The 57,022-nt window shown below is 66.6% G+C and carries 49 protein-coding genes, 1 tRNA gene and 1 pseudogene (1 of these 51 only partly in view); 22 read left to right on the forward strand and 29 right to left on the reverse strand.

Annotated features, from left to right (window positions below):
* Positions 1–944: the 5' end (the start) of a hypothetical protein gene (locus tag EJK91_RS02760; protein ID WP_125078198.1), read on the reverse strand. 1,012 nt of this gene lie to the left of the window's left edge; only the first 944 of its 1,956 coding nucleotides appear in the window; it begins with the start codon at positions 942–944; the stop codon falls past the left edge of the window.
* Between the two features lie 152 nt (positions 945–1,096).
* Here EJK91_RS02760 and EJK91_RS02765 point away from each other — a divergent pair, with 152 nt between their 5' ends.
* Positions 1,097–2,326: a PucR family transcriptional regulator gene (locus EJK91_RS02765; protein ID WP_125078199.1), complete on the forward strand. Its 1,230-nt coding sequence runs from the start codon at positions 1,097–1,099 to the stop codon at positions 2,324–2,326.
* Between the two features lie 112 nt (positions 2,327–2,438).
* Positions 2,439–3,821 (forward strand): cellulase family glycosylhydrolase, encoded by a 1,383-nt coding sequence (locus tag EJK91_RS02770; protein WP_164517864.1) that lies wholly within the window; start codon positions 2,439–2,441, stop codon positions 3,819–3,821.
* 29 nt (positions 3,822–3,850) lie between these two features.
* Here EJK91_RS02770 and EJK91_RS02775 read toward each other — a convergent pair whose 3' ends face one another.
* Positions 3,851–4,597 (reverse strand): TetR/AcrR family transcriptional regulator, encoded by a 747-nt coding sequence (locus tag EJK91_RS02775; RefSeq protein WP_369797553.1) that lies wholly within the window; start codon positions 4,595–4,597, stop codon positions 3,851–3,853.
* 57 nt (positions 4,598–4,654) lie between these two features.
* On the opposite strand from EJK91_RS02775, the gene EJK91_RS02780 reads away from it, so the two are divergent.
* Complete coding sequence (locus EJK91_RS02780) at positions 4,655–5,836, forward strand: NAD(P)/FAD-dependent oxidoreductase (protein ID WP_125078201.1); 1,182 nt, start codon at positions 4,655–4,657, stop codon at positions 5,834–5,836.
* Between the two features lie 18 nt (positions 5,837–5,854).
* Here EJK91_RS02780 and EJK91_RS02785 read toward each other — a convergent pair whose 3' ends face one another.
* Positions 5,855–6,568 carry a LysR family substrate-binding domain-containing protein gene (locus tag EJK91_RS02785; protein WP_125078202.1) on the reverse strand — a complete coding sequence of 238 codons (714 nt, stop codon included), beginning with the start codon at positions 6,566–6,568 and terminating at the stop codon, positions 5,855–5,857.
* Positions 6,569–6,596: 28 nt separating this feature from the next.
* Here EJK91_RS02785 and EJK91_RS02790 point away from each other — a divergent pair, with 28 nt between their 5' ends.
* Positions 6,597–6,983, forward strand: a complete 387-nt coding sequence (locus EJK91_RS02790; RefSeq protein ID WP_046300904.1) for a DUF5997 family protein — start codon at positions 6,597–6,599, stop codon at positions 6,981–6,983.
* Between the two features lie 260 nt (positions 6,984–7,243).
* Positions 7,244–8,485 (forward strand): amidohydrolase family protein, encoded by a 1,242-nt coding sequence (locus EJK91_RS02795; RefSeq protein ID WP_125078203.1) that lies wholly within the window; start codon positions 7,244–7,246, stop codon positions 8,483–8,485.
* A 5-nt stretch (positions 8,486–8,490) separates the two neighbouring features.
* Here EJK91_RS02795 and EJK91_RS02800 read toward each other — a convergent pair whose 3' ends face one another.
* A complete protein-coding gene (locus EJK91_RS02800; RefSeq protein WP_125078204.1) occupies positions 8,491–9,300 on the reverse strand; it encodes a class I SAM-dependent methyltransferase in 810 nt (269 codons plus the stop codon).
* 126 nt (positions 9,301–9,426) lie between these two features.
* Here EJK91_RS02800 and EJK91_RS02805 point away from each other — a divergent pair, with 126 nt between their 5' ends.
* The gene (locus EJK91_RS02805; protein ID WP_024440246.1) at positions 9,427–10,101 is read left to right on the forward strand and encodes a winged helix-turn-helix transcriptional regulator; all 675 of its coding nucleotides are present in this window, start codon (positions 9,427–9,429) and stop codon (positions 10,099–10,101) included.
* A 7-nt stretch (positions 10,102–10,108) separates the two neighbouring features.
* On the opposite strand, the gene EJK91_RS02810 is transcribed toward EJK91_RS02805, so the two are convergent.
* The 5 genes from EJK91_RS02810 to EJK91_RS02830 all read right to left on the reverse strand — a co-directional run bounded on the left by EJK91_RS02810 (position 10,109) and on the right by EJK91_RS02830 (position 15,184).
* The gene (locus EJK91_RS02810; protein ID WP_125078205.1) at positions 10,109–10,492 is read right to left on the reverse strand and encodes a VOC family protein; all 384 of its coding nucleotides are present in this window, start codon (positions 10,490–10,492) and stop codon (positions 10,109–10,111) included.
* A 725-nt stretch (positions 10,493–11,217) separates the two neighbouring features.
* Positions 11,218–13,389, reverse strand: a complete 2,172-nt coding sequence (gene nrdE / locus EJK91_RS02815; RefSeq protein WP_125078206.1) for a class 1b ribonucleoside-diphosphate reductase subunit alpha — start codon at positions 13,387–13,389, stop codon at positions 11,218–11,220.
* Positions 13,356–13,814 (reverse strand): class Ib ribonucleoside-diphosphate reductase assembly flavoprotein NrdI, encoded by a 459-nt coding sequence (nrdI, locus tag EJK91_RS02820; RefSeq protein ID WP_046300909.1) that lies wholly within the window; start codon positions 13,812–13,814, stop codon positions 13,356–13,358. The genes nrdE and nrdI overlap by 34 nt, the downstream gene beginning before the upstream one ends.
* Before the next feature lie 58 nt (positions 13,815–13,872).
* A complete protein-coding gene (locus tag EJK91_RS02825) occupies positions 13,873–14,112 on the reverse strand; it encodes a redoxin NrdH (RefSeq protein WP_046300910.1) in 240 nt (79 codons plus the stop codon).
* A 400-nt stretch (positions 14,113–14,512) separates the two neighbouring features.
* Positions 14,513–15,184 carry a DedA family protein gene (locus tag EJK91_RS02830; RefSeq protein WP_125078207.1) on the reverse strand — a complete coding sequence of 224 codons (672 nt, stop codon included), beginning with the start codon at positions 15,182–15,184 and terminating at the stop codon, positions 14,513–14,515.
* Between the two features lie 81 nt (positions 15,185–15,265).
* Here EJK91_RS02830 and EJK91_RS02835 point away from each other — a divergent pair, with 81 nt between their 5' ends.
* Positions 15,266–15,946 carry a response regulator transcription factor gene (locus EJK91_RS02835; protein WP_125078208.1) on the forward strand — a complete coding sequence of 227 codons (681 nt, stop codon included), beginning with the start codon at positions 15,266–15,268 and terminating at the stop codon, positions 15,944–15,946.
* Here the strand turns inward: EJK91_RS02835 and EJK91_RS02840 are convergent.
* Positions 15,916–17,349, reverse strand: a complete 1,434-nt coding sequence (locus tag EJK91_RS02840) for a sensor histidine kinase (protein ID WP_444850790.1) — start codon at positions 17,347–17,349, stop codon at positions 15,916–15,918. The two genes, EJK91_RS02835 and EJK91_RS02840, sit on opposite strands and share 31 nt — an antisense overlap.
* Before the next feature lie 132 nt (positions 17,350–17,481).
* Between EJK91_RS02840 and EJK91_RS02845 the strand changes: the two genes are divergently transcribed.
* Entirely contained in the window at positions 17,482–18,660 is a 1,179-nt protein-coding gene (locus tag EJK91_RS02845) for an AAA family ATPase (RefSeq protein ID WP_125078222.1), read from the forward strand.
* A gap of 13 nt (positions 18,661–18,673) precedes the next feature.
* Here EJK91_RS02845 and EJK91_RS02850 read toward each other — a convergent pair whose 3' ends face one another.
* Entirely contained in the window at positions 18,674–19,549 is an 876-nt protein-coding gene (locus EJK91_RS02850) for an SDR family oxidoreductase (RefSeq protein WP_046300912.1), read from the reverse strand.
* Between the two features lie 82 nt (positions 19,550–19,631).
* Complete coding sequence (locus EJK91_RS02855; protein WP_036456910.1) at positions 19,632–20,282, reverse strand: TetR/AcrR family transcriptional regulator; 651 nt, start codon at positions 20,280–20,282, stop codon at positions 19,632–19,634.
* Between the two features lie 116 nt (positions 20,283–20,398).
* Between EJK91_RS02855 and EJK91_RS02860 the strand changes: the two genes are divergently transcribed.
* Entirely contained in the window at positions 20,399–21,874 is a 1,476-nt protein-coding gene (locus EJK91_RS02860) for a cytochrome P450 (protein ID WP_024440257.1), read from the forward strand.
* Positions 21,875–22,039: 165 nt separating this feature from the next.
* Positions 22,040–23,518, forward strand: coding sequence for a cytochrome P450 (locus EJK91_RS02865; protein WP_024440258.1), 1,479 nt, complete (start codon positions 22,040–22,042; stop codon positions 23,516–23,518).
* A 20-nt stretch (positions 23,519–23,538) separates the two neighbouring features.
* Here the strand turns inward: EJK91_RS02865 and EJK91_RS02870 are convergent, their stop codons facing one another.
* From EJK91_RS02870 to EJK91_RS02885, 4 genes are all read right to left on the reverse strand, one after another.
* Entirely contained in the window at positions 23,539–24,024 is a 486-nt protein-coding gene (locus tag EJK91_RS02870; protein WP_024440259.1) for a homocitrate synthase, read from the reverse strand.
* A 189-nt stretch (positions 24,025–24,213) separates the two neighbouring features.
* Positions 24,214–25,950, reverse strand: coding sequence for a ubiquinone-dependent pyruvate dehydrogenase (gene poxB / locus EJK91_RS02875; protein ID WP_125078209.1), 1,737 nt, complete (start codon positions 25,948–25,950; stop codon positions 24,214–24,216).
* Positions 25,951–26,052: 102 nt separating this feature from the next.
* A complete protein-coding gene (locus tag EJK91_RS02880; RefSeq protein ID WP_125078210.1) occupies positions 26,053–28,218 on the reverse strand; it encodes an acyl-CoA dehydrogenase in 2,166 nt (721 codons plus the stop codon).
* Positions 28,219–28,239: 21 nt separating this feature from the next.
* Positions 28,240–28,998, reverse strand: a complete 759-nt coding sequence (locus EJK91_RS02885) for an SDR family NAD(P)-dependent oxidoreductase (protein ID WP_024440262.1) — start codon at positions 28,996–28,998, stop codon at positions 28,240–28,242.
* Between the two features lie 118 nt (positions 28,999–29,116).
* Here EJK91_RS02885 and EJK91_RS02890 point away from each other — a divergent pair, with 118 nt between their 5' ends.
* The 3 genes from EJK91_RS02890 (at position 29,117) to EJK91_RS02900 (ending at position 32,490) form a co-directional block, all read left to right on the forward strand.
* Complete coding sequence (locus EJK91_RS02890; RefSeq protein WP_125078211.1) at positions 29,117–31,384, forward strand: carbon starvation CstA family protein; 2,268 nt, start codon at positions 29,117–29,119, stop codon at positions 31,382–31,384.
* Entirely contained in the window at positions 31,360–31,554 is a 195-nt protein-coding gene (locus EJK91_RS02895; protein ID WP_024440264.1) for a YbdD/YjiX family protein, read from the forward strand. Before EJK91_RS02890 ends, EJK91_RS02895 begins: the two co-directional genes overlap by 25 nt.
* 138 nt (positions 31,555–31,692) lie before the next feature.
* Positions 31,693–32,490, forward strand: a complete 798-nt coding sequence (locus EJK91_RS02900; protein WP_024440265.1) for a L,D-transpeptidase — start codon at positions 31,693–31,695, stop codon at positions 32,488–32,490.
* Positions 32,491–32,510: 20 nt separating this feature from the next.
* Here EJK91_RS02900 and EJK91_RS02905 read toward each other — a convergent pair whose 3' ends face one another.
* Entirely contained in the window at positions 32,511–33,767 is a 1,257-nt protein-coding gene (locus tag EJK91_RS02905) for a cytochrome P450 (RefSeq protein WP_024440266.1), read from the reverse strand.
* The gene (locus EJK91_RS02910) at positions 33,764–34,609 is read right to left on the reverse strand and encodes an MBL fold metallo-hydrolase (protein ID WP_024440267.1); all 846 of its coding nucleotides are present in this window, start codon (positions 34,607–34,609) and stop codon (positions 33,764–33,766) included. Before EJK91_RS02910 ends, EJK91_RS02905 begins: the two co-directional genes overlap by 4 nt.
* Before the next feature lie 102 nt (positions 34,610–34,711).
* Here EJK91_RS02910 and EJK91_RS02915 point away from each other — a divergent pair, with 102 nt between their 5' ends.
* The 4 genes from EJK91_RS02915 to EJK91_RS02930 all read left to right on the forward strand — a co-directional run bounded on the left by EJK91_RS02915 (position 34,712) and on the right by EJK91_RS02930 (position 38,649).
* Positions 34,712–35,500 (forward strand): FadR/GntR family transcriptional regulator, encoded by a 789-nt coding sequence (locus EJK91_RS02915; RefSeq protein ID WP_024440268.1) that lies wholly within the window; start codon positions 34,712–34,714, stop codon positions 35,498–35,500.
* Positions 35,501–35,551: 51 nt separating this feature from the next.
* Positions 35,552–36,337, forward strand: coding sequence for a class II aldolase/adducin family protein (locus tag EJK91_RS02920; RefSeq protein ID WP_024440269.1), 786 nt, complete (start codon positions 35,552–35,554; stop codon positions 36,335–36,337).
* 72 nt (positions 36,338–36,409) lie between these two features.
* On the forward strand, positions 36,410–37,678 hold the full coding sequence (locus tag EJK91_RS02925; RefSeq protein ID WP_024440270.1) for an amidohydrolase family protein: 1,269 nt from the start codon (positions 36,410–36,412) through the stop codon (positions 37,676–37,678).
* 2 nt (positions 37,679–37,680) lie between these two features.
* Entirely contained in the window at positions 37,681–38,649 is a 969-nt protein-coding gene (locus EJK91_RS02930; RefSeq protein ID WP_196805086.1) for a D-2-hydroxyacid dehydrogenase family protein, read from the forward strand.
* Positions 38,650–38,809: 160 nt separating this feature from the next.
* On the opposite strand, the gene EJK91_RS21630 is transcribed toward EJK91_RS02930, so the two are convergent.
* The 6 genes from EJK91_RS21630 to EJK91_RS02955 all read right to left on the reverse strand — a co-directional run bounded on the left by EJK91_RS21630 (position 38,810) and on the right by EJK91_RS02955 (position 44,238).
* Complete coding sequence (locus EJK91_RS21630) at positions 38,810–38,974, reverse strand: hypothetical protein (protein WP_164517865.1); 165 nt, start codon at positions 38,972–38,974, stop codon at positions 38,810–38,812.
* Between the two features lie 512 nt (positions 38,975–39,486).
* Positions 39,487–39,559, reverse strand: a tRNA-Ala gene (locus EJK91_RS02935).
* 72 nt (positions 39,560–39,631) lie between these two features.
* Positions 39,632–40,081, reverse strand: a complete 450-nt coding sequence (locus tag EJK91_RS02940) for a GreA/GreB family elongation factor (protein ID WP_046301487.1) — start codon at positions 40,079–40,081, stop codon at positions 39,632–39,634.
* A 56-nt stretch (positions 40,082–40,137) separates the two neighbouring features.
* Positions 40,138–41,394 (reverse strand): NAD(P)/FAD-dependent oxidoreductase, encoded by a 1,257-nt coding sequence (locus tag EJK91_RS02945; RefSeq protein WP_125078212.1) that lies wholly within the window; start codon positions 41,392–41,394, stop codon positions 40,138–40,140.
* A gap of 59 nt (positions 41,395–41,453) precedes the next feature.
* Entirely contained in the window at positions 41,454–43,004 is a 1,551-nt protein-coding gene (locus tag EJK91_RS02950) for a PucR family transcriptional regulator (RefSeq protein WP_024440274.1), read from the reverse strand.
* Positions 42,886–44,238: an MFS transporter gene (locus EJK91_RS02955; protein ID WP_024440275.1), complete on the reverse strand. Its 1,353-nt coding sequence runs from the start codon at positions 44,236–44,238 to the stop codon at positions 42,886–42,888. The genes EJK91_RS02950 and EJK91_RS02955 overlap by 119 nt, the downstream gene beginning before the upstream one ends.
* A gap of 49 nt (positions 44,239–44,287) precedes the next feature.
* Here EJK91_RS02955 and EJK91_RS02960 point away from each other — a divergent pair, with 49 nt between their 5' ends.
* Positions 44,288–44,809 carry a hypothetical protein gene (locus EJK91_RS02960; protein WP_052739940.1) on the forward strand — a complete coding sequence of 174 codons (522 nt, stop codon included), beginning with the start codon at positions 44,288–44,290 and terminating at the stop codon, positions 44,807–44,809.
* A gap of 1 nt (position 44,810) precedes the next feature.
* Here the strand turns inward: EJK91_RS02960 and EJK91_RS02965 are convergent, their stop codons facing one another.
* A complete protein-coding gene (locus EJK91_RS02965) occupies positions 44,811–45,179 on the reverse strand; it encodes a DUF488 domain-containing protein (RefSeq protein WP_024440277.1) in 369 nt (122 codons plus the stop codon).
* A 130-nt stretch (positions 45,180–45,309) separates the two neighbouring features.
* Here EJK91_RS02965 and EJK91_RS02970 point away from each other — a divergent pair, with 130 nt between their 5' ends.
* Complete coding sequence (locus tag EJK91_RS02970; protein ID WP_125078213.1) at positions 45,310–46,656, forward strand: PPE family protein; 1,347 nt, start codon at positions 45,310–45,312, stop codon at positions 46,654–46,656.
* Here the strand turns inward: EJK91_RS02970 and EJK91_RS02975 are convergent.
* A complete protein-coding gene (locus tag EJK91_RS02975) occupies positions 46,653–48,173 on the reverse strand; it encodes an aldehyde dehydrogenase family protein (protein ID WP_125078214.1) in 1,521 nt (506 codons plus the stop codon). The genes EJK91_RS02970 and EJK91_RS02975 overlap by 4 nt on opposite strands.
* Before the next feature lie 205 nt (positions 48,174–48,378).
* On the opposite strand from EJK91_RS02975, the gene EJK91_RS02980 reads away from it, so the two are divergent.
* Positions 48,379–48,819 (forward strand): hypothetical protein, encoded by a 441-nt coding sequence (locus EJK91_RS02980; protein WP_125078215.1) that lies wholly within the window; start codon positions 48,379–48,381, stop codon positions 48,817–48,819.
* Between the two features lie 97 nt (positions 48,820–48,916).
* Here EJK91_RS02980 and EJK91_RS02985 read toward each other — a convergent pair whose 3' ends face one another.
* From EJK91_RS02985 to EJK91_RS02995, 3 genes are all read right to left on the reverse strand, one after another.
* Positions 48,917–49,702, reverse strand: coding sequence for an SDR family NAD(P)-dependent oxidoreductase (locus EJK91_RS02985; RefSeq protein WP_024442489.1), 786 nt, complete (start codon positions 49,700–49,702; stop codon positions 48,917–48,919).
* A 510-nt stretch (positions 49,703–50,212) separates the two neighbouring features.
* On the reverse strand, positions 50,213–51,043 hold the full coding sequence (locus EJK91_RS02990; protein WP_125078216.1) for a phosphoribosyltransferase: 831 nt from the start codon (positions 51,041–51,043) through the stop codon (positions 50,213–50,215).
* Positions 51,040–51,951 (reverse strand): DNA-processing protein DprA, encoded by a 912-nt coding sequence (locus tag EJK91_RS02995; protein ID WP_125078217.1) that lies wholly within the window; start codon positions 51,949–51,951, stop codon positions 51,040–51,042. Before EJK91_RS02995 ends, EJK91_RS02990 begins: the two co-directional genes overlap by 4 nt.
* A 294-nt stretch (positions 51,952–52,245) precedes the next feature.
* Here EJK91_RS02995 and EJK91_RS03000 point away from each other — a divergent pair, with 294 nt between their 5' ends.
* Both EJK91_RS03000 and EJK91_RS03005 read left to right on the forward strand, forming a co-directional pair.
* On the forward strand, positions 52,246–55,737 hold the full coding sequence (locus tag EJK91_RS03000; protein WP_125078218.1) for a helicase-related protein: 3,492 nt from the start codon (positions 52,246–52,248) through the stop codon (positions 55,735–55,737).
* Between the two features lie 211 nt (positions 55,738–55,948).
* Positions 55,949–56,770, forward strand: a pseudogene (locus tag EJK91_RS03005) (DUF1156 domain-containing protein); the annotation flags it as partial.
* Positions 56,771–57,022: the final 252 nt, after the last annotated feature.

The raw sequence follows: 57,022 nt of genomic DNA on the forward strand, positions 1-57,022 counted from the left end.
AGTCCGTTGATCGCGGTGGTGGACGATGCGACCGGCGTCATCCAGTTGACCGGGAGCTTGTTCGGGATTGCGGTCTGGTCGTAGTAGACGGCGTCGGCGTTGGTGGTGGGAATGTCCCTGGCGACGTTGCTCAACAGCGTCGTCAGCTGGTCATCCGAGAGGAAGGGCAGGTGGTAGGTCGGCGCGACGCCCTCCTGTTGGAGCGAGAAGAAGTCGTGCGGCAGTCCGGCGTCACCGATGGAGTTGCGAATAAGCATGGTTTCGGCACCGGTGGTGTCGATCCAGTTCCCGTCGTGCGGCGTCGGGCTGAAGGTGATCGTGTAGCTGCCGTCCGCGTTCGGCGTGGCCCCGGACAGGCTGAGCACATGGCCGGTCGGCAGGTAGCCCTGCTCAGAGCCGATCGTGCCGGACAGGGTAGTGAACGACACGTCGAGGCTGCCAGGGCCGGGGTGGACCGTCATGGTGTACGTGCCGTCCGCGCTGATCGGGATGACGCCGTACTGGTTGTCCGGGTTCACCAGGATGTAGAACTGTCCCGGGTCGGCCGAGTTTGCGTCCCACGGAAACCCGAGCAACCACTGGATTCCGGTGTTGGGGTTGTACATCTCGCCGTATTGCAACACCAGCTCGGTGGCCGCCAGCCCCTGGATGTACTGCGGCAGCGAGTCAAGGTCCGACGGGATGATGAACGGGTACTGGCTGTTCGTGTCGTACACCTGCTGCTGCGCGTCGAGCAGTTGGTCGATGATCGATTGCATGGCCGCCGTCGGCCCCGTCGCGGCGACCGCGTGCGGAGTCGCCAACGTCATGGCCAGCGCCCCGGCCACAACTCCCGGAGCGGTGGCGGCGAGGACGCGCAGCCGCTGCCGCACCCGACGCCGGTGAACGGCCTTTTCGTTGGCGCGCTCGACGGCTGCGCGTTGTAGGGATCCGGTGCGCGACATGTGGTCCTCCAGTGTGGTCAAGGTGCGCTGTGACGGCTGTCACCTGATAGCGACCTGATTGTTCGGGGAACCGAGGCAGACACGAAAGAGCATTTATCACCTAATCGGCGCACCTACCGGTGCATAATGCACCACCGACATATGCTGTGCCCATGGACTGGGCACGGCCATCCGAGCCGGTACGCGAGCTGATCCGGCACGGCGCCCAGCTGATGCTCAGCGCTCCCCCAGAGTCACTCGACGAACTCCACCAGGCCACCCTTTCGGCCGTATACACCCAAGCCATAGCTTCTGATCCGGTTCTCGCCGAAGGCATCCGCCGCAGCAACCGCGCCAACCTGCTGCACTGGGCGGCCGCCAATGTCAGCCACCCCGGCGAACCGGTACCGGCCAACGTCGCGACGGAGTCACTGCTCATCGTCCGCGACGGATTTCGCCGGGGCCTGGATGAATCGGCCGTCCTCGATGCCTACCGAGTGGGGACGAATGTGGCGTGGCGGTCGTGGATGCAGACCGCGTTCACGCTCACGAACGACCCCGACGAACTGCGCGAACTACTCGACGTCACGGCCCGGTCGTTGACCTCGTTCATCGATGCCACCATCGCCGGAATCGGCGAGCAGATGCAGCGGGAACGTGAAGCCCTCACCAGGGGCACCCACGCCGAGCGCCGGGAGACCGTCGCACTGATCCTCGACGGGGCGGCGATCACCAAGCAGCGCGCCGAGAGCCGGCTCGGCTACCGCCTCGACCAAAGCCATACCGCGGCAGTGATCTGGGGAGACGAGTCGACCACCAACCTGTCCGATCTCGATGCCGCCGCGGAGGCCTTGATACGTACCGACGACGGCCAGCGCGCCCTGTCAGTGCTCGCCAGCGCAGCGACCCGCTGGGTGTGGGTGCCCAGCCCGGCAGGCCCGGACCTGGCCGCCGTCTCTACCGCGGTGAGCAACCTGCCGGGGGTGCAGATCGCTATCGGGACGACTGCCCACGGTCTCGACGGCTTTCGACGCAGCCACCTGGACGCCATCACGGCACAGCGCATGATGGTGCGACTGAAGTCCACCCAGCGGGTGGCCAGGTTCGCCGATATCGAGCTCGTCGCCTTGATCAGTGCCGAGCCGGAATGGGCGGACCGGTACATCACCCGAACGCTCGGCGACTTCGCGTCGGCCGACGCCGAACTGCAGCAGACCGTCCTGACCTTCGTCCATCAGCAGTGCAACGCCTCGCGCGCGGCCGCCCACCTGTTCATTCATCGAAATACGTTGCTGCGTCGGATTGCTCGGGCCGAGGAGCTGTTACCGAAGCCGTTGGAAGACAGCAGCCTGTATGTCGCGGTCGCGTTGGAAGCGCTGCACTGGCGCGGCGGCGCGGGTTAACCGCGACGAATACCGCACCTGAGAGTGTCTTCAGCGTGACCTGAAATTTGTCTCGGACCGGCGCTACGCTCAACCCACCATCACTGTCGAGGCGGTCCTGTAGTTGATCACTGTGCGTCGCATCCACACGGCACTCGCCGCGGCCATCCTGGCCGTCTCAACTCTGACCGGCGCCGCCAGCATTGCCACGGCCCACCCCGGCGCCGCCCCGCCGGTCGCGGCACCGCAGGTGATCCACCTCGAGACGATCACCCTGGTCAACGCCGAGACCAGCGATGTCAGCACCCAGGTTTTCGGGGTGGCCGACTCCGAGCTGTACAACCTGAACCAGGCCGACCTCGTCGCCCAGCTCAGCGAGATCCGCGATCTCGGGGTCACCGATCTGCGCCTGGGGGTGCCGTGGCTCTACATCCAGCCCACGGCCACCACCTACGACTGGGCCCAAATGGACAACGTGATCAACACGGCGCATTCGATGGGCTTCACGATCACTGCTGCTATCACCGGCACGCCCGCCTGGGACGGTCCCGTCATCTCTGGCGCACCAGACCCGACCGCCTATGCGAATTTCGCCGCCGAGGTCGCCGAACGCTATAGCGGCGAGATCTCGTCCTATGAGATCTGGAACGAGCCCAATGGAGTGATCTTCTACTCCCCGGTCAGCGCCGAGTCCTACACCAGCGTGCTGCAGGCGGCCTATACCGCAATCAAAGAGGTCGACCCCGACGCCATCGTGCTGGCGGGAGCGTTGGGCGCGACCACCACCATCGCGGGGCTCAGCGTCAGTCCCCAAGAGTTCCTGGAGCAGATGTACGCCAGTGGGGCCCACGGCTATTTCGGCGCGGTGAGCTACCACCCCTACCACTACACGCTGCCGTTCTCCGCTGGACTGGGCGTGACCAACTCGCCTCTGGACCAGGTCTTGGCCCTGAATGCGATCATGGCCGCCAACGGTGACGGCGCTCTGAAAATCTGGGCCACCGAGTACGGCCATCCCACCACCCCGGTGTTCGGTGTGAGCGAGACCGTGCAGGCCAGCTTCCTCGAAGACTTCCTGATCGCCTGGTCCAAGCTCCCGTTCGCCGGCCCGGCGTTTGTCTACAGCGCCCAAGACGTGGCTACCGGAATGCTTAACCACGAGGCCAATTTCGGCCTGTTCACCGACGACGGCACGCCCAAACCAGCCGCCGAGGTGCTGGCCAACCTGATCGCCGCCAGCGCCAACGGCGCCCTGCCGGACTACACCGCCCCACCGCTGCCCGAAGCCGAGGCGGTATACATCCAGCTGGCCTCGCTGGTCTCCGGCGTGATCAATCAGACTCTGATCATCCCCAACGCCCTCATGGGGGCGCTCTACCAGGTGCTGCCGGAGCCCCTGCAGCAGGCATTCACCGCGTTGTCCGACTTCATCACCGCAGCCACCACCCAATTTCTGGAGGCCACCAAACCACTGGTCGTGGACACCATCAGCCTCTTGCTCGACCTCGGGTTCTAAAGACCCGCTCGGATCAGCCGAACAGGCAGTCAGGCGACCGGCTGGCTGCGAACCGCCGACTGAATCGGTTGGTCGGGGTCCATCACGATGCCGAGGTTCTGAGCGGTGCCGCTGACGACGCTGATCATGATGGTCGTCAGGTAGGCCACGAAGGTGTCGCGCGGCATGCGCCGGGGGCTGTCCAGTTCCGGGCCCAACCACCAGTCGGTGGCCGAGGTCGCGCTTCCGAAAGCCGCAAACGCGGCCAGATCCAGCGCGCCGCGGTTGAGATCCAGGTCCTGCAGTTCGTTGTTGATCATCTCGGCCATCGCCAGGGTGATGGTCCGGCCTTCGTTGAGTGCCCGCATCCGCGACTCGGCCTGCGCGCGCGCCCGCCCCTGGATGAAGAACCGCAGCACATTGGGGTGCTCGTCGACCAAGGCGACGTACTCTTCCACGCTGCGCTGGACGATGTCGCGCAGCGAATTGGTGGCGACATCGATGGAGGCGAAGATCGCTGTCCACAGGTCGTCGCGCAGCCGAGCCCCGACCGCCTCGAACAGGTCGTCCTTGTCGGCGAAATGCCGGTAGATCTTGGGCTTGGCGGTGCCGGCTTCTTCGGCGATCTCACGCACGCTGACTTCAGGGCCGAGCCGGTCGATGGACCGGAATGCGGCGTCGACGATCTCGCGGCGGACCTTCTTGCGATGCTCGCGCCAACGCTCGCTGCGCGCGTCAACCTTCTGCCCGCCGTTTTCGGTCGGCTTGGGTCTCGTCGTTCCGCGCACGTCAAGCACCTTACCGCGTTGCCGCCGCTGACCTGGGCAGACCGGCCGTCGGCTAACATCGCCGCTGTGGTGCAGCGATTCGACCTTGCAGTTGTCGGCGGAGGTCCAGCAGGGTCGGCGGCCGCCTGGCAGGCCAGGCAGGCCGGCGCGAGCGTCGTCGTCTTGGACAAGGCGGAGTTCCCGCGGGACAAGCCGTGCGGCGACGGACTGACCGCACGCGCGGTCAGCTACCTGCAGAAAATGGGCCTGGCCGAGCAGGTGGAAAAGTTCCACCGGGTCAACCGTGTGAAGGTGTACAGCCCCAGCGAGTGGGAACTGTCGTTCCCACGCCGACCCGGCATGCCCGACCATGGCTACGTCGCACGCCGGCCAGACCTGGACACGTTGCTGCTCAAGCACGCCGAATCCGCCGGTGCCGAGATTCGGCAGTCCGCCGAGGCCGCCGGCCCAGTCCTCGACGACACCGGCCGCGTGACCGGGGTGCTGCTCAAGAGCGGGGAAAAGGTGCTGGCGGATGCGGTGATCGCCGCCGACGGTGCCTACTCGCCGATCAAGCGGGCACTGAAGCTCGACTCGGACTACAACGGCTACTCCGCGATCGCGATCCGCGCCGAGATGCCGGCCGTCCGGCCCGACGTCGACTCCCTCGACATCTACTTGAAGCTGGTGTTTCAGGGCGACCAACTGCCCGGCTACGGGTGGGTGTTCCCGCTGGGTGATGGCCGGGTCAACATCGGCTTGGGCTACGTCAACAGCTACAAGAACTGGCAGGCCATCAACGCCACGCACTTCCTCGGCGACTTCCTCGAGACCCTGCCCCGGGAGTGGGAACTCCCGTCGATCACCGAGCTCAAGCAGTCCAAGACCGTGCGCGCCTGGCGCCTGCCGATGGGCTTCACCGCGTGGCCACCGTGGCGGCCCGGGGTGCTGTTCACCGGGGACTCCCTGGGTGCGGGCCGGCCGACCTCGGGTGCCGGGATCTCCAAGGCGCTGGAGTCGGGGCTGGCCGCCGGCGAGTGTGCGGTGGCGGCGCTGCTCAACGGCGGGCCCGACGATTTCACCAATTACGCGCAGCGGATGGAAGCTGCCTGGGGCCGGGAGTACAGGCGCGGCCGGTTCTTTCACAAACTTGCCGGCAAGCCGGCTGTGGCCAGCGCCGGACTCAAACTGCTCGACAATGCCCGGTTCCGCGATCTGATGCTCGCCCGGCTGTACAAGGGCCAGGAAGGGCCGGCGCACTCCCACTGAACCGCGCGGCGGGCTGTCTCAGCGTCGACCGCGACCGGCTCCGCCCGGCTTGCGCGCGGTGTTGCCGGCAGCCGCTCGGGCGGCCTGCTTGGCAAGGGTCTTCTCGCGCGCGGTGCGTTTGGGTGCCGGCTGGGACTGTCCCCGCGACGAACCGGGTTTGCGACCCCGCACAATGCCGACGAACTCTTCAACCAGCGCCGTCTGCGGTCCTTCTGCGAAGGCGAGCGACACCGGGCAGGTGGGCGCATCGCTGATCGGACGGTAGGTGAGGTCCTTGCGGTGATACAGCCGCGCCAACGACTGCGGAACGATCAGCGCGCCCAGCCCGGCTGCGACGAGTTCTATGGCGTCCTTAGTAGTTTCAGGGCGATGATCGATCGGGTTGCCGGGCGCGTCCGCCCAGGCGACGACGTCATCGAGTGGGAGCAGCAGCGGCTCGCCATCGAGGTCCGCCGAGGTGATCTCATCGACGGCATTGAAGACGTGGTCCTTGGGCACCACAGCCACCGTCATCTCCTCGTAGAGCGGAATGACAGCCAGCCCTGAGGTGTCGGACATTGGCCGCAGCAGCGCCACATCGACGGTGCCGGCCCGCACCGCAGCGGCCGCGTCTGCGGCTTCAACGGTATGCAGCAGCAACGGAACGTCCGGATGCCGCTCCGCCCAGACTCGTCCCCACTTTGCGGGCGTCCCGCCAGGGACGTAGCCGAGCGTGAGGGAAGGCGGGTTCACCGCATCAGGCTACCGATAGGCTTGCGCCATGAGCAGGCCGAACGCACAGTCCATGAAACCCGCCACGGCGGCCAAGAAGCTGGACGTGTACCTGCCCGCGACGCCAGCGGAGTTCCAGGAGAACGCGATCACCCGCACCGAACTGGCCGCCTTGCAGGCCGAACCGCCCCAGTGGCTCAAGGACCTGCGTAAGAACGGGCCGCACCCGAAGAACCTGGTGGCCGCCAAGCTGGGCATCTCGATCTCCGGTCTGACCCGTAGCGGCGTGGACAATGTGCTGACCACCGAGCAGATCGCTGCGCTGCTCGAAGAAAAGCCGGAGTGGCTGGTCGCCGAGCGCGAGAGCTACCAGGAAGTCCTACGCGAGCAGCGGCGCATCAAGGCGCTGCATGCCGACCAAACTCGCGAGAACTGATCCTCAGACAGGCGCTGCGGCACCGATCTGTTCACCGGGACCCCGCTGCCCTGCTGAGTCCAAATGCGCTGAGTCAGAACGTGCGATGAGGGTCGGTAGCCGACGGTCAAAGATCAGGAATCGGTCAATTCGGCGGACGGGCACCCTGACGGTCCTGCGAGGCCGCCAACAAGTCCGACTAGCGTCACGTCTGAAACGTCGTTGCGTTTCAAAGTGTGTCATTGCTTTTCCCCGCACGCCTTGGTGGAATCTGAGCCACTATGGCTAACATCCTGCTGCGTAACACAACACTGATCGACGGCACCGGAAACGATGCCGTTCCCGACGCGGCCGTGCTCGTCGACGGCGACAAGATCAGCTGGGCGGGGCCGGTCGCCGACGTCCCGGCGACGGCAACAGCCCCGGACACCGTGACCGTCGACCTGGGCGGCAATACGGTCTGTCCCGGTTTCTTCGACTGCCACGTCCATTTCAGTCTGCCCGGACCCACCGGCAGCCCGCTGGAGATGGCGCTGCGACCGGTCTCCTACCGGCACTTCGAGCTGATCAAACGGCTGCGGACGACCCTGGAGAACGGGGTCACCACCGCGCGTGACCTGATGGGTATCGACGTCGGCGTGCGTGACGCGGTTGCCGACGGGCTGATCGCGGGGCCGCGTCTACTGGTTGCCGTCAACATGCTCAGCCAGAGCGGCGGGCACGCCGACTTCCACATACCCTGCGGTTTGGACCTCACTCCGTTGGTCGGCGGCTTTCTGGTGGACTCCGTCGATGCGGCACGGCAGCGGGCCCGCGAGCTGATCCGGGAGGGCGCTGACGTGATCAAGGTGGCCTCCAGCGGCGGAGTGGCCTCCCCCAGCGACGACCCGAGTTGGCTGGGCGTGCGCCGCGAGACGATCGCCGCGATCGTCGAGGTGGGCCGGGACTATGGTGGCCGGCCGGTGGCCGCCCACGCCATCGGCTATGCCGGGATCCGCGCCGCGGTCGAGGCAGGGGTACACAGCATCGAACACGGCTACGCCCTCGACGACGAACTACGCCAACAGATGGTCGCTCAGGGCACCTTCCTGGTGCCCACCCTGTTGGAGACGATGACCCCGGTAACCTCCTCGGCCGCCGGTGCCGCCAAGAGCGCGAAATGGCATGCCATAGCCCAGGAGTCGATTGCCGCATCGGCCGCCGCCGGCGTCCGGATCGCGGTAGGGACCGATGCCGGCCTGTCTCCCGACCACGGTACGAACCTCAAAGAGCTCGGCCTGCTCGTCAAATTCGGCGGACTGACACCGATGCAGGCGATCGTCGCAGGCACTCGGACCTCGGCTCAGCTGTGCGGGGTGGACGACACCCTGGGCACCGTCGAGGCCGGCAAGACCGCCGATCTGGTGGTGGTGCGGGGTAATCCGCTCGATGACATCGACTCGGTCGGCAACCCGGACAACATCCTGCTGGTGGTCAAAGACGGCCGCACGGTGGGCAATCGGGGCGGATTCCGTACCCCCTGACCAAGTCAGCACCTACGCGCAGTCAGCAACAGGTATTCCCAGTCCATGGACCCGCGCCGCAGCGCGCGATCGGCCAGCGCCGCGATGTCGGCGTCGAGTGCAGCCACGCGATCCGGGACCTCGGCGATCCCCCGGTAGGCCGCGATCGTCGGCCCGTAGTTCGCCTTGAAGTACTCGCGCAACGCGACGCCGTCACCGAAGGCGGAGACCGTGAGCACCCGGCGTTCGGTCGCAACATCGCCAACCGCCTCGCCCAGTAGCGCACGCACGTAAGGCTCGCTGCCCCACAGCGGTGGCGCGGACGCTCCCACCGGTGGAGGCGGCACGTACGGCTTCATGGCCGTGAACAGCTGGCCGATGAAACCCTCTGGCGTCCAACTGATCACACCGATGCGGCCACCGGGCCGGCAGACTCGGATCAATTCGTCGGCAGCCGATTGATGGTGTGGTGCGAACATCACACCGATACAGGACATCACCACGTCGAACTCGTTGTCCGCGAACGGCAGCGTCTCGGCGTTGGCCTCATGCCAGTCCAGCACGACACCCTGTTCGGCGGCCTTCGTGCGGCCCTGCTGCAGCAGCTGCGGGCAGAGGTCGCTGGCCACCACGTGAGCGCCGGTGGCCACCGCGGGGATCGCGGCATTGCCGGTTCCGGCAGCGACGTCGAGCACTCGGTCCTGCCGCCGGATTCCGCAGGCCGTCACGAGTACCGGCCCCAACGGTGAAACCACGTCGGTGGCTATCGCCGCATAGTCACCTAGCGCCCACAGCGCACGGTGCTTGTCCTCGATGTCGTTCACTACCGCGTTCATCGGTTCTTCCTCTCGCCCCGGTGAACCCATCGTCGGTCCGGCCGGCGAACGCATCCAGTTCTAGATCTGTACTGGGCAGGCCTGCTGCGAGACCATAGATTCGGGCGATCCACGAAAGGAACGCAGATGTCGGGATACGACCAGTTCTGTCCGATGGCCAAGGCCATGGAGCTGCTCGACGAACGCTGGACCTTGCTGGTGGTGCGTGAACTGTTGCTCGGCAGCACCCACTTCAACGATCTACGTCGCGGTGTGCCCAAGATGTCACCGGCGCTGCTGTCCAAGCGACTCAAGTCACTTGTCCGCGCCGGCGTCGTGGAGCGCACCGAAATCGACGGCCGTGCAACGTATTCGCTGACCCCGTGCGGCCAGGATCTGGCCGGCGCAGTGGAAGCGCTCACCGCGTGGGGGGTGCGCTGGATCAGCGACCTCGGCGACGCCGACCTCGACCCGCACCTGTTGTTCTGGGACATCCGCCGCACCATCCCAGTCGGCGCCTGGCCGCGGTCACGCACGACGCTGCAGTTCGTTCTCGACGGAGTGGCCGCCAAGGCGTCGCGGTGGTGGCTGGTGGTTGCCGACGGCAAAGCCGAGGTGTGTGACTTCGACCCCGGCTACGAGGTGACCGGCACCGTCGAGACCAGCCTGCGGGTCCTGACCCGGATCTGGCGCGGCGACGTCGGCTGGTCACACGCCATGCACGACGGCAGTGTTGCCTTGTCGGGAACTACTGATGTCCGTCGCGCCATTCCCAGCTGGCTCGGGCAGGGCAGATCGGCCGCGGTCCCCCGGCCGGCCTGAGTATCGCTCAGGGCAGGTTGAGCTGCCAGGACACCCCGAATCGGTCGTTGACCCAGGCGAACGCGGTGGAGAAGCCGTAATCACCGAGCGGCATCAAAGTGGCGCCGCCCTCCCCTAGCTCGGCCACCAACCGTTCCAGCTCCGCGCGGTCGGCGACGTCCACGAACAGTGAGCTCGACGGGGTGAAGTCGAAGCCGTGCTTGACCGCGCTGTCGCTGACCAGCACCCGCAGCCCGGCCAGGTCGAGCTCGGCCAGCATGATGCCGGTGGCCGGTTCGGGATGCGGCGTCGAGGACACCACCGAGGCTCCCGGGAACGCGGCCAGGTACATCTCGATCGCGACGGCGGCGGTGCCGCCCTGAAACATGAGAAACGGTCTGATCCGGGTCACGCAGCCCACCCTATCCACGCAGTCAGGGCCAGGCTCGGAAAAAGAAGCGGGCCGGGGAGCAATATTCCCTGGCCTGCAATCGTTTCGAAGTGCCCTGCCGACCTTTCACTGCTGGTTCGCCGCCCGATCAAGATAATTCGGCTGGCCGGTCAGCACAGGTAGCGTTCGGCGGAATCGACCAGACGGCTGACGCTCCCACGATCCAGGCCGTCGTGGCGGTTCACACCCAGCTTGCGTGCTGCCCTGCTGACGACTTGAGCGGCCTCACCGCGCGACTCGGGGATTGTCCGTCCATCCGGCCCCTTGCGCAGGACGTGACATGCTTCATGACCCAACTGCAGTGCCTGGTTATCCCGTAACCGGACCCTCACCGTGTTGTGCACCTCCCGGAGGTAGCTGTTGGCGTCGGCGTGTGCGGTACCAACTGCCAGTGAAGGGAGAGTCGAGAGAAGGACTGCTGCCAGCACGATTCGCGAGCACCGCGCTTTGACCTGGGCCATATGCCGCCTTTCCTCGGTTTACCCGCAAAGAAGTGAACGTTGAAACTGATTCACACAGGAACTTCACGCCAAGCATAAACACTTGGTCGCGGCACCCGAAAGTGCCAGCTACGTCAAGACTGTTCAGGCAGGCAAGCAGTCGATCGACCGAGGGACTTCAGACCTCCATCAAAAGCAGACGGGCCAGGGGATGTCTCCCCTGGCCCGCGTGTCGTCGGAAAATGGTCACAACATGCAGCTGACGCAGCCCTCGACCTCGGTGCCTTCCAGCGCCATCTGCCGCAGCCGGATGTAATACAGCGTCTTGATTCCCTTGCGCCAGGCGTAGATCTGCGCCCGGTTGACGTCGCGAGTGGTCGCGGTGTCCTTGAAGAACAGCGTCAGGCTCAGCCCCTGGTCCACATGCTGGGTGGCCGCGGCGTAGGTGTCGATGATCTTCTCGTAGCCGATCTCGTAGGCGTCCTGGTAGTACTCCAGGTTGTCGTTGGTCATGTAGGGCGCCGGGTAGTAGACCCGGCCGATCTTGCCTTCCTTGCGGATCTCGACCCGCGCCACGATCGGGTGGATCGACGACGTCGAGTGGTTGATGTAGGAGATCGATCCGGTCGGGGGGACGGCCTGCAGGTTCTGGTTGTAGATCCCGTGGGTCTGCACCGATTCCTTGAGCCGGCGCCAATCGTCCTGTCCCGGGATCCGGATGCCCGCCTCGGCGAACAGCTCACGCACCCGCTCCGTCTTGGGCTCCCACACCTGCTCGGTGTACTTGTCGAAGAACTCGCCGGAGGCGTACTTGGAATCCTCAAAGCCCACGAATGACGTACCCCGTTCCAGGGCAAGGCGATTCGACGCGCGCAGTGCGTGATACAGCACCGTGTAGAAGTAGATGTTGGTGAAGTCGATACCCTCTTCGGAACCGTAGAAGATCCGCTCCCGGGCCAGGTACCCGTGCAGGTTCATCTGGCCCAGTCCGATGGCGTGCGACTGGTTGTTGCCCTGCTCGATCGACGGCACCGACCAGATGTGGGTCTGATCCGACACCGCGGTCAGCGCCCGGATGGCGACCTCAATGGTCTGGCCGAAGTCGGGCGAGTCCATCGCCTTGGCGATGTTGAGCGAACCCAGGTTGCAGGAGATGTCCTTGCCCACCTTGGAGTAGGACAGGTCGTCGTTGAACTCCGACGGAGTGGAGACCTGCAGGATCTCCGAGCACAGGTTGGAGTGGGTGATCTTGCCCGCGATGGGGTTAGCCCGATTGACCGTATCTTCGAACATGACGTACGGGTAACCGGATTCGAACTGCAGCTCGGCCAGGGTCTGGAAGAACTCGCGCGCCTTGATCTTGGTCTTGCGGATCGCGGCGTTGTCGACCATCTCGTAGTACTTCTCGCTGACGGAGATGTCGGCGAACGGCACCCCGTAGAACTTCTCGACGTCGTAGGGCGAGAACAGGTACATGTCCTCGTTCTTCTTCGCCAGCTCGAAGGTGATGTCGGGGATCACCACGCCCAGGCTCAGCGTCTTGATCCGGATCTTCTCGTCAGCGTTCTCCCGCTTGGTGTCCAGGAAGCGGTAGATGTCGGGGTGGTGGGCGTGCAGGTACACCGCACCGGCACCCTGACGCGCGCCGAGCTGGTTGGCGTAGGAGAACGAGTCCTCCAGCAGCTTCATGATCGGGATGACCCCAGAAGACTGGTTCTCGATGTTCTTGATCGGAGCCCCATGCTCGCGAATGTTGCTGAGCAGCAACGCCACTCCGCCACCACGCTTGGACAGCTGCAGGGCGGAGTTGATCGATCGGCCGATCGACTCCATGTTGTCTTCGATGCGAAGCAAAAAGCAGCTGACCGCCTCGCCGCGCTGCTTCTTGCCGGAGTTCAAAAACGTCGGGGTGGCGGGCTGGAAGCGGCCGTCGATGATCTCCTCGACGAGTTGCTCGGCCAGCTTGGTGTCACCGGCGGCCAGAGTCAGCGCCACCATGCACACCCGGTCCTCGAACCGCTCCAGGTAGCGCTTGCCGTCGAAGGTCTTCAGCGTGTAGGAGGTGTAGTACTTGAACGCCCCCAGAAAGGTCGGGAACCGAAACTTCTTGGCGTAGGCCCGATCCAGCAGCGACTTGACGAAGTTGCGCGAGTACTGGTCGAGCACCTCGCGCTCGTAGTACTCCTTCTGGATCAGGTAGTCGAGCTTCTCGTCCTGATTGTGGAAGAAGACCGTGTTCTGGTTGACGTGCTCCAAGAAGTACTGACGGGCGGCCAGCACATCCATGTCGAACTGGATCTTGCCGTCGGCGTCATACAGATTGAGCATCGCGTTGAGGGCGTGGAAGTCCAGCTCGCCCACCGGAACGCTGCGGGTGGTCGGGGTTACCTGCTCTGCAGTTGCAGCGGTTGGTGGCATGCTTCGTCCTTCCAGAAATCAGCCAAGCCCGCGCGGACGGCTTGTACGTCCTCGTCGGTTCCCATCAATTCGAATCGGTACAGGTACGGCACTCCGCACTTGCGGGACACCACGTTGCCCGCGTAGCAGAACTCCGCGCCGAAGTTGGTGTTGCCGGCCGCGATCACGCCACGCAGTAGCCGCCGGTTGTGTTCGTTGTTCAAAAAAGCGATGACCTGCTTCGGCACGTAGCCGCCCTGGTCCATATCGGGCTGGTGACGTCCGCCGCCGTAGGTCGGCAGGACCAATACATAGGGGTGGTCGATCTCGATGCGTCCGTGCAGCGGGATCCGGATCGCCGGCAGGCCGAGCTTCTGCACGAAGCGGTGGGTGTTCTCCGACACCGAAGAGAAATACACCAGGCTGCATTCCGACTCCGCAGACATGGCGACCCCCTTCAGCTCTCAGTCAGACTCCACCCGTACCCGACCCGACGTCCGGCCGCTACGCGCTCAACGCGGTCTGCGACAGCGCCTTGATGCGGTCCGGCCGAAACCCCGACCAGTGCTCGTCGCCGGCGACTACGACCGGGGCCTGCAGGTAGCCCAGCGCCATGACGTAGTCACGGGCGTCGGGGTCCAGCGAGATGTCGACCTTCTCGTAGACGATGCCCTGTTTGTCCAACGCCTTGTAGGTGGCGTTGCACTGCACGCACGCGGGCTTGGTGTAGACAGTGATGCTCATGGCGGCAGACTCCTCAGCGAATCGTCGACAACGAACGGGTGACGGATCGGGCACTACGTTTCAGCGGGCCGTCAGGACTTTCCGTTCTCCAGCTCCGCAGCCGTGGCAGGGCACCGAATAGGTGCCGGTTGCCGCGGCCCGGATAACTGGAAGATCCCGGGCCTGTCGGTCCCCCGAACACTACACCTAGTGGTCATCCCTCGGGGTTAATACTAGATGTTCTGAACGACATTGTTGAAATTCGCTGGTCGTAAGCGTGCGACACCATCCGCGTCGGCGTGTCGCATCTCACATTCTGGCGTCCCTCGCCTCATAACCGCAGGTTTACCACTCGGCACCGACACGGGAGTGGGGCAAGCCGCCAACGACCACCGGACAGCAAACCCTTCTGCCGCGCGGCTCAGCGCATACCGGCAGGTACCGACTCCGGCGGATTCTCGGCGTCTACCTGAGCCGGACGCGTGCTGTGCCGCCGCAGACGACCACCCACGACACCCAGCAAGACCGGGACCAGCGAGACTGCGATGACCGCCAGCAGAACCAGGTCGAGGTGGGCCCGGACGAACCCGATCCCGCCCAGCAGATACCCCAGCAAAGGAACGCCCGCACCCCAGGCCACGGACCCCGCGATGCTATAGGCGGTGAAGGTGCGGTGGCGCATTCCTGACGCCCCGGCCAGGACCGGCGTGAGTGCCCGCGCCACCGCCACGAAGCGCGCCAGAAAGACCGTGGCCTTGCCGTGGACGGCGAAGTAGCGCTGGGCCCGTTCCACCTGTTGATGGCCGAGCCGTCGGGCCGCCCGCGTCTCCAGGACCGCCGGTCCCGCCTTGGCACCGAGGAGATAGCCGCACTGGTCGCCGGCGATCGAGGCGGCCGGAACGGTCAGGACCAGCAGCCAGATCGGAACCGCCGGGTGAACTTGAGCGGCCAGCACCCCCGCGGTGAACAGCAGCGAGTCGCCGGGCAAGAAGAAACCCACCAAGAGGCCCGTCTCGACGAACACGACCGCCAGCACACCCAACAGACCGAACGTGGCGATCAAGGTGTCGGGGTTGGTAGTAATTCCGGTCATGGCCCCAGCTTGTCCGCGAGACGCTGTGGGACCGCTGAGAAGGCAGCTGGCCACGTGGTCGACCTCTGCTGTACTGGTGTCGTGCGGATATTGCTGGTCGAAGACGAGGCGCGGCTGGCTGAGACCGTGCGTCGCGGACTGGCGGCCGAGGGCTTCGTCGTCGATGTCGAACACGACGGTGCAGCGGGCCTGGCCGCCGCCACCACCGGCGACTACGACGTAGTGGTGCTGGACATCATGTTGCCCGGCCTCAGCGGCTACCAGGTGGTCCGCGAGCTGCGGGTGCAGCAGGTGTGGACGCCGGTGCTCATGTTGTCGGCCAAGGACGGCGAGTACGACATGGCCGATGCCTTCGACATCGGCGCCGACGACTATCTGACCAAACCGTTCTCGTTCGTCGTCCTGGTGGCGCGGCTGCGCGCATTGCTGCGCCGAGGCGCCCCGGAACGTCCGACATTGCTGACCGCTGGCACCCTGTCACTGGATCCGGCGCGCCGCCGGGTGACCCGCGGCGACACGGTGATCATGTTGACGCCGCGAGAATTCGGTCTGCTGCAGTTCTTGATGCGACACCGGGATGACGTCGTCACCAAGGCCGACATCTTGCGATCGGTATGGGACACCCACTACACCGGCGACGAGAACGTCGTCGAGGTCTACATCGGGTATCTGCGGCGCAAGATCGACGCACCGTTCGGGCTCGCCACCATCGAGACGGTGCGCGGCGCCGGTTACCGGCTGCGCTCGGACCTCGACTCTTGATCGGGGAAACCCCGCTGCGGCAGTGAGACGGTAAACACCGCACCACCGGCGGCAGCATCGTCCACGGCAACGCTTCCGCGGTGGGCACGCACCACCTCTGCGACGATCGCCAGGCCAAGTCCGGTGCCACCCGACGTCCGGGCACGGGCCGCGTCGAGTCGGACGAACCGTTCGAAGATCCGGCTCCGTTCGGCCGCCGGGATCCCCGGGCCGTCGTCGGCAATCGTGATGACCACGCCGTCGGAGGCCGGACGGCAGCTCAGCGTCACCGTGCTGCGCGCATACCGTGCGGCGTTGTCGACCAGGTTGCGAATCACCCGGGTCAGGGCGGCGCGGTCGCCGGTGACCCGGCAGGCCCGGATATCGGTCGCGACGCCGACCGAGCCGCCGGCGCCGAGTCGGTTCGCCTCGGCCGCCAACAGATCGTCGACGTCGACGTCCTCCCCCCGCAATCCCAGCGCCCCTTCATCGGAGCGGGCCAGCAGCAACAGGTCCTCGAGAAGTCGGCTCATCCGGTGTGATTCGGGAAGAAGCGACTCGTCGATCAGTGCCCGGTCCATCAGCTCGGGCCGTGCACTGGCCAGCTCCAGCGCGGTGGTGATGGTGGCCAGCGGGCTGCGCAATTCATGCGAGACGTCGCCGACCAGACGCAGCTGGGCGGCCCTGCCATGCTCCAGTCGAGACAGCATGGCGTTCATCGTCGTTGCCAATTCGGCGATCTCGTCATGGGTTCGGGGAACCGGCACCCGCTCGGTCAGATCGGCACTCGAGATCGACGCCACCCGGGTGCGGATCGCTTCCACCGGCCGTAGCGCGGCGCCGACCAGGCGGAAGGTCCCCGCCGCCACCAGCGCGATCAAAATCGGTGCACCCACCGCCAGCAGCACACCCACCACTGTCACGATCTCCTCGACCGGTTCACGGTCCACCCCCACCAGCACGGTGACGGGTGCTCCGTCGGCGGCAGCACCGCGAGCCGAGACCCAATATTCTTCGCCGGTAGCGGATTCGACGCGGCCGACATAGCGCGCTTGACCGTCGGCGAGGGCTACCGCGGCCAGCGGCGATCGGGGCGCGCCGTTGGAGGCGGCCCGGACGGCGCCCGACGCGCCGACGACCTGCACGACGGCGATGTGCCCATCGGTGGCCAGTAACGCCGACTCCATGTCGTCGAAGTCACCGGACCGCAGCTGGGCGGCGATGTGTTCGGCACGCAGGCCGGCCGCGCTCTCGGCGGTCGATTCCAGCGACCGATACAGCACCAACAGCAGCAGCCCGCCCGCGATGGCGAGGCAGACGGTCATCACCGCGGCGGCGGCCAGCGCCGATCGGGTCCGAACACCGCTGTACAGCGAGCGAACCCGCTTGATGACGGCCCGCATCCGGTGCGTGTTGCCTCTCACCCCGCCTCCCGGTTCATCGCATATCGACCCAGCATGCCCGTCATCGTCGCCCGCCGCGGCTGTGATGGCACTGAGGCCGCGAGCTTGCTCATGACGCCCATCCCGTCGCAGGCACCCGCTAACGTCCCGGGCATGCTGTCGACGCTGGCCGTACGGGGTTACCGCTCGCTGCGCGAGCTGGTGCTGCCGTTGAGTCCTCTCACGGTCGTGACCGGGGCCAACGGCACCGGCAAGTCGTCGCTGTACCGGGCGTTACGACTGTTGGCCGACTGCGGGCGCGGGGAGGTGATCGGCTCGCTGGCCCGCGAGGGCGGCCTGGAGTCGGTGCTGTGGGCCGGCCCCGAACAGCTCGGCGAGGCGCGCCGCAGCGGCGCCGCCGAGGGCAGCGTGCGCACTCGACCGGTCTCGCTGGAGATGGGTTTCGCCTCTGACGATTTCGGCTACCTGGTCGATCTGGGATTGCCGCAGTCCCCCGGTGTCAACTCGGCGTTCGCTCACGATCCGGAGATCAAGCGGGAAGTGATCTTCGCCGGGCCGGTACCGCGGCGCGGCGCCACGTTGGTGAGCCGCACCCGGGCTTTCGCGCAGGCCAGCGTCGACGCCGGCGTCGAGGAACTGTCCCGGACGCTGCCGAGCTATCGGAGCGTGCTCGCCGAATTCGCCCACCCCGGTGCCCATCCGGAGCTGGCCGCGGTCCGCGACCGGCTGCGCGACTGGCGCTTCTACGACGGCTTCCGGGTGGATGCCGACGCACCGGTGCGACGGCCCCAGGTCGGTACACGCACGCCGGTACTCGCCGGCGACGGCATCGACCTGGCCGCGGCCGTGCAGACCATCATCGAGTCCGGCGATGACGAGCTGGACCGTGCGGTCGCAGCCGCATTCGACGGGGCGACGCTGTCGGTCAGCGCGCACGACGGCATGTTCGATCTGCAGCTGCGCCAGCGGGGCATGCTGCGCCCGTTGCGTGCCGCCGAACTGTCCGACGGCACCCTGCGCTTCCTGTTGTGGGCCGCCGCTCTGCTGAGCCCGCAGCCACCGTCGCTGATGGTTCTCAACGAGCCGGAGACGTCACTGCATCCCGACTTGGTGGCGCCGCTGACCGAGCTCATCCGGACCGCTGCCACCCGAACCCAGCTCGTGGTGGTCACCCACACGCGCACCATGCCCGAACTGCTCGCCGCCGTGCCGGTCGCCGAAGCCGACGGCGACGACGCCGCGGAGATCGAGGTCTACAAGGACTTCGGCGAGACGCGGGTCGCCGGCCTGGGCCTGCTCAACACCCCGCCGTGGGACTGGGGCAGCCGTTGAGTGGTGTGGCGGCTCAGGAGCCGGGCAGCGACGTCTGCGAGGGGCGCAGCGCCCGGCTGAACAGCACGTTGGCCTGACGCATGGCCACGCTGTAGGGCAGCCAGGCCAGCCGCTTGAACGCGTACAGCGCCCGGATGTCACCGGAGGTGTAGACCAGGTAGCGGTTGCGCGCCACCCCGGCCAGGATCTTGTCGGCGGCCTTCTCCGGGGAGACGGCATGGCCGGCGAACCGGCCCACCCATTTCTCCACCTGCGGGTCCTCGCGGTCCACACCGGCGATCTCGACGGTGTGCACCAGCCCGGTCTTGACCGCACCGGGAACCACCACCGACACCCCGATCTTGTGCCGAGCCAGGTCGAAGCGCAGCACCTCGGACACGCCGCGCAGGCCGTACTTGCTGGCGGAGTAGGCCGCGTGCCAGGGCAGCGCGACGATTCCGGCTGCCGAGGACACATTGACCAGGTGCCCGCCGCGGCCGGCGGCCAGCATCGGCGGAATGAAGCTCTCGATGACGTGGATCGGGCCCATGAGGTTGATGTCGACCAGCTTCCGCCACTGTTCATGGCTGAGGCGGTCGACGGTCCCCCACGCCGAGATACCGGCGATGTTCATCACGACGTCCATGGGCTCATGGCGCGCATGGATTTCGGCGGCGAACGCGGCGACCTCGTCGTAGTCAGCGATGTTGAGGGCCCGATGCTCGGGTACCAACGCACCCAAGGCGCGCGCATCGGCCACAGTTTCGGCCAAACCTTCGGCGTTGCGGTCGGTCAGGTACAGCTCGGCACCGAACTCAGCCAGCCGCAACGCGGTAGCCCGTCCGATCCCGCTCGCCGCTCCGGTGATGAAGCACCGCTTGCCCCTGTAGTACTGCGCTACGCGTGTCATGGGTGCAGACGATACCGGCGGTACCGCGCACCGCTGATGCAATCCCCAATCAAGCCGATCGCGCCACCCGGTGACTCGCCGGCTAGCTGTTGCGACCGCCCCACAGCGCGGTGCGCCACAACGCCTCGAGCACCTGCACGCCACGACCCACATCACCAGCGGGCCCCACGAAAGCGCCGTCTCCGGAAAGCATGTAGGCGGTGGTCGCGCCCAGGGTCCGCACCAGCGCGGGGACGTCGTCGCTGATCGGGTTCGCGGTCCCCGCGGCAATCTCGTCGTTGACCACGGCGACGATCTGGTCGATCACCGCGTCGATCTGGGCGTCGAGCAGCTCCCGGATCTCGGCGTCACTGTTGCGCGCCAAGTTGCACGCCGACATCACCGGATCGTTGTGGGCGTAGACCGCAGCCGCGCTACCCACCATGCGCTGGGCGAATGCCTCCGTCGATTCGTCGGCGCCCCGCGGCGCGAAATAGTGCGTCAGTTCTTCGAGCTCGTGCGTGGCCTCGGCCAGGATGTGGGCGAGCACAGCGTATTTGGAGTCGAAGTAGAAATAGAACCCCGAGCGGGCCACCCCTGCCCGGTCGCTGATGGTGCTGACCGACAGTTCCGCGAAGGGCTTTTCCTCCAGCAGCTCCCGCACCGCCTGAACAATCGCCTGGCGTTGCTTGTCGCCCCGGCGCACGGGCAGATCGTCGGGAGACCGCCCGCCTGCGCTGTCCTCAGTGTTCACCTTTGCACCTTGCACCACGCCGGGCTGGATTCAAACTTGACAGGCGTCAAATTTGATCCAAGTATTAGTGACCAAGTGACGGCTACCACAGCCTATCGGGCCGCTAAGGAGCGTTCGTGACCACCATCAGTACCCCGCGTTACCTGCTGGACCAGGCCAAGCGCCGGTTCACCCCGACCGTGAACACCATCCCCGGCATGGGTTTGCTCGAGAAGCGGCTGATGAACGTCGACTGGCCGCAGCGTACTTTGGCGACCCCGCCGGCGGGCAGCGGCCTCAAGCCGGTCGTGGGCGACTCCGGTCTGCCGCTGCTGGGACATATCGTCGAGATGTTCCGTCAGGGCCCCGATTTCCCGCTGCACCTGTACAACACCCGCGGCCCGGTCACGTTCGCCGACTCGCCGATCCTGCCCTCGATCGTCGCGTTGGGACCCGACGCCACCCAGACGATCTTCACCAACAAGAACAAGGACTTCTCGCAGAAGGGCTGGCTTCCGGTTATCGGGCCGTTCTTCAACCGCGGCTTGATGATGCTGGAGTTCGACGAGCACATGGCGCACCGGCGGATCATGCAGTCGGCCTTCACGCGGCCCCGGCTGGCCAGCTACGTCGAGGACATCGACCGGGTGGCTTCGGCGATCGTGGCCGACTGGCCCACCGACGACGGCCGCTTCTTGGTGTACCCGGCGATGAAGGAGCTGACTCTCGACGTCGCCTCGGTGGTGTTCATGGGCCACGAGCCGGGCAGTGACCACCAACTGGTCACCAAGGTCAACCGTGCCTTCGAGCAGACCACCCGGGCCGGCGGCGCCATCATCCGCACCGGCCTGCCCCCGTTCAAGTGGTGGCAGGGCCTGCAGGGCCGCAAGCTGCTCGAGGACTACTTCGTGGAGCGAGTCAAGGAGCGTCGCAAGGTCGAGGGCACCGACATGCTCACCGTGCTCTGTCACACCTCCGACGAGGACGGCAACAGCTTCTCCGATGCCGACATCGTCAACCACATGATCTTCTTGATGATGGCCGCCCACGACACCACCACCTCGACGGTGACCACGATGATCTACCACCTGGCCGCACACCCCGAGTGGCAGGACCGCGCCCGCGACGAGTCGACGCGGCTCGGCGACAGCCCCTTGGACATCGAGTCGCTGGAGAAGCTGGAGACCCTCGACCTGGTCATGGACGAGTCCTTGCGGCTGGTGACTCCCCTGCCGTTCAATATGCGCCAGACCGTGCGCGACACCGATCTGTTGGGCCATTACGTACCGGCCGGTACCAACGTCGTGACGTGGCCAGGGATGAACCACTGGCTGCCCGAGCTGTACACCAATCCCCGTCAGTTCGACCCGGAGCGATTCCTCGAGCCGCGGTCGGAGCACAAGAAGCACCGCTACGCCTGGGCCCCGTTCGGTGGCGGCGCGCACAAGTGCATCGGGATGGTGTTCGGACGCCTCGAGATCAAGACGGTGCTGCACCGGTTGCTGCGCCAGTACCGGATCGAGCTGTCGCATCCCGGCTACAAGCCGCGCTGGGACTACGGCGGCATGCCCATCCCGATGGACGGCATGCCGATAGTCCTGCGCCGGCTGTAGCCCCCGCGCGCCTGACACATCACCTCCTGACACGCCGGCGCCACTCGACCCGGAACTTCGCGGCGCGCCACGCTGGAGTCGGCCTTGACAGTCGTCAAGTTTGATCCAAGGATGGCGGGCAAGTGACGGGCGCCACAGCCCGTCGGGCGCCGTAAAGGAGCGTCGGTGACGACGATCAGCACGCCGCAGTACCTGATCGACCAGGCCAAGCGCCGGTTCACCCCGTCGTTCAACAACTTCCCCGGTATGGGGGCGCTGGAGAAACGGCTGTTGAACATGGAGTTCCCGGAGAAGAAGCTCGCCGAGCCGCCCCCGGGCAGTGGCCTCAAACCGGTCCTCGGCGACTCCGGGCTGCCCATCCTGGGGCACATGATCGAGATGCTGCGCGGCGGCCCTGACTACCTGATGCGCATCTATCACACGCACGGGCCACTGTTGTTCGGCGATTCGCCCGTCTTGCCCGCCGTCGCAGCACTGGGACCCGATGCGACGCAGGTCATCTACTCCAACCGCAACAAGGACTATTCGCAACAGGGCTGGGTGCCGGTAATCGGGCCGTTCTTCAACCGGGGCCTGATGCTGCTGGACTTCGAGGAACACATGTTCCATCGCCGGATCATGCAGGAGGCGTTCGTACGACCCCGCCTGGTCGGCTATGTCGAACAGATCGACCTGGTCGCCTCCCAGGTGATCGCCAACGACTGGGTCACCGACGACCCGCGCTTCCTGCTGTACCCCGCGATGAAGGAACTCACCCTCGACATCGCCGCGCTGGTGTTCATGGGGCACCAGCCCGGCACCGACCGCGAGCTGGTCACCAAGGTCAATAAGGCGTTCACCACGACGACCCGGGCCGGCAACGCAGTGATCCGAACCAGCGTGCCGCCCTTCACCTGGTGGCGTGGCCTCAAGGCGCGCGAACTCCTGGAGGCCTACTTCACCGCCCGGGTCCAGGAACACCGCGGCAAGGAAGGCAACGACCTGCTCACCGCGCTGTGCTCGGCCGAGGACGAAGACGGCAACCGGTTCTCCGACATCGACATCGTCAACCACATGATCTTTTTGATGATGGCCGCCCACGACACGTCGACGTCGACGGCCACCTCAATGGTCTATAACCTCGCGGGCAACCCGGAATGGCAGCAACGCTGCCGTGACGAATCGGATCGACTGGGCGACGGACCGCTCGACATCGAATCTCTGGAGAAGCTGGAATCGCTCGATTTGGTGATGGACGAATCGATCCGCCTGGTGACACCGGTGCAGTGGGCGATGCGCCAGGCAGTCCGCGACACCGAGCTACTGGGCTACTTCATCCCCCAGGGCACCAACGTCATCGCATACCCCGGCGTGAACCACCGTCTCCCCGAGCTATGGACGGAGCCGATGAAGTTCGACCCGGAACGGTTCACCGAGCCGCGCAGCGAGCACAAGCGGCACCGCTACGCGTTCAATCCGTTCGGCGGCGGTGCGCACAAGTGCATCGGCATGACATTCGGCCGCCTCGAAGTCAAGGCGATCTTGCACCGGCTGCTGCGACGGTACCGGCTGGAGTTGCCGCGCCCCGGATATCGGACACGCTGGGACTACGGCGGCATGCCCATTCCGGCGGACGGGATGCCGATCGTCTTGCGCCAGCTCTAGTTTGCGCCGTCGCCTTCCACTCACCGCGCAGACGTATCGCACTCCGCCGTGAGAAGCCGGTTGACGCAAGTGACAACAGCGTCCACGGCTGAGCGTCCAGCCTCGGGGGCAAACCCCACCGCCCAGGCCGTCTCGCGACCGTTGGAACCGTGGATGAACGTCGCCGTCTCGGTGCCGCAGCGGAGCTGATGGAATCCGAGGATTTCCAGCGTGATACCCCGCTCGTACAGCATCTCGGTCAGTGCGGCCAGCGGACCGTGCGCCGCTGCGGTGCACGTGCCGGTCCGATCTCCGATGGCGATTGTCGCCTGGTAAGTGCGGCCCTGGAGCCCCAGCCGTGCCGCGGGGCGATCGACGTCCAGGCAACGCCAGCGGCCCAGCCGCAGCGGTCCGGCACAACGCCCGTAGTTGGCCACAAAGCCTTCCCACGTGAGCTGTTCGCCCGGGTCGCGCAGTTCACGCGGTAGTCGGGTGTCGAATCGGTCTGCGAAGGATGTGCTGGCCATAGTGCGGTCTTTTCTGCTCGAAGAGAGCGACCGACGGGAGTAGCTTCCGACCCACAGCGGGGGGTCGGTCTGGATCAGACCCCGCTGCGGGTGCCGGCTACTACGACTGGATAACGCATGGTGTCACTCAGCCTAATCGCGCGGCCGCTGGACGCGCAACGCATTTATCGACTGGCGTCGAGATCGATATCAATTCAAGATGCGGCGGGCCACGTTGGTGGTCACCAGGTCCAGCAGTTCGTCGCTGCGACCGGCCAGGATCGTCCGGATCGCGTAGAGCGAGAAGCCTTTGGCCTGTTCAGCGGTGATCGCCGGCGGAATCGACAGTTCCTGGCGTGCGGTGACGACGTCGACGACCGCTGGTCCGTCGTAGGCGAACGCCTCGGTCAGCGCCGCTTCCAAATCGGCCGGCCGCTCCACCCGCCTACCGAACATGCCCAGCGCGGTGGCGACGGCGCCGAAGTCCGGATTCTCCAGCTCGGTACCGAAGTTGACGATGCCGGCGGCCTTCATCTCCAGTTCGACGAAGTTCAGCGACGAATTGTTGAACACGATCACCTTGACCGGCAAGCGATTCTGCGTCAAGGTCAGCAGCTCGCCGAACAGCATCGCCAGGCCACCGTCGCCGGCCAACGCGACAACCTGCCGCTTCCGATCGAAGGACTGAGCGCCGATCGCGTGCGGCAGCGCGCACGCCATGGTGCCGTGGTTGAACGATCCGATCAGTCGCCGTCGCCCGTTCATGGTCACGTACCGGGCCGCCCATACCACCGGGGACCCGACGTCGACGGTGAAAACCGCGTCAGCTGAGGCCAACCGATTAGCCACCGCGGCAACATATTCGGGACGTATCGGCGTGCGGCCTCGATCGTTGGACGCCAGCGAGTCGAGTCGCTGGCGGGTCTTGCGGTAGTGCTTGAGCGACCTTTCCAGGTGACTGCGGTCATTCTTGGGTGCCAGCAATGGCTGTAACGCGGCGACGGTGTCGGTAACCGTGCCGAGCAGCCCGAGATCGATCGGGGTGCGCCGGCCGAGGTTTCGACCGCGAATGTCGACTTGAATGATCTGCGCACGATCGGGATAGAACTGCTGGTAGGGAAAGTCGGTGCCCAGCATCAGCAACACATCGGCTTCGCGGATCGCCTTGTACCCGGACGCGAAACCCAGCAGTCCTGTCATACCGACGTCGTAGGGATTGTCGTACTCGATGTACTCCTTGCCGCGTAACGCGTGCACGATAGGCGCTGCCAAGGTGTGCGCCAACTCCATCACCTGGCCATGGGCGCCGGCAACTCCGGCACCGGCCAAAATGGTGACGTTGGCGGCCGAGTTGAGCATGGCCGCGGCCGCCCGCAACCCCTGCTCGTCGGGGTGGCATACCGATCCGGTGGGCCGCACCGGACGCGCCCCCCAGGCGGTCTCGTCGAGACGGTGACCGAAGATCTCGCCCGGCACCACCACGACGGCGACGCCGTTCTCCTCCACCGCCGCACGCATGGCCAGCTCCAAGATGCGCGGCGCCTGCTCGGGGGTGCTGACCAACTCGCAGTAGACACTGCACTCACGAAATAGGTTCTGCGGGTGGGTTTCTTGGAAATACTCGGAGCCGACCTCGGCGAGCGGGATGTGGGCAGCGATCGCCAGCACCGGCACCCGGCTGCGCTGCGCATCGAACAGGCCGTTGATCAGGTGCAGGTTGCCGGGTCCGCAACTACCGGCGCATACCGCCAAACCACCGCGCAAAGCCGCCTCCGCGGCGGCCGCGAACGCAGCGGTCTCCTCGTGGCGCACCTGTTCCCAGCCGAAGTCGCCGGCCCGGCGGATCGCATCGGTGAGCCCGTTGAGGCTGTCACCGGGTATCCCGAAGATGCGCCGCACCCCGCTGCGCTGGAGAACGGTAATGACATGGTCGGCGACGGTTGCCATTTCGCGTCTCCTAACTGGCGACCGTGCAGAGTTGTTCGGCGCCACCAGGACTTTCGCCGGACAACTCTGCACGCCCGCGCAGGGGTGTCTGTCCCCGAAACGCTACTTGATCAGCGGGTCACGGGGCATCCCCAGAATTCGCTCGGCGATCTGGTTGCGCGTCACCTCCGAGGTGCCGCCGGCGATTGCGATACCGCGCGCCCCCATCACCATCCGGCCCGCCATTGCGCCCGGCCCGTCATCCAGGGCGACGTCGGGACCCAGCAGCGCGGCTCCGATGGCCGCACCATCACCCATGTGCTCGGCCAGCTTGAGCTTGGTGACGTTGCCCTCGGGTCCGGGACCGGCGCCGGCGATGCTGCGCGCCACCCGGCGCAGGTTCAGCAGCCGCAGCGCGTGCTCGTCGGCGACGAACCGGCCGATCCGGGCCGCGGCGTCGGCCACCGAATTCCGGTGCTGCTGAGCCAGCGCGATCAGTCTCTGGTCCACCCCGGCGGTGAAGGAACCACCACCGCCGATGCTGACCCGCTCGTTGCCCAAGGTGGCGCGGGCGACCTTCCAGCCCGCGTTGACCTCCCCGACGACGTCCTCGTCGGGAACGAACACATCGTTGAAGAACACCTCGTTGAACTCCGAGCCGCCGGTGATCTGGCGCAGCGGCCGCACTTCGACGCCGGGCGCCTTCATGTCGATGATCACCATGGTGATACCGGCGTGCTTGGGGACGTCGAAGTCGGTGCGCACCGTGGCCAGGCCACGCCGGCACAGATGCGCACCGGAGGTCCACACCTTCTGGCCGTTGATCTTCCAGCCACCCTCGACCCGGGTTGCCTTGGTCTTGACCGCGGCGGCATCCGAACCGGCGGCGGGTTCGGAGAACAGCTGGCACCAGATCTCCTCCTGGCGCAGCGCCTTCTCCACGAAGCGCTCGATCTGCCAGTCGGTGCCCTGCTGAATGAGCGTCAGGATCACCCAGCCGGTGATCGAGTAGTCGGGCCGTTGGATGCCCGCGGCGCTGAACTCCTGCTCGATCACCAACTGCTCGACGGCGTCGGCGGCCCGGCCCCACGGCTTGGGCCAGTGCGGCATGACATAGCCGGTCGCGATCAGCTTGTCCAGCTGGTCTTCGGCGCCCAACTCCGCGATCTCGGCCGCGTCGGCATGGATTCGGGTGCGCAACTCCTCTGCCTCGGGCGGCAGGTCCAGGCTGTTGGCCCGGGTGATGCCGGCCGCGGCGCTCTCGAAGACCGCCAGCGCCGGCGCGTCGCCGCCGAACAGCGCCTGCACCGTCAAGGCCCGACGCAGCTGCAGGTGGGCGTCGTGCTCCCAGGTGTAGCCGATACCGCCGTGCACCTGGATGTTGAGCTCGGCGTTGCGCACGTAGGCGGGGAAGGCCAGCGTGGCGGCCACCGCGGCGGCCAACCGGAAGGCGTACTCGTCCTCTCCGTCAGCCCGGGCGGCGTCCCAGACCGCGGCGACCGCCGACTCGGCAGCGACCAGCATGTTGGCGCAGTGGTGCTTGATGGCCTGGAAGGTGGCGATGGTGCGGCCGAACTGTTCGCGCACCTTGGCGTACTCGACCGCCGAATCGGTGCAATCGGCCGCACCGCCGACTGCTTCGGCGGCCAGCAGCACCCGGGCGCGCGCCAGCGCGGACTCACGCCCTCCGGCCAGGACGTCGTCGGCGCTGACTCCGACACCGGTCAGCGTCACGCGCCCGGACCGGCGGGTGGGGTCGAGGTTGCCGGGCACGTCGACGTTGACCCCGGCACGGTCGCGCTCGAGCACCAGGACGTCCTCGCCGGCGGCCACCAGCAGCAGATCGGCCAGGCCCGCGCCCAGCACCACCCCGGCGTCACCGGAGGCCACACCGCCGTCCAGGACGATGTCGCCGGCCAGGCCCACTCCGGCGGTGACCGAACCGTCGATCAGGCCGGGCAGCAGGCGGGCCTGCTGCTCGGGGCTGCCGGCCGCGGCGATCACCGCGGAGGCGATGACGGTCGGGACGAACGGACCCGGGGCCACTGCGCGGCCCAGCTCCTCGATCACCACCACCAACTCGGGCAGGCCGAAACCGGAGCCGCCGTATTCCTCGCCGATATGCAGGCCCAGCCAGCCCAGGGACGCCAGTTCGGTCCAGAACGGGGGCCGAGTCTCCTCGGCGGCGTCCAGCAGCGCACGGGCCTCCGAGCGGGCCTTCTGTGCGGTCAAGAATCCGCGGGCCACCTCGGCAAGTTCGCGGTGGTCGTCGGTCAATCCAATGCCCATGGGGAATCTCCTGGCTTTCGTTTACTTGGGGGCGAACCGCTGCCCGGCGTCGAGCCGCAGGCATTGTCCGTTGAGCATCGGGTTGTCGACGACTGCGGCAACCAACTTGGCGAACTCCTCGGGCCGGCCCAGGCGCTTGGGGAACGCAGCGTCGCGGGTCAGGGCACTGGCGAACTCCTCGGGAATGCCCTTGGTCAGGCCGGTGGCGAACAGGCTCGGCGCGATCGCCAACGCCCGGATGCCCACCGAACCGAGGTCGCGAGCCATGGTCAGGGCCATACCGGCCACACCCGCCTTGGCGGCGGTGTAGGCGACCTGGCCGATCTGGCCCTCGAAGGCCGCGATCGACGCCGTGTTGATGATGACACCGCGTTCTTCGTCTTCGGGCTCGTTGGTGCTCATGTGCGCGGCGGCCAGCCGGTTGATGTTGAACGTGGCGATCAGGTTCAGGTCGATCACCGCACGGAAGGACTCCAGGTCGTGCGGGCCGGACTTGCTCAAAGTGCGTTTGGCGATACCCCCGCCGGCCGTGGTGACGATGACGTGCAGCCCGCCCAGGCCCTCGACCGCCGCGGCCAGAGTCTTCTCGGTGGCGTCGAAGTCGGTGATGTCCACCGGATAGAAGGCACCGCCGAAGCCGTCTGCGACTTGCTTGCCCTCCGAGCCTTCCCGGTCGAGCACCGCGACATCTGCCCCGCCGGCAGCCAGCAGCTCCGCGGTGGCGCGGCCCATCCCAGAGGCCCCGCCGACGATGATGACCTTCTTACCGTTGATATCCATGCAGACCCCTTCGCCGCCGTTACTGGAAATCTAGTAGTTGAGAATCTAGGACAAGTTATCGTTCCGCTCGGAAACCGCTGCCCCTCGGGCATCGGAGAAGGCCCCCGAGGAGGTACTTGTGGCCGCACCGACGGCGACAGAGGTAGTCGAGCGACACGACGGACCGGTGACCTATGTGCACACCGACCCCGAGCTGCCCGCAGTGGCGGTCATCGATCGCTCGCCGATCTCCGCACGGCACAAGGTCGTGTTCGGTGCGCTTGCGGTCGCGGGGGCGGTGGCGTGGGCATCGATCGCGTTCGCCCGCGGCGAGTCGGTGAACGCGGTGTGGTTCGTGATCGCCGCGGTCTGCACCTACACCATCGGATTCCGTTTCTACGCAAGGTTTATCGAGCGCAAGATCGTGCGCCCCCGCGATGACCACGCCACGCCGGCGGAGATCTTCGAGGACGGTACCGACTATCTGCCGACCGATCGGCGGGTGCTGTTCGGCCACCACTTCGCGGCGATCGCCGGCGCAGGTCCGCTGGTCGGCCCGGTGCTGGCCACTCAGATGGGCTACCTGCCGGGGACCATCTGGATCATCATCGGCGCAGTGGTGGCCGGTTGTGTACAGGACTACCTGGTGTTGTGGTGCTCGGTGCGCCGACGGGGCCGCTCCTTGGGACAGATGGCCCGCGAGGAACTGGGCGTCGTCGGCGGTGCGGCCGCGATCATCGGCGTGCTGGTCATCATGGTGATCCTGATCGCGGTGCTTGCGCTGATCGTGGTGCGGGCGTTGGCGGTCAGTCCTTGGGGCGTGTTCTCCATCGCGATGACCATTCCGATCGCCCTGTTCATGGGGTTCTACCTGCGATTCTTGCGGCCGGGCCGGGTGTCCGAGGTGTCCCTGATCGGCATCGTGGCTCTGCTGGGTGCCGTCGCATCGGGCAAGTGGGTCGCCGAAACCTCTTGGGGTGTCGCATGGTTCACGCTGTCCCCGGTGACGTTGTCCTGGTGCATCATCGGCTACGGCTTCGCCGCCTCGGTGCTGCCGGTGTGGCTGCTGCTCGCACCGCGTGACTACCTGTCCACGTTCATGAAGGTCGGCACCATCATCCTGCTGGCCGTCGGCATCCTGATCGCCCGGCCGCTGATGGCGGCGCCTGCCGTCTCGGAGTTCGCCCGCACCGGCGAAGGACCGGTGTTCGCGGGGTCGCTGTTCCCGTTCCTGTTCATCACGATCGCCTGTGGCGCGCTGTCGGGATTCCATTCGCTGATCGCCTCGGGTACCACCCCGAAACTGCTGGAAAAAGAGAGCCAGATGCGCCTGATCGGCTACGGGGGCATGCTCACCGAGTCTTTCGTGGCGGTGATGGCGCTGATCACCGCGTCGATTCTGGACCAGCACCTGTTCTTCACCCTCAACGCCCCGGTCGCCGCGACCGGCGGTAGCGCCGAGAGCGCCGCCGCTTACGTCAACGGGCTCGGGCTCGGCGGGTCCCCGGCGACCGCCGACCAGATCACCGAGGCCGCCACGTCGGTCGGCGAACAGTCGATCGTGTCGCGTACCGGCGGGGCCCCCACCCTGGCGCTGGGCATGGCCGATGTGTTGGGGCGGGTGTTCGGCGGACCGGGCCTGAAGGCCTTCTGGTACCACTTCGCGATCATGTTCGAGGCGCTGTTCATCCTGACCACCGTGGACGCCGGCACCCGGGTGGCCCGATTCATGCTCGGCGACGCGTTGAGCAACCTGGGCGGACCGCTGCGCCGGCTGTCCAACCCGAGTTGGCGGATCGGGGCGTGGGTTTGCAGTCTGGCCGTGGTCGCCGGGTGGGGTTCGATCCTGTTGATGGGCGTCACCGATCCGCTCGGCGGAATCAACACCCTTTTCCCGCTGTTCGGTATCGCCAACCAGTTGCTGGCCGCGATCGCGCTGACCGTAGTGACGGTGATCGTGATCAAGAAGGGACAGGGGAAATCAGGCCTGAAATGGGCGCTGATTCCGGGCATTCCGCTGCTGTGGGATCTGGCCGTCACCATGACGGCCTCGTGGCAGAAGATCTTCTCGGGCGATCCTCGGGTGGGCTACTGGACGCAGCACTTCGCCTATCGGGCCGCCGAACGGGCCGGCGAGACGTCGTTCGGATCTGCGGCCAACGCGGCGCAGCTGCACGATGTCGTCCGCAACACTTTCATCCAGGGCACCTTGTCGATCGTGTTCGCCTCGGTGGTGGCGGTGGTGGTGGTGGCCGGAATCATGGTGTCGATTCGGGCCGTTCGCGGAACAGCGTCGACCTCCGAGCCGCCACCGGTGCCGTCGAAGCGATTCGCGCCTGCCGGGCTGACCCCCACGGCGGCCGAACGAAAGGTGCAGGCGCAATGGGACGCCCGCTGCACGGGTTAGCGCGCGCCGCTCGCCACATYGGCTGGTACTGGGCATCACTGTTGGGCGACAACCACTACCACCGCTACCTGGAGTACCGCCGCCGCGCTCATCCCGGCGAACCGGTGCTCTCCGAGCGCGACTACTGGCGGCACCGTCACGACGGCGATCCGGGGGCGCGCTGCTGTTGACAGCGGCGCCGGGCCGTGTCCAAACCTTAATGAAGCCTTGACCGACTCGTGGGCATGTACGAGCGGCTTATCGACGCGAATCTCCCTACCATCAACGGCAACAGCCCAAGGTAGGAAGATCGGGAAGGTATGCCGACGATGTGGACATCGGTGCGCTCAGCAATGGTGGTGATCGGGGTCGCGGTCACAACGCTCGTGACGCCGCCCGGAACAAGTTCGGCCGCGGCCAGCCAGCCGCCCGGCGCGGGGATCGCATCGATCCAGCCGGCGTCGGGTGCTGTCGTCGGCGTGGCGCACCCGGTCGTGGTGACCTTCTCCGCACCGGTGATCGACCGCCGGGCCGCCGAGCGCACCATCGCGGTGCGGTCCAACCCGCCGATGACCGGAACGTTCGACTGGGTCGACGACACCGAAGTGCAGTGGGTCCCCGACCACTACTGGCCGGCACACAGTGCGGTGGCACTGTCGGTGGGCAAGCTCTCTGTCGATTTCAGCACGGGCGCAAAGGTTGTCGGCGTCGCCAGCATCTCCGCGCACACCTTTACCGTGACGGTTGACGGCGACGAGGCCGGCCCGTTGCCCACGCCGCACCACCGCCCGCACTGGGGCGAAGACGGCGTCATGCCCGCCACCATGGGCAAGACCGAATACGAGACGCCGACGGGTAACTACACCGTGCTGGGCAAGGACCGCAAGGTCCTGATGGACTCCAGCAGCGTGGGGATCCCGATCGACTCCGCAGAGGGCTACCGCTTCGAGGTCGAACAGGCGGTACGCATCACCCGACGCGGGCTCTACATCCACGCCGCACCCTGGGCGCTGCGCTCCCTGGGCCTGGAGAACGTCAGCCACGGCTGTGTCGGCCTGAGCCCCACCGATGCGGAGTGGTACTTCGACCGGGTCAACATCGGCGACCCGGTGATCATCAAGGAGTGACGCGGGCCGCTGGGCGTCCGCTAGGACGTCCCAGCGCTGCCGAATTCCACTGGCATGGCGTCGATACCGTTGATCCAGGGCAGCACCGACCGTGACGGGCGATCCAGCTGGTGGATGTCGGGAATGATGTCTGCCAGCGCACCGAAGATCAGGTTGATCTGCATCCGGGCGAGATTGGCCCCTATGCAGTAGTGCGCTCCCGGGGCACCGAAACCCAAGTGCGGGTTGGGGCTTCGCCGGATGTCGAACCTGAACGGGTCGTCGAATACCTCGTCGTCGTAGTTGGCCGAGCCGTAGAACATGCCGACCCGCTGGCCTTTGCGGATCTGCACTCCGCCGAGTTCGACGTCGCGTAACGCCGTGCGCTGGAAGGAGATGATCGGCGTCGCCCAGCGCACCACTTCTTCGGCCATGGTGGTGGGGCGTTCCTCGACGAACAACCGCCACTGATCGGGGTGGTCGAAAAACGCCAGCATCCCCTGCGAGGTGGCATTGCGGGTGGTCTCGTTGCCGGCCACCATCAACATCATCACGTAGTAGCCGAATTCCAGCGCAGTCAGCTCCTCACCGTCGATGGTCGCGGTCACCAGGGCCGTCGCGATGTCGTCGCGCGGGTGCGCCTTGCGGTCTTCGGCCATCTGATAGGCATAGCCCAACAGTTCGGCGGAGGCTTGGATTCCGTCGGCTCCGGCTTCCGGTTCACCGTTGCCCCCGCCCACCAGCCGGTTGCTCCAGTCGAAGACCTGCTGGCGCTCGTCTGCGGGGACACCGATCAACTCGCAGATGGTCGCCAACGGCAGCTGCGAGGCCACCTCGGTGACGAAGTCACCGGTGTTGTGCTCGGCGGCGGCGGTGACGATCTCTCTGGCTTGGCGGTCAAGCGAATCTCGCATGCCGGCCACCACTCGGGGCGTGAAACCCCGGGAGACGATCCGGCGCAGCTTGGCGTGCTTGGGCCCGTCGAGAAACAGCATGATGTTGTCGCGGCTGGCGTCGTGGAGTTCTTGATTGTTGGTGGTGTTCGTCCGGATAAGCGAGGTGTTCTCGTGCGAGGAGAACACCTCGTCCTGCAACGAGACCGCCCGTACGTCGGCGTGCTTGGTCACGACCCAGTAGCCCTCATCCGGGTAGCCGGACGCGCCGAAGGGTTGTGCGTTCCACCAGATCGGCCGTGTTTTGCGCAGCAGGGCGAATTCCTCGTGCGGGATCCGCTCGCCGATGAGGGCGGGGTCGGTGAAGTCGAACCCCTCCGGCAGCAGGTGCTGTGTCTCGGTCATCGTGCTCCCTCTCGCTCTACCAGCGGTTGCCACGCCAAACGCTCCCCGGTGCTGTTGATGTAGCCGCCCGACGGGGCAGCGAAATGCGATCCGAGCAGCAGCGCCCGCTCGTCGGCGACGCGGCGCAGCAGGTCCAGCCGGCTGGCGCGTGCGGCACTCGGGTCGGCGTCGGGCCGGGCACCGATCTCGGGGTCGCCGATCTGGACCGGATGGTGCACGACGTCGCCGCTGATGTAGGCCACCGCTCCGGCGGATTCGATGCGCACCGACACGTGACCAGGGGTGTGGCCCGCGGTGGCGACGAGCCGGACCGTCTCGGTCAGCTGATGATCCGGCCCGACCAGCCGAAGCTTGCCGTGCTGCGCCAGCGGCGCAACGCATTCCGGCGCCACCCGGTCCTCACCGGTGCATGCGCTCCAGTGCGCGTGCTCGGCCGCGGTCACCAGGTAGTCGGCACCGGCGAATCTCGGCACCCACTGCCCACCCTGCTCCACGGTGTTGCCACCGGCGTGGTCGCGGTGCAGATGCGTGCACACCACCGCGGTGATGTCGCCGGGAGCGAATCCGGTAGCCGCCAGCGAGTCCTCGAAGAGGTCCGCAATGTTGCGGGTCCGCAGGAAGCTTTCGGCGAAGCAGGTGTCGACCAGCACGCACGATGACTCAGCCGCGATCAGATAGGACTGGATCGCCATCAAGATGTTGCCCGCGGCGTCGCAGTAGTCCGCCAGCGAACCTTCTAGGAAACGCTCGGATGCCGCCGTGAACAACACGGAAGGTGGGATCGGTATGACCGCCTGCAGGACCGCATGGATGTCAACGTCGCCGACAGTCCAGTGCTGCACGCCATGGTCCCCTTCTCGCAGCGCGATCGTATGCCACGAATCATTTGGAAGTGAGCGATTCGAGCAAGCCGGGACAGGGGCTTGGTCTGGCACACTCGACGCGTGGCAGCTCCCACCGTTCGCTTCCGGCGGCTCGCCGAACAGGTCGCCGACGAGCTTCGCCGGCGCATCCTGGCCGGCGAGCTGACCGACGATCACGTACTCCCCAAAGAGGACGAACTCCTGGTCGAGTTCGCCATCAGCAAGCCGTCTCTGCGCGAGGCCATGCGCATCCTCGAAGCCGAGGGACTGCTCACCGTGCGCCGCGGCAAACGGGGCGGCGCGGTGATCCATCGACCCACTCCAGCAAATGTCGCCTACACCATGGGCCTGGTATTGGGATCGCAACAGGTCACTCTCGCCGACGTCGGGACCGCGCTCCTCCAGGTCGAACCGGCCTGCGCGGCACTGTGCGCGGGGCGGCCGGACCGCAAGAGCACGGTGGTGCCCATTCTGCGCCGGTTGCACGAGGAATCGGTGGCCGCGGTCGACGACCTGCAGAAGGCCACCTCTGCCAGCCGCCGCTACCACGAAGCCCTGGTCACCCACTGCGGCAATGCCACCATGCTCGTCATGGCGGGCGCGCTCGAAGCCCTGTGGTCGGCTCACGAGCAAAGCTGGTCCAGCCAGGTCACCGACCATTCAACGGTGCCCGTTCCCGAGCGGCGCGCCGTCTTGGAGGACCACCGTCAGGTGATCGACGCCATCGATGTCGGCGATGCCCAGCGCGCCCGAGACCTCGCCGCAGCACACCTGCTGCACGCCCAGCACTACCCCGGTCGCTCCGGGATCGTCGATCCCGCCATGGTCCGGCCCCGGGGGCTTCCCAGCGCCGGGGACCCGCAGTTCTGAGGAACTTACCGACTCCGTTGACGGGGCCCCTTATTTCCATATGATTTGTCCATGACGGAGTCCGTCGACCTCGAGTGCGCCCGTCCCGGCGGCTCGGCGGTCTGGTCGCCGTCGGTGGTTCCGCCGATCGGCGTCGAGCTGAGCAACACCCAGGCGCTGGCCATCGCGTTTCGCCATCTCGCCGATATCGGCTTCGCCGAGAACCTGGCCGGCCACATCACCTGGCAGCCCCCTGGCCAGACCGACATGCTGGTCAATCCGTGGGGCCTGTGGTGGGCCGAACTCACCGCCTCCGACATCTGCACCGTCGATGAGAACGGCGGAATCCTCACGGGCCGCTGGGATGTCACGCCCGCCATTCATATCCACACCGAACTGCACCGCTCCCGCCCCGACGCACGTGTGGTGGTCCACAACCACCCCTACTACGTGAGCCTGTTGGCGTCGCTGCAGACGCTGCCCGACCTGGTCCACCAGACCGGCTCGCTGTTCCTCGATGACCTGTGCTTCGTCGAGGACTACGACGGCGAGGTGGACACCGTTTCGCGGGCCCGGGATCTGGCCGAGCGCATCGGCAACGCGAACCTGGCGATCCTGGCTTCGCACGGAGTGATCGCCACCGGACGGACCCTGGCAGAGGCGGTCTACCGGTCGGCCACCATCGAGCGGGTGTGCAAGCTGGCCTATCACGTCATGTTGACCGGCCGGACGCCCACGCCGATGAAGCGATCCGACATGGCCGGGATGCAGGCGTCGTTGATCGAACGCGCCGCCGACGTGTACTGGGCCGGCGCGGCCCGCATGACCATCAAGGCCGACCGGCATGTGCTCGACTGAGCCCCCACGGCGACCCGCTTCGCCCGACTCCACCGCGCTTGCGATCGCCTGGCCCGAAAACGAGGTTCATGGGTGAAATCGATCGACGAGCTCAGCTCCGACCTGAGCTTCACCACCGCCAAGGCCGGGGCGGAACGCACCGTGACCTTCCTGCCCGAACCGCCACGCGCACAACGGCGCTACACGGTGATCTCAGTGGACGACCACATCGTCGAACCGCCGGACACCTTCCTCGGCCGAGTGCCGCGCAAGCTGGCAGACCGGGCGCCGCGGGTGGTCGAGACCGACACCGGCGGCCAGACCTGGATGTATGACGGCCAATCGCTGCCCAACGTCGGGTTCAACGCCGTCGTGGGGCGTCCGGTGTCGGAGTACGGCTTCGAGCCGGCCAGATTCGACGAGATGCGCCGCGGCGCCTGGGATATTCACGCACGCATCAAGGACATGGACCTCAACGGCGTCTACGCCTCACTGAACTTTCCCTCCTTCCTACCCGGGTTCGCCGGCCAGCGCCTGCAGTTGACCACCGGCGACCGGGACCTGGCGCTGGCCTCGGTGCGGGCATGGAACGACTGGCACCATGAGGTGTGGGCCGGCTCCTACCCCGCCCGCATCATCGGCTGTCAGCTGCCCTGGCTGCTGGATCCCGAGGTCGGCGCTGCCATGATCTACGAGAACGCCGAACGAGGCTTTCGCGCCGTCACCTTCAGCGAGAATCCGGCCATGTTGGGGCTGCCGACCATTCACTCCGGGCATTGGGATCCGATGATCGCCGCCTGCGCGGAAACCGGCACCGTGATCAATCTGCACATCGGTTCGTCGGGTACCTCGCCGTCGACCACCGATGACGCGCCGCCCGACGTGGCGGGCGTCCTGTTCTTCGCCTACGCCATCTCCGCGGCGGTCGACTGGCTGTACTCCGGGTTGCCCAGCCGCTTCCCCGAATTGAAGATCTGTCTGTCCGAGGGCGGGATCGGCTGGGTCGCAGGGTTGTTGGACCGTCTCGACCACATGCTGAGCTACCACGACATGTACGGAACGTGGAAGGCGCTGGGCGAGAAGCTCTCCCCCGCCGAGGTGCTGCAGCGCAACTTCTGGTTCTGCGCGGTCGAGGATCAGTCGTCGTTCTGCCAGCACGAGCGCATCGGGACCGACCACATCCTGCTGGAAGCCGACTACCCGCACTGCGACTCGACATGGCCGAACACCCAGCGGGTGATCCACGAGGAGATCGGCACCCTGCCACCCGACGTAATCCGGAAGTTGACCTGGGAGAACGCCTCTCGCCTCTATCAACATCCGGTTCCCGAGGCGGTCCAGCACAACCCGGACGCGTTCTGAAGGTGGCCGCCTCCACGTCACCCCTGCGTATCGCGGTACTCGATGACTACCAGGGCATCGCCGACACGGTGGACTGGTCGCCCATCCCCCGGCCCGTGGATCTGCGGGCGATCCGCGAACACCACGCTCCCGGTGACGAACTGGTGGCCCACCTAGCCGACTGCGAGGTGGTGGTGGCGATGCGCGAACGCACGCCGATCGGCGCCGATCTGCTGTCCCGGCTGCCGGCGTTGAAGTTGCTGGTCACCACCGGGCCGTTCAACGCCGCCATCGACGTGGCCGCGGCCCACCGGCTCGGCATCACGGTGTGTGGGACGGGCGGCGCCATCACGCCGACTGTCGAACTCACCTGGGCGTTGATCCACGCCCTGCAACGTCATCTGCTCGTCGAGGACGCGGCGCTGCGGGCCGGGCGGTGGCAGCTGACCGTCGGCGCTGATCTGGCCGGTGCGACGCTCGGACTGGTGGGGCTGGGCCGCATCGGCCGGCTGGTCGCATCGGTGGGCCACGCCTACGGCATGCGGGTGACGGCGTGGAGCCCACACCTGACCCCAGCGCGGGCCGCCGAGGCGCAGGCGCAGTTGGTGGACCGGCGCCGTCTGTTCGAGAGCGCCGACGTGGTATCGATCCACATGGTGCTCTCCGAGACGACCCGCGGCCTCGTCGGCCGCGCCGAGCTGGCGGCGATGAAATCCAGCGCGATCCTGGTCAACACCTCACGCGGCGGGTTGATCGATGAGGCGGCACTGATCGACGCACTGCGCACCCACCGGATCCGGGGGGCGGGCCTCGACGTCTACGACCAGGAGCCGCTGCCGGCCGGGCACCCGCTGACCACGCTGGACAACACCGTGCTGACCCCGCACCTGGGCTACGTGACCGAGAACTGCATGAACGTGTTTTATCGCGATATCGTCGACGACATCGCCGCTTACTGCGCCGGTACGCCACGTCGGCTGGTGAAACCGTAATCGCACCGTTCACACCGTTTCGAATAACAGCCTTTCGTAACAGTCCAGTCGCATTGAAATAACGGTTCTACAAATAAATTATCGTCGCACGATTTCGCAATGCCGCCGCAACAGAAAAGGTCCGCGAACACAAAGTTCGCGGACCCTTTTCTGGCACGTGCTATTTAGTGCCGCCAGCCAGACCGATCGGGGCGCTGATGGCGTCTGTCATCAATCCCGCGATCGGACTCGCCGCAGCGGCTCCGGCCGGCCCCGGCGCCACCAGCGGTACGGGCGGCGGCAATCCGGGGACCACCGGAATCGGGGCGATCGGGATCGGAGCCACCGGTCCAGGCAACCCCATCGGCACAGGACCAGCAAGAGTGGTCAGGTCAGCCGCAGCTGGCCCACAAGGCACCCCGGCCGCAGCCGCCAATGTCGCGTCGGCCGGCGCGGCAACCGGCGCGGCACCAGGCGCCGCCCCCTCGGCGGAGGAGAGAGCGACCACGCCACCCGCACACACCGGCCCCCCAAGGGGCAGGTGCACGACGGGAACAGCGCCCGCCTGACCGCTGAGAATCAACCCGCTTGCATAAAAGCCGATACCGGCGAATATCGCTTTACCGAGTCTCCCGAGGCTCTTCACGTAAACTCCGATGATTAGTAACCAGCCCCCCCGGACACGCAATCTTCTGACTGCAAAAGAACCGTATCACAGGCTTGTAAGTTACCGCGCCGACCAATTGACTCGTTAGCGTAACGATGCGGATCAGGCTTTGTGACTCTATGTTCACCAGGCGATCCGGTCCCCATTCTGCGCGATCAGCACAGAGTGAACCGGACACCCATCGAAATGAGTGGAGCTAAGGGGACTCGAACCCCTGACCCCCACACTGCCAGTGTGGTGCGCTACCAGCTGCGCCATAGCCCCGCGTTGTCGTGCTCATCGAAGCTACACCACAGCCGCACCAAGGTTCAAAACAGCTACTCAGTTGGCCTGCGTTCAGGCCGGATGCTGGGTCTGATGCAGTCCGTAGGGCACCGCGTCGAGCAGCGTCACCGTCACGTTGGCCCCGCTGGGCACCTGGTAACTGCGCTCCTCTCCCGGCCGGGCTCCGGTGATCGCCATGCCCAGCGGCGACTGCGGCGAGTAGACCTCCAACCCGCTCTGGTCGTCATCGCGCACCCCGAGCAGGAAGGTCTCGGTGTCTCCGTCGCTGTAGCGCACGGTGAGCACCATGCCGGGCTCGGCGACCCCGTCGTCCGGCGGGTCCTCTCCGACGACCGCGACCGCCAGCAGGTCGTGTATCTGGTGGATACGAGCTTGGCGAGCCTTTTGATCATTGATATCTTCACCGCCCGAAACATCCTGCGGTGCAGACAGTTCCGCCAGCTCCGCCAGCAGCCGGTCCTTGGCCTGCTGGGTCATCCAGACACCGTTCGTATCAGTCATCGACAGTTCTCCTTCACAACAGCACTTGGTTCGAAAAATTCACCGACCCGAGCGGGTCAGCGCAAGGGATCGAGTTCACGCAGCACGGCGGACTGTTTGCCGGTGGTGATCTGCTCGGCCAACAATCGGCCCGTCACCGGACCGTGCGTCATGCCCCACATGCCATGCCCACCGGCGACGTAAACGGTGCGCGAACACACCTCCCCCACCAGGGGCCGCCCGTCGGGGCTGACCGGGCGGGGACCCACCCACACGTCGGAGCGCTCATCCCAGCGGACACCGTCGAGCAGGGGGCGGGTGGCGGCGACGATGGCTTCGATGCGGGCCGGGACGACCGGGGCGTCGGGGTCGCCGAACTCCATGGTTCCGGCGACCCGAAGCCTGGCATTCAACGGCGTGCAGGCCACCCGGGCATCGGGCAGGTAGATCGGCCCGGTGACCGGCCCGTCGACCGGCACGGAGAAGGAGTAGCCCCGCCCGGCCCGCACCGGCACGCGGACCCAGCGCGCTGCCAGCCGCGACAGCCAGGCACCGCTGGCTATCACCGCCGCATCGGCTGTCAAAGTGGTGCCGTCGCTGCTGGTCACGGCCACCCCATCACCGCGGGGCGACACGTCGGCGACGTCGAGAACATGCAGGACGGCGCCGCGCTGCACCACCGTGCGCCCCAGCGCGGTCACGAACCGGCCGGGGTCGAGGAAGCGCTGGCCGTCGATCTGCACCCCGGCAGCGACCGCCGAGGACGCCAGCGGCACCCGCTCGGCCAGTGCGGCACCGGTCAGTTCGGTGCCGAACACCGGCTGGCCGGCCTCGGAGAACCGGCGCAACTCGTCGAGCAGTCGCTCGGCGTCAGCCGAGGTACGGAAGATCGCGGTGATGGGCGCATCGGTGACCGGGGCGTCTACCCCGTTGGCGAGCAGAACGTCATAGGCCTCAATGCATTCCGCGCTCAGAGGCGCGTTGGCCTGCACTGCGCGGCGCCAGGCCGCGGGACGACTGTTCGCCGCGAAGCGCGCCAAGAACGCCCACAGTGCCGGGCCGGCGTTGAGTGGCACCTGCAGCGGTGCGGACCGGCTCAGCAGGGACCGCAGCCCGAAACGCAGGTTGGCGGGTTCGTTAAGCGGAATCGCCAGTGCGGGGGAGATCCAGCCGGCGTTGCCCCACGAGGATCCGGCCGCCACCCCGACACGGTCGACCACGGTGACTTCAACACCGCGCTCCTGCAGAAACCAGGCGGTGGACAACCCGACGACGCCGGCGCCCACCACGATCACCGATCGTGGTGCGCCGTCGATTCGGTCGGGTGCACCCATCACTCCATGATGCGACTGTCCTCAGACACCCGGTTTAACCGAATCGCACAACAGCAGCGTCACTGTTTGTCGAGTTCCGACATGTCACCCGCCGCGAGCTCGATCATCGCCGCGAATCGGGTCCGCGGATCCTCCAACCCCAGTGGCGTCACCTCGGCCATCTTGCGCAGCCGGTAGCGGACTGTGTTCTCGTGCACGCCCAGCTGCTCAGCGGCCCGGGCCAAGTCGCCTTGGGCGTCGAGCCAAGCGCGCAGCGTGGACACATAGGGCGTGTGGTGGGCCGCGTCGTGGTGACGTAGCTCTGCGACCGGCCCGCGGGTGGGCACCCGCCCGGCTCGCGCCGCGGTGTGCAGCCGGCGCAGCACGACCTCGTCCCAGGACTCGTCGTAGGCCGGCGGAACGCTCCCGGGCGGGCCGGCTTCGTGCAGCGTGAGGCATTCCTCGGCCTCGCGGCGCGCGGCGGCCAGCTCGGTGACCGTGGCGACCGCACTGATCCCGGCCCACACGCTGGCGTGCGGTGGCAGGGCGCCGGCCAGGACTCGCAGCCACTGCCGAGCCGCGGCGGCGTCCGCAGCGGGCAGCAAGGTGTAGACAGTGTTGGCGGCCAGGGCGCTGCGACCTGGGCGTGACCACCCGAAGCCCGTGGTGACGGCCTCGAAAGCCAGCAGCAGCCCGGCGTGCGGTTGCGTGGCGATCCGGGTGTGCACGGCGATCACCCGCAACGAAGCCTGCGGCAGGCCCAGCCTGGCGACCAGGGCGACAGCATCGTCCGGCTCCGTCTGCTCATCCAAAAGTCTGGTTACCCAGTCGGATTCGACTTGCCGCTCCAGATCAGCACTGGCCCGTGACCGCAGCACGTGCAATGCCACCGTGCGAGCACCGTCGCCCAGTGCGGTCAGCTGGTCACCTTTCAACGGGCCCGGGCAGGCCACCCATACCGCGCCCAGCGTCTCCCGGCCGGCACGCACCGCCACCACCATGCGGCCGGTCAAGCCGTACTCGGGGTCGGCCGCGACGAACAGCGGCTCGTCCTTGATATCCAAATGCGCTAATACGCCTTGCTTTTCGAACAACTCGCGAAGCGGCTCGGACTCCTGCCGGTTCAGGATTGTCGCCGACCGCGCCGGGTCGGCGTGCCGCTGTCCACGCGAGTAGGCCAGCACCCTGCCCAGCTGATCCTCGATGGTGACCGCACCGCCCACCGCTTCGGCGAGACTGTCGGCCACAGCGAAAAGATCCGTTGGCCCACGGCCCGACTCGGTCTCACGACCTTCGAGCACCAGTCCGTAGACCACCGCGGCCAACTCGCTCCAGGACACCGCTGCGTCCACCACCAGCACGGCAAGCGACTCACCCTCGCCCACGAACGAGGTCTTGTCGTCGACGTCGCGCACCAGAACCGCGACGGCCTTGGCGGCCACCGCCCAGCGCACCGCCTCCTTTACCGAGCGGGCGCCGACCGCCAACAGGACGTCGCCGACAACGACGCGCTCACCGGTCACCTCGTGCATCACGACACTGCTCAGCCGCGTCGTCCTCGGGATGGAGCAGAACCTCAGCCGAACCCCGTAGCTGCCCACCACGTTGACCAGCCGGTCCAGTGTCACCATCAACCGAGCCTAGCCAGGTCGCGTCGGCCAGCCCGCCGATCGGGTCGCTGTCCCTGGTCTCCGGTGCCCACAGCCACGTGAGCGCCGCCACCAGCAACACCGCACCGCTGACCGCAAAACCCCACTCGAAGGACATCCGCTCGGCGATCTGGCCGACCACAAACGAACCCACGATCGACCCGAAATCAGCCATCATCTGATAGGTCGCCACCGCCGTGCCCGCCCGGGCCTGGTTGCCGACCAAGTCGGAGATGACGGCTTGCTGCGGCGACCCGTAGATACCCGATGCCACCCCGGTCAGATACGCCACCACCAAGAACACCACCAGCGATGCGCTCGCGCCCAGCAAGACTGTCGTTACGCCCGACGCGGCCAGCCCGGCGATCAGCAGCCCCTTGCGACCGATCCGGTCGGAGAGCTGACCGCTGGGCAGTACCGCGCAGACGTTGCCGACCCCTACCACCGCCAGCGTCAGGCCGGCGAAGGCGGCACCGCGGCCCAGGACTTCGGTGACGAACAACGGCACCAACGCGACCCGCAGACCGAAGACCGACCAGCCGGTGGCGAAGTTCGCCAACAACGCTGAGCGGTACGCGCGATTGCCCAGCGCCGTCCGCACCGACACCGTCGGCCCCTCCGATTCGGCCGCTTCGGCCAGATGTGAGTGGCGCAGGCTGACGAAGACGCCGGTGGCCGTCACGATCAACACCGAACCGTAGAACAAGAACGGCGCGCTGAGGCCGAAACCTGCCGTCAGACTGCCCAACACCGGTCCGCCCACCGTGCCCAGCAGGAACGCAGTGGCAAACAACCCCGCGACTCGGCCGCGAGCGTCCTCCGGGCTGATCCGGATCATCAGGCCCACCGCGGCGATGAAGAACATCGTCGATCCGACGCCGCCGAGCGCACGGAAGAACAGCAACTGGCCGTAGTTCTGCACGAAGGCACAGGCCGTGGTCGACACCGAGACGATCAACAGGCCCGCCACGTACACCCAGCGCTCGCCCAGCCGTTGAATGAGCAGTCCGCTGACCGGCGCGAAGAGCAATCGTGTCAGCGCGAACGCGGTGATGAGGAATGTAGTCGCGGAGATGCTCACCCCGAAATGACGCGCATAGACCGGCAGTACCGGGGATACCAGTCCGTAGCCAAGCGCGATCAAGAAGTTCGCGACGAGCAGTACCCAGATCTCCCGCTGCAGCCGCGGTCGAGCGGCCGGAGAGTCTGAGGTCACCCGATAACTTTAGACAGCCTCGGTAATCTCTGACTCGGGAGGCTTGATCATGAACGATGCGGTCGACGCGCGCCCCGATCACCCGTCGCAGCGGCCGATTCCGGTGCAGCTGTGGGAGCAGTGGGGCGCGTTCAAACCGTTCGCGGTAGCCGGCGCCACCGCGATCGTGGTCGGTGGCGCGATAGCCGCCGCCATCGCGGCCCCTGCGCCCACCCGTCACGGGGTCTGGGCGGTGGCCTACCTGGTTCTGGTACTCGGGGCCGGCCAACTGGTGATCGGATCCGGCCAAGCACTGCTGCCGGCCACCTCGCCGTCACCTCGCGAAGCAACGCTGGGTGCCGCGGCGTTCAACCTGTCCGGCGCCGCCATCGTGGTCGGCGTCGTCACCGACCACGTCGCGGTGTTCTATGCGGGTTCTGGGCTGCTGTTCATCGTGCTGGCCTGGTGGCTCTACCGGGTTCGGCGCAGCACGCGTCGGGGTTGGGCCCTGCTCGCCTACCGGCTTTTCCTGGCGGCATTGGTGGTGAGCATTCCGATTGGGATGGCGATCACCACCGCGGGGCGCAGCTAGTTCACTGTCGGGCCAACAGCTTGGCCAACACCTCCGCGTGACTTCCCTCCACGTCCCGGCTCGCCGTCACCAGGGTGACAGTCTTCTTGCCGCGGGCCAGAGCGCGCAGGCCGGCGAACCCGGCGGCCCCCTTCGCGGTCTGCAGTTCGTCTTCGTAGCGGCTGACGAACTGGTCGAAACGCTCGGGCTGATGGTTGTACCAATGGCGCAGTTCGTTCGACGGCGCGGCGTCTTTGTACCAGTGCCCCACCCGCGGGTCGTCCTTGCGGAAGCCCCGCGGCCACAGCCGATCGACAAGGATCCGTTCACCATCCTCGGCACGGGGTTCGTCGTACACACGGGCGACCCGGAACGTGGTTTTGGGACTCATACCCCAGGTTATCGCCGGCGCACAGCGCCTGTCCGCCGCCGTTCTCATCACCCGCAACGCCGTCGAAGTTAGCTTAGGCAATGCTATCTTGACATTATTTACAGTTTCGCTCGTAGAAATTGGTGTCGGCGTGAACGGTAGTTGGATCGCATCTCCCCCGGAGGTGCATTCCGCGTTGTTGAGCAGCGGGCCGGGCCCCGGTGCCCTGCTGGCCTCCGCCGGTGCCTGGTCGGCGCTGAGCAGCGAATATTCTGCCGCGGCCGCTGAACTGATCGCCGTGCTGGGCGCCGTCGGGTCAGCGGCCTGGCACGGCCGGAGCGCCGTCAGCTACACCACGGCGCACGTGCCCTACCTGCAGTGGCTGACGCGCGCCAGCATCGATAGCGCCCGCACCGGCACCGAACACGAAGTCGTCGCCGCCGCCTACAACACCGCCCTGGCCGCCATGCCGACCATGGCAGAGCTGGCGCTCAACCACACCATTCACGGCGTGCTGACCGCCACGAACTTCTTTGGCATCAACACCATCCCGATCGCACTCAACGAGGCCGACTACGCCCGCATGTGGGTGCAGGCGGCCACCGTCATGGCGACCTACGAGGCGACGTCCGGCGCTGCCCTGGCGTCGCTGCCCGTCGCGGACCCCGCGCCGCCGATCCTGGCCGCCGACAACGGAACCGGTAACAACGACGACGAGCCGACGGATCCGATCGAGGAAGCCAACCGCTGGTTCTGGTTCATCTTCTGGAACATCGTGTTCTGGTCAACGCTCCTGTTCATCGTGACGATTCCAGTTCGGATCCCGATCGTGCTGCCGTTGCTGATCAACGCCATCAACGACTTCATCGCATCGATGCAGGTGCCACCGCCGGAGCCGGTCATCGAACAGCCCGCGCCACAGCCCGTCCCGATGCGGCGCCCGATCGTGGCCCGACCGGCCCATGAGCCGGTCGCCTTCGGCGTCGGTGTCGCGAGCGGTATCGCCGGTTCGGCGGGGACCTCCGCCGGCCTGGCAAGCGCAGCGACCACCGGGCCAGCACTACCGGCAGGCGGCGCCGAGACGTTGGCCTATCTGGTGACCGGGGGCCACGCCGAAGGCTTCGGGCCCAGCCTGACCGGCCGCGACCAGTCCAGGGCTCCAGCCGCCGGCGCTTCCACGGCGGTCTCGGCTCGCGCGCCGGCAGCTCGCGCACCGCTGCGGTCGCGCCTGCGGCGCCGTGACCAGATCAAGGAATACGCCCACGCCACCATGACGCTGGGTGCCGCCGACGACTACGAAACGCCCGACGAGACAACGACACCCGCCTGCTCGGAATCCGGGGCAGGAGCACTGGGGTTCACCGGGACAGCTCAGCGAAGCGACGCGGGAGCAGCAGGACTGGCCCGGTTGCGCGGCAACGCTTTCGGAGCCGGCCCGGCGATACCGCTGTTGCCCGAGACTTGGGATCACGACTCTGACGAGCGGGCGCCCTCTTAGTCGCGTGCCCGCGAACCGAACCGACGCCGCCCTCGTGCTGCGAAGGCACGCATGGCCCCCAGTGCGATCGCCATCCGGCGTTTCGACGACGGGTACCACAGCAATTCGGACTTCTGAGTGGGCAGCCGCGGCGACGTAATCGCTTGCTGCCGACAATATTTGATGATTCCGGAAGCGCCACCGGCGCGGTAGCCGATGCCGGATTCTTTCCAGCCGCCCATCGGCAGCCCCGGACAGAAGACATTGACCAACGCGTCGTTGACGTTCACCGCGCCCACTTCCAGCCGACGCGCCAGCCGCTCGCCGCGGCGCCTATCGCCTGTCCACACCGTGGCCGACAATCCGTACGGTGAGTCGTTGGCCAGCCGGATGGCCTCGGTCTCGTCAGCGACCTTGATGACGGGCAGGGTCGGCCCGAAGGTCTCTTCGGTCATGCACGTCATGGACGAGTCGACGTCGGCGATCACGGTCGGGGCGAAGTAGGTTCCCACACCGGTCGCCTTGCCGCCTGCGACCACTCGAGCACCCGCGGCCGTCGCCTCGTCGACATGGCGTGCCACGATGTCGCGTTGCGCCGCGGTCGCCATGGCGCCGGTGTCCTTGTCCTGGCCCTGCTGCACGTCACCGACCCGGGCCGCCAGCTTGGCGACGAATTCGTCATAGACCGGCGCTTCGACGTAGACCCGCTCCACCGACACGCAGACCTGGCCGGAGTTGAACATCCCGCCCCACGCGATGCCGTTGGCGGCGCGGTCGAGGTCGGCGTCGGCCAACACGATCGCCGGGTCCTTACCGCCGAGCTCCAGACCGTAGGGAATCAACCGTTGCGCGCACGCCACCGCGACCTTGCGCCCGGTGGCCGTCGACCCGGTGAACTGCAGGAAGTCGGCGTGCTCGATCAGCGCCTGGCCGGTGTCGCCGTAGCCGGTGGTCAGGCCGAGCACCGGCGGTGCACCGATCTCGGCCCAACCGCGCACGAACTCGACCGCCGACAGCGGCGTCACTTCGGAGGGTTTGAGCAGCACGGCCGCGCCGGCCGCCAAAGCCGGCGGAATGTCAAGGCCGGGCATCGCGAACGGGAAGTTCCACGGCGTGATGACCCCGACCAGCGGGTAGGGACGGTAGGCGGTGGTGAACCGCTTGACGCGATAGAGCGGGCTGTGCGCCTTGGGATGCCGGTCGGCGAGAAACTCCTTGGCGTTCTTGGCCCAGTAGCCGATGGCGTCTGCCGTGGCGACCGCCTCCACGCTGGCGTCGACGTGCGACTTCCCGGTCTCGGAGATCAACACCTCGGTGATGTGATCGGCGTGGTCCAGGATCCAGTCCTGCCAGGCCAACAACCACCGCTTGCGCCCGCTCGGCCCGAGCCCCTCCCACTCCGGTTGGGCTGAAATCAGTTGGGCTGCCTTGGCGGCCACCGTCTGGGGATCGTCGATCGGCACGGTGCCCGACACGGCCCCGGTAGCGGGGTTGTGCACGGTGATCATCGACTCGGCCCTGGATTGCACTGCGGTCATGTCGCGCTCCAATTCAGATCCTGCGGGGAGGCTGTGACCTCGCCGTAGGTGATCGTCGGTTGCTGCCTGGGAATTTGTCAAGGTCAACCGTCGCGGAAACTTTGCCCGAGGCGCCCGGAGTACAGGGAAATCCCTGTATCCGATCGGTGCGAAGTCGCCTACTGTGCGAAATCAGCAGATCGTCACGCTGGGACTGGAGAGGCCGATGACTGATTGGGTATGGACGCGTTCTCGCCGATGGGTTGGGCGCTTCGTCGTCACCACTGCCAAAGCCGTCTCGGCCGGGGCTGCCGCGGGCATCGTCCTCGCCTGTGCACCGATGGCCTGGGCCGACCCGGAGCCCTCAACTCAGCAGGAGCCGGCCGAGAACCAGGAACAGCAGGACGAACAGCAGCAGAAGGGATTCTCGCCGCCGCGGCCCGATGCTCCCGACAACAACCCATCCAACAACAACCCGTCCAACGCCAACCCGCCGAACAACCCCACCAACAACGATGCCTCCAAGAAGGGCGACCTGGCGGACAAGAACTGCTGGATGTACAGCACCGGTCCCGAATGGTTCGCGCCCGGCGCCATGCCCAGGCCGGGGCTTCCCGGGGAGAAGGTCTGGCCCTGCTATTACGTGGCCGGTCTGACGCCGCACTAGGACTCCACTATCCAAGGCAACGCATATCGCGGGTTGGACCGCCGATCTCCCTCATGAAAGTGCCGGTGTTCTATCGGTGGAACCAACGGGGAGAGCGCTATTGGGCGAGGTATCCCCCGTCGACGGGCAACACGGCTCCGGTGATGAAGGAGGCGTCGTCGGAAGCGAGGAAGACGATGGCGCTGGCAACTTCGGCCGGTTCGCCGATACGGCCCATCGGGTGCATGCGTTCGACCGCCGCCACATACTCTGAGCCCCCCGGCTCCTCCGGCAACCGTTTGACTCGCTCGGTGCGAATCGTTCCGGGGGCAACAGCGTTGACTCTGATTCCCCGGTCGGCCCACTCGACCGCCAAGTGCTTGGTCAAACCGGTGGCGATGAACTTGGCCGGCCCGTAGGCCGCCTGTCGCTTCTGCCCGGCCAGTCCCGAGATCGACGAGAGGCACACGATCGCGCCGCCGCCGGTTGACAGCATTGCCTCGATTGCGTATTTGCACGTGAGGAACATGCCGCGGCCGTCGATGGCCATCACGTTGTCCCAGTCGGTGGCGGTCACTTCTTGCGCATCGCCGAGCGGGATGATGCCGGCGTTGGCGACCAGCACATCGAGCCGTCCGAAGCGGTCGATCGCCGCGCCGATCATTCGTTTCGCGTCGCTCTGGACCGAGACGTCGCCGACGACGGTCTCAACCTGCGCCCCGGCGTGCCGCAGTTCCTCGGCGAGCGCCAGTAGCGGCTCGCCTTGAATGTCAGTCACGACCAGACGCGCACCTTCGCGTGCGAAGAGCACGGCGGTGGCCCGACCGATGCCAAGGGCTGCCCCGGTGATCACCGCCGACTTTCCCAGCAGGCGTCCTCGTGCGTCGGCTGCGCCGTCGGTCATCTGCGCGTCATCTCGGTCAACACCGTTCCTACTTCCTTGTGCGCCGAGCTTTCAACGCGACAGATGTCCACTCGATTTCGCGTGAGCGCATGACGGTGCGCAGCGCTGGCACACATCACGATCGAGGCCTCGCCACAGGGCGGGACGCGAACAGGATAAGCCCCAGCGGATCATCTCATCGGCGCAATCGCCACCGTGCAGGTGTAAGCGAGCGCCAGGTGCCTCGGTTGAGGTTGAGCTGGAACGGGGACGGGCCAGGACTTTTCGTCCTGGCCCGTCCCGCTTCGGTGGAGCTGCCGGGAATCGAACCAGACTCAAATTTCGTCCTGACCTGCTAAAACACCAAATATCAGCACGCGAGACGACGCCAACCGACGTGACGCAACCTGCGGATATAGCGAGAGTTGTTGACGGCGTCAACACCATCCAGTCCGAAAACGGTCGTCGTGCTGAGCCTCAGGAACCTGGCTACGCGACGTTCCACACCGGACATACCCTCACCGATCGTAGTCAGGACCCACCGCGCGGGCACGCGCCCGCATACGCGATGCAAGAGAACGGTTCGAACGCCGCAGCAGCGACATGCTGAAGCAGCGGAACGTGCGCGGGCCAGTCCCAGCTCAGCCATCGCGCGACACACAGCCCGGTGACTGTCTCAGCCCCAGCAGTCTTGAGTGCCGCCGCAGCAGACTGCATTGACGTACCGGAGACCCAGGTGTCGTCGACGAGCAACACTCGCCTCCCCTCGACCATCGAACGTGCATGGTCAGGGACTGTAAATCGGCGAGCGTCTGCGCCCCGGGGGTCGTCCAGGTCGCCGCACTCCATGAGCACGCGGGTGATCTGATATGGGCCGCCACGGGCCGGGTCATCGGCGAGGAGTCGCGCTACGTTACGAGCAATACCCGCGACGGGATGACCTCCGGCATGCGAATGCCGTGATGGCACGAAGGTCGCGGCATCCCACTCACGGCCGTCCTCGGCATTACGCACACATCCGTCATGGAGGGCGGTGACAAGGTTGGTGAGCAGATGCACGTCCTCGACGCTGCGCTGTGGTGGCGACTCGGACTTGTACTGGCGCATCGTCTGTGCACTCTGGGATCTGCCGCCGGGGTTGTGACCGTCGGCGTAGGCGAGGAAGAACGTGTGATCGCAGGTCAGCCCATTGAGCGCAATGTCCGTCGCCTGGCACCGCTGGCACAGTGTCCCCGTAGCCGGTCCACGGCAGGTCGGACAGATGCCCGGGCCAGGGCCGACGATGGTGTGAAAGTAGGCGATGCGGCCGAGTACGCCACTGATTTCACTGCGTAGTTCGGCCTCGTGACGCGGATCGGTCACCAGGCAGTGCCCGCAGGCACTGGCGCGAGGCGATCCCGCACCGAGTCCTCCGCCGCGGCTATCTGCTCTAGCCGCTCAATCGCCTCGTATGCGGTATCCACGACGAACACGCCGGGGCGATCCACCAGCGCCCGGCCCCATGTGGTGGTCTCGGCAACGCTGCGACGCAGCACTAGACGCCGACCGTGCGCGACTGCTTCAAGGGCTTGGTGCTTAGTTCCGGACTGCTCCGAGGCGTCCGCGATCACCGTTACCTGTACGTAAGCGCTCATGGTCTTATTGCGAGCAGGGAATGCCCACTTGGCTCCCCGAAAACCGGGGAGAAATTGGGTCAGCACGAGCCCACGTTCGGCAACGGTTGCCTGGAGCGCAGCATTCGTCACGGGATAGGCCTGATCGAGGCCGGTGCCGATGACTGCAACTACGCGGCCACCCAGGTCCAGGGCGGCAGCCATAGCCGCGGTATCGATGCCCTCCGCGAGCCCCGAGACAATTGTTACGTCGTGCGCTGCCAGACCGGTAGCGACGCCACGGGCGAATTCGAGCCCGGCACGCGAAGCGTGACGGGACCCGACGATTGCGACAGCGTAGTCGTCTACAGCGAGGGAACCCTCCGCCATCAGTAACGCGGGAGGCCGTCGCGCTGCGCGGACGCGGTCCGGGTAGTCCGGGTCGAGAACCGTGAGAACCTTCCATCCGCGTGCATGCCACTGCGCGATGTCCTGAGTGGCGGTGTCGCGGTCCGGCTCCATACCTGGTGCTGGTATCAGTGCAGCTGCGAAATATGCATCCCAAACCTGCTCAGCGGAGCCGTCGTCGAGCAGGATCTCGCCGAGCTCACCCTGCTTCATCGTCTTGGGCGGTGTGCGCATCAACGCCACAACGGTGGCGGCAGCGGCGTAGTTCATGATTACTGCACCTCCATCCTGTCGTTGCCCACACACTCGGGCAATGATCCACCTAGTGCGAAGGCTAGCCCGCCGAGCCGCCGCGCATGACGCGACACGGTTGCCAGGCCCAATAATCGCAGGTTAGGCCGGGCCACCGACATGATGATGTGGATGTCAGCATCGGCGAGACTGAGTCAGGTCCGATAGGCGCGAAATCCGTGTCGGGCGACCTACGGCCAACCATGATCAGGGCCACGCCACCGCCTCTGCCTCGTATCCTCCATCCATGACCTTCCCCTCCGGATCGCGTTGATGACCGCACAGAACAATCCGGCCCGGCTGGAGGACCTGCAGCCCGGCGTGAGGCTCTCCGGCTTACTCCCCGAGCCGGTGACGGTCCTGGCGGTCACTCAGAACGGTCCGGACGCGGTGACGGTCACCCTCCAGGCCGTGAACGGTGATCTGGGCCAGCGCTTGCTGTACCGGGCTGATGAGGCCCGCCTGGCGGTGGTGCCGCCAGAGTCGCGGTGGCCGTTTGATGCCGACCCGTTGGAGTTCCGGTTGGCGGCGGAGGCGTTGCGGATCCGGATGGCTGGGCTGCATGACCCGATGGTCGCGGTCTCCACCAGCGCGGTGGACCCGCTGCCTCACCAGATCCGCGCCGTCTACGGGGAGCTGTTGCCGCGCACCCCGCTGCGGTTCCTGCTCGCCGACGATCCCGGTGCTGGCAAGACGATCATGGCCGGGCTCTACGCCAAGGAGCTGATGCTGCGTGGCGATCTGACCCGCATGTTGATCGTCGCCCCGGGTGGGCTGGTGGAGCAGTGGCAGGACGAGCTGGCCACCAAGTTCGGGATGACTGCGGAGTTGTTGTCGCGGGAGATGATCAACTCCCAGGTCGACGCCAACCCGTTCACCCGTCACCCGCTGTTGATCGCTCGGATGGACCAGCTGGCCCGAAACGACGACCTGCTCACCCTGCTCGACGATTCGGAGTGGGATCTCATCGTCGTCGACGAGGCACACCGGATGTCGGCGAACTGGTGGGCCGGGGAGCTCGACACCACCCGCCGCTACGAACTCGGCCAACGCCTCGACCGGATCACCCGACATCTGCTGTTGATGACCGCCACCCCGCACTCGGGCAACGAGGCCAGCTTCCAAGCCTTCATGGCCCTGCTCGACCCCGACCGGTTCGAAGGCGAATACCGCTCCGGGGCGCACTCCACCGACACCTCGGGGCTGATGCGCCGCATGGTCAAAGAGGAGCTGCTCACCTTCGACGGCAAGCCGCTGTTCCCGGAGCGCATCGCCCAGACCGTCCCCTACGAGCTATCCCCGGCGGAGAAGAACCTCTACGAAGAGGTCACCCGCTATGTGCGCGAGGAGATGAACCGCGCCGAGCGCCTCGGCAGCGACAACCCCCGCGCCCGCACCGTCGGCTTCGCCCTGACCGTCCTGCAGCGCCGCCTAGCGTCGAGCACCCACGCGATCCTGCGGTCGCTGCAGCGCCGCCACGAGCGGCTGCAGGCCAAGCGCCGCGAGATGCTCGACCCCAAGTACAGCGCCGTCGAGGACGACCTGGCCGCCCTGAACACCTGGGATCGCCTCAATGACCCCGACGAACTAGACGCCGAGGAGACCGAACGGCTCGAAGAGACCGTCGTTGACGCGGCCACCGCCGCCCAGACGATCGCCGAACTCGACATCGAGATCGCCCAGCTCGACCAGCTCGTCGGCCTGGCCCGCCAGGTGCGCGATTCCGGGGAGGACCGCAAATGGGGCGAGCTGCGCACCCTGCTGCTCGACGACCCGCTGCTGCGCGCCGAGGACGGCCGGCCGCGCAAGCTGATCATCTTCACCGAACACCGCGACACCCTGAACTACCTGACCGCCCAAGTCCGCAACGTCCTAGGCCGAGAAGACGCAGTAGTGACCATTCACGGCGGCACCCGCCGTGAAGAGCGTCGGGTGATCCGGGAGAACTTCACCCACAACCCCGACACCCGCGTGCTGGTGGCCACCGACGCCGCCGGGGAAGGCCTGAACCTGCAGGCCGCGCACCTGATGATCAACTACGACCTGCCGTGGAACCCCAACCGCATCGAGCAGCGCTTCGGGCGCATCCACCGCATCGGGCAGAAAAACGTCTGCCGCCTGTGGAACCTCGTCGCCGACGACACCCGCGAAGGCCAAGTCTTCACCCGGCTGCTGGAGAAAATGGAGACCCAGCGCCGCGCTTACGGGGGCCGCCTGTTCGACGTGCTCGGCGATGCCTTCAAGGACGTGCCGCTGCGGAAACTGCTGATGGAGGCGATCCGCTACGGTGATGACCCCGCCCGCCAAGCTGAACTGAACCGGATCGTCGACGCCGAGGTCGCCAAGGGCTGCACCGACCTGATAGCCGAACGCGCCCTCGCGCGCGAGTCGCTGTCGGCGCAGGAGCTGGACCGGTTGCGCCGCCAGATGGACGAAGCTCGGGCCCGTCGCCTGCAGCCGCACTATGTGGAGTTGTTCTTCCGGGATGCGTTCAAACGCGCCGGGGGCCGCATCGCCCGCCGCGAGGCCGGGCGCTACGAGATCGCCAACGTGCCCGCCGCCTTGCGCCACCGCCAACGCCCGGGTGCGGCGGTGCCGATCACCACCCGCTACGAGCGGGTCACCTTCGACACCGAACACGTCGACGCCGACGACGCCACCCGCGCTGAACTGCTCGCTCCTGGCCATCCGCTTCTGGACACCGTCCTCGACGCCACGATCGAAGCTCACCGTGGTGCCCTGGAATCGGGAGTGGTGCTGTTCGACCCCGCCGATCCCGGCACCGAACCGCGGTTGATCGTCGCGCTGACCGCCGAGATCGTCGACGGCACCGGCACAGTCGTGTCGAAACGCTTCGAGTTCATCACCCTTACCCCCAGCGGCGGGGCCGCGGTGTCGGGACCGGCCCCGTACCTGGACCTGCAGCCCCTCCCGGATTTCGCGCAGGCCGCTGCCAAGAGTGTGCTGTCCGGGCAGTGGTTGACCGGCGGGGTGGATCAGCTCGCGGCCTCGTGGGCGATCACCCACGCCCAGCCCGAGCACCTGGAGCAGGTGCGGGAGCGGCTGGTACCGCTGATCGACAAGACCCGTGCCGCCGTGCAGTCCCGGCTGACCCAGCAGATCAACTACCTCTACGCCGAGGCCACCCGCCTGCGCGACACCCCCACCAGTGGCAGGCCTGGTCGGCCCCGTAAGCAGCGGCAGAGCCCGGACAAGCTGGAGGCGCGCGCCGCTGACCTCGAAGCCCGGCTGCAGCTGCGCCTGGCCGCGTGTGCCGCCGAGGCCCAGTTGGCGGCCAGCCCACCGATGGTGATCGGCGCAGCCCTGGTCATCCCCGCCGGACTCGTCGGCGGCCAAGCCGCCACCCACGCTCGCGAAACCGCCGCAGTGGAGCGCCGCGCCGTCGACATGGTGCTCGCCGCCGAGCGAGCGCTGGGGCGTGAGCCGGTGGAGATGCCGCACAACAACCCCGGCTACGACATTCACTCCACCACCGCCGACGGGCAGTCGGTGTTCATCGAGGTCAAGGGCCGCATCGCCGGTGCCGACGATGTCACGATCACCCTCAACGAAGTACTGCTCGGCAAGAACGTGCCCGCCACACACCGCCTGGCCTTGGTGCAGGTCAGTCCGGACGGGCCAGACAAGGATCAGCTGCGGTATCTGGCCGGACACTTCGGCAGCATCAATCTCGGCGACCTGGCTGTTGCCGACGTACGGCTGGACTGGACGAAGACTTGGGCCAAAGGCACCGACCCTTGCTAGTCCGCCTCGACAGGGTGGTCAGGTCGGGGCGCTCCATGTCGGTATCCGACGTGCCGAACGCGATCGGGGCGGATGTGTCCGTTGCCGCTGTTACGGTGCCACCAAACCGAATCAAGCTGGCAGCCACAGGAGATCTCCCCCAGATGCCCCGCACTTCCCCCGACTTTGACCACCTAGCAGCCTTCGGTCGTGTGTTGCGCGGATGGCCGGCATGAGCGCTCCGAAGCGGAAGTTGATCGAGGTCGGGATTCCCCTCAAGACGATCAACGAGGAGTCCGCGCGGGAGAAGTATGTCCGCTACGGCCACCCCTCCACCCTGCATCTGTGGTGGGCACGCCGACCGCTTGCCACTGCCCGCGCGGTGCTGTTCGCCCAGCTGGTTGACGACCCCTCCTCACACCCGGAGAAGTTCCCCACCGACGAGGCCGTCATCACCGAGCGCAAGCGGCTGCACGACATCATCGAACGGCTGGTGGTGTGGGAAAACTCCAACGACGAAAAACTGCTGGCCCAGGCACACCAGGAGATTCTGGAATCGACCGGCGGGAACCCGCCACCGATCCTCGACCCGTTCGCCGGGGGCGGCACCATCCCGCTGGAAGCCGAAAGGTTGGGGCTGGAGGCGCATGCCTCCGACCTCAATCCGGTCGCGGTGCTGATCAACAAAGCGCTCATCGAGATTCCGCCGAAGTTCGCCGGACAGCCACCGGTATCCCCGGAAGTCGCCAGAGACCAGTTGGCGCACTCGTGGCCGCGGGCTACCGGTCTAGCCGAAGATGTGCGCCGGTATGGGCAGTGGATGCGCGACCAAGCCGTGAAGCGCATCGGCCATCTGTACCCCAAAGCCACCCTGCCCGACGGCACTCAGGCCACCGTGATCGCCTGGATCTGGGCGCGTACCGTCACCTGCCCCAACCCGGCCTGCGGCATCGCCATGCCCCTCGTGCGGACTTGGTGGCTCGGCAAGAAGAAGGGCAAAGAGGCCTATGTCATCCCGACCGTGGTCGACAACAAGGTCCGGTTCAACATCGGCCGCCCCTGCGTGTCAGGGTGAGTTGAGTCCAGTAGTTCATAGCAAATCGGCCTGTAGCAGGGCGAGATACGGATCAACACACCATGACCAGTTCCATGATTATGTCGGTGATCGACAATGAGCGGATGGATCCAGTCCACCCTCGGGCCGATGGGCCACGACGGCGGCGTGCGTTCACCGCCGCGGAGAAGCTTGCCCACCTGGCCGCCTACGAGCAGGCCTGCGAGCACGGCGACGGCGGCGCCTATTTGC

The sequence above is a fragment of the Mycobacterium sp. P7213 genome (assembly GCF_900604305.1).
Lineage (GTDB): Bacteria > Actinomycetota > Actinomycetes > Mycobacteriales > Mycobacteriaceae > Mycobacterium.

Excerpts from the sequence above, each read along its gene's own strand:
- EJK91_RS02765 (WP_125078199.1), top strand. The coding sequence starts at position 1,097 with ATGGACTGGGCACGGCCATCCGAGCCGGTACGCGAGCTGATCCGGCAC.
- EJK91_RS02790 (WP_046300904.1), top strand. The coding sequence starts at position 6,597 with ATGAGCAGGCCGAACGCACAGTCCATGAAACCCGCCACGGCGGCCAAG.
- EJK91_RS02795 (WP_125078203.1), top strand. The coding sequence starts at position 7,244 with ATGGCTAACATCCTGCTGCGTAACACAACACTGATCGACGGCACCGGA.
- EJK91_RS02800 (WP_125078204.1), bottom strand. The coding sequence starts at position 9,300 with ATGAACGCGGTAGTGAACGACATCGAGGACAAGCACCGTGCGCTGTGG.
- EJK91_RS02805 (WP_024440246.1), top strand. The coding sequence starts at position 9,427 with ATGTCGGGATACGACCAGTTCTGTCCGATGGCCAAGGCCATGGAGCTG.
- nrdE (WP_125078206.1), bottom strand. The coding sequence starts at position 13,389 with ATGCCACCAACCGCTGCAACTGCAGAGCAGGTAACCCCGACCACCCGC.
- nrdI (WP_046300909.1), bottom strand. The coding sequence starts at position 13,814 with ATGTCTGCGGAGTCGGAATGCAGCCTGGTGTATTTCTCTTCGGTGTCG.
- EJK91_RS02825 (WP_046300910.1), bottom strand. The coding sequence starts at position 14,112 with ATGAGCATCACTGTCTACACCAAGCCCGCGTGCGTGCAGTGCAACGCC.
- EJK91_RS02830 (WP_125078207.1), bottom strand. The coding sequence starts at position 15,184 with ATGACCGGAATTACTACCAACCCCGACACCTTGATCGCCACGTTCGGT.
- EJK91_RS02845 (WP_125078222.1), top strand. The coding sequence starts at position 17,482 with ATGCTGTCGACGCTGGCCGTACGGGGTTACCGCTCGCTGCGCGAGCTG.
- EJK91_RS02850 (WP_046300912.1), bottom strand. The coding sequence starts at position 19,549 with ATGACACGCGTAGCGCAGTACTACAGGGGCAAGCGGTGCTTCATCACC.
- EJK91_RS02870 (WP_024440259.1), bottom strand. The coding sequence starts at position 24,024 with ATGGCCAGCACATCCTTCGCAGACCGATTCGACACCCGACTACCGCGT.
- poxB (WP_125078209.1), bottom strand. The coding sequence starts at position 25,950 with ATGGCAACCGTCGCCGACCATGTCATTACCGTTCTCCAGCGCAGCGGG.
- EJK91_RS02880 (WP_125078210.1), bottom strand. The coding sequence starts at position 28,218 with ATGGGCATTGGATTGACCGACGACCACCGCGAACTTGCCGAGGTGGCC.
- EJK91_RS02885 (WP_024440262.1), bottom strand. The coding sequence starts at position 28,998 with ATGGATATCAACGGTAAGAAGGTCATCATCGTCGGCGGGGCCTCTGGG.
- EJK91_RS02900 (WP_024440265.1), top strand. The coding sequence starts at position 31,693 with ATGTGGACATCGGTGCGCTCAGCAATGGTGGTGATCGGGGTCGCGGTC.
- EJK91_RS02905 (WP_024440266.1), bottom strand. The coding sequence starts at position 33,767 with ATGACCGAGACACAGCACCTGCTGCCGGAGGGGTTCGACTTCACCGAC.
- EJK91_RS02920 (WP_024440269.1), top strand. The coding sequence starts at position 35,552 with ATGACGGAGTCCGTCGACCTCGAGTGCGCCCGTCCCGGCGGCTCGGCG.
- EJK91_RS02940 (WP_046301487.1), bottom strand. The coding sequence starts at position 40,081 with ATGACTGATACGAACGGTGTCTGGATGACCCAGCAGGCCAAGGACCGG.
- EJK91_RS02945 (WP_125078212.1), bottom strand. The coding sequence starts at position 41,394 with ATGGGTGCACCCGACCGAATCGACGGCGCACCACGATCGGTGATCGTG.
- EJK91_RS02950 (WP_024440274.1), bottom strand. The coding sequence starts at position 43,004 with ATGGTGACACTGGACCGGCTGGTCAACGTGGTGGGCAGCTACGGGGTT.
- EJK91_RS02960 (WP_052739940.1), top strand. The coding sequence starts at position 44,288 with ATGAACGATGCGGTCGACGCGCGCCCCGATCACCCGTCGCAGCGGCCG.
- EJK91_RS02965 (WP_024440277.1), bottom strand. The coding sequence starts at position 45,179 with ATGAGTCCCAAAACCACGTTCCGGGTCGCCCGTGTGTACGACGAACCC.
- EJK91_RS02975 (WP_125078214.1), bottom strand. The coding sequence starts at position 48,173 with ATGACCGCAGTGCAATCCAGGGCCGAGTCGATGATCACCGTGCACAAC.
- EJK91_RS02980 (WP_125078215.1), top strand. The coding sequence starts at position 48,379 with ATGACTGATTGGGTATGGACGCGTTCTCGCCGATGGGTTGGGCGCTTC.
- EJK91_RS02985 (WP_024442489.1), bottom strand. The coding sequence starts at position 49,702 with ATGACCGACGGCGCAGCCGACGCACGAGGACGCCTGCTGGGAAAGTCG.
- EJK91_RS02995 (WP_125078217.1), bottom strand. The coding sequence starts at position 51,951 with ATGAACTACGCCGCTGCCGCCACCGTTGTGGCGTTGATGCGCACACCG.
- EJK91_RS03000 (WP_125078218.1), top strand. The coding sequence starts at position 52,246 with ATGACCGCACAGAACAATCCGGCCCGGCTGGAGGACCTGCAGCCCGGC.